This is a genomic window from Fibrobacter sp. UWH6, assembly GCF_900142465.1.
Lineage (GTDB): Bacteria > Fibrobacterota > Fibrobacteria > Fibrobacterales > Fibrobacteraceae > Fibrobacter.
Window position 1 is genome coordinate 1 of record NZ_FRAX01000017.1, and the last position, 57,671, is coordinate 57,671.

A 57,671-nucleotide genomic window follows, 5' to 3' on the forward strand; every position below is an offset into this window, starting at 1 on the left:
ATAGCAGCGGTCAGAGTGGTCTTACCGTGGTCAACGTGGCCGATGGTGCCGATGTTGCAGTGCGGCTTACTTCTGTCAAAATGTTCTTTTGCCATTTTTTCCTCTTCTTCAGCAGAAGGTTTATCGCTTCGAAACCTAGGAACGACGCGGGTTTGCGTGAGATTCCTGTTATTCCGACAGAGCATAGGAAGCGGTACTCTGCGGATTTTGTCGCGTAAATTTAGCAAATCCACAAAAAATTTCAAGGATTTTTCTTTGTTTTTTTGCAGAAAACGGCAATTTTGGCTTATCAACACCCCTTTCCCGACGATCCTTTTTCGGTCTGCGTTTCCTACCGCGTACCCATCCAAAAACGCCATTTTTTTACAAATTTTTGAGGGTCATCAAACAACAGAACCCACTAAATTCAGTTTATCAACACAATAACAACATTCAATCAACAAACAAAACGTACCAGAAGCCATTATTTCTACAATTGTAAAAAGAATTTTACATATTAAGAATTTACATTAGTTTACATTCCGGAAACACCTTGGGAACGTTTTCAATCACACCGAAAAAATATTTTACACCATAGACGTAAGTATATATCTATCTTTGACTTGGTTTATGGGCATCCTTAGGTAAAGAGAATATGAAGAATCCTTTTTTCAAGACGATGATCAAGGCGATCCTGATCGCCGGCATGGCCATCGCGGTATGCAACTGCGGTGATGATTCCACTTCTGCAAACAACGACAACAACGGCAATGTCAACACTCCCGTTGCACTGGGCGAGCCCACCAGGCATTACAACGACAACGGCCTGGACGTCTACATCACTGAAGACGGCAGAGTCCTTGATGCCAACGGCCTGCAGGTCGGCTTTACAGACAAGGATTCCGGATCGATCATGACTATGGAAGGCGCCACCCTGGCTACCGGCGTAGACTTTAACGCCCTTCCCCTCATTCCGGCAGCAAGCGGCACCAAGCCCTCCAAGGTCCTTAACGCCGCCGGTCAGGACTACGTCATTTCTCCTGCCGTCGACAACGCCTTCGACGCCGAGGGCCACGCCCTGGGCACCGTCACTGACGCAAGCGGTGTACAGACCGGCTATTTCGTCTACATCACTGACAGCTATGGTTACATCACTACCCTGGATATGACCATCGCCCTCCAGGACATCGACCTGAACCAGTATCCGGACTACAACCCGACGGCCGCTTCTTCTGCAAGCCAGCAGGAAACTCCGGTCCCCACCCTGTCTAGCGAAACGGTCATTCTTACCAGTTCCGACAGCCAGCAGGCCCTGTCTTCCAGCAATCAGCAGCCGGCATCTAGCGCCCAGCAGCCCAAGTCTTCCGCTAGCCAGCCTAAGTCTTCTGACAGCCAGCCCACCAGCTCCGCTGCAAAGGGCTGCCCCGAAATCAAGTACGTTTCCGGCGGCGAAAGCGGTAGCGGCCACGCCACCAGATACTGGGACTGCTGCAAGCCCAGCTGCTCCTGGAAGGAAAACGCAGGCGACCACCGCGCAAAACAGTGCAGCGTGAACAGCACCACCCTGATTACCGACCCCAGCTCCCAGAGCGTCTGCGACGGCGGTAACGCAATGACCTGCACCAGCCAGACCGCATTTACCATCGAAGGCTGCGACAATATCGGTTTCGCCTTCGCTGCCGTGCCCGCCTTCAAGAGCGCCTGCGGCAGGTGCTTCGAGCTGACTTTCACCGGTCAGGGCAAGTACGAAACCAAGATGAACCACCAAAAGCTCCAGGGCAAGAAGCTCATCGTCATGGCCTCCAATGTCGGTGGCGACGTGTCTAACGGACAGTTCGACATCATGATCCCCGGTGGCGGCTACGGTGCATTCGACGGTTGTTCCGGCAAGATGGACTGGGGCGACATGAGAAATTCCGAACGCTACGGCGGCCTGTTGAGCGATTGCGAAAACCAGGTGGGTTACTCCGGCAACGATAGTCAGATCTACACCAAGCGCAAGGAATGCCTGGTCGGCAAGTGCAACAGCATCTTCGCCAAGGACGAAGCCGCCAAGGAAGGCTGCCTGTTCCTGGCCAACTTCATGGAAGCTGCAGGCAACCCGACCCACACCTACAAGGAAGTGGAATGCCCCAAGGAATTGGCTGACCGCTATTAATACCGCGTTCGACGCCATTCAGTAAATTAGAAGTCTCGGCCCGCAGGCCGGGGCTTTTTTCGTAACTTCATATCTTACAAAAATTTACACACGTAAACCCTTTACAGATACTATCTTTCCGCACGGATGGAATTGGAAGACTTTTATTGGTGTAAAGTCAAGTTTTCTCGTACACCTAGCATACAACCCCTACTGAGGTCGAAATGAAACGTCAATTCTTGAAGTCCGTTCTGCTCATCAGCTCCGTGGCAGCACTCATGAGCTGTTCCGAAGAAGCCGTCGACGCAATCGCAAACAATATTCCCGACCAGTCTCTTGTCACTTCTAGTGCAGACGCATCTGCACCCAACGTCCTTACTGCAACCGAGCCCTGCTTCGTGTTCAATACCGACAACCAGACTTACCTCATCAACGGTAATCTCGAAGTGAAGACCGCCGCCGGCGAAATTGTCGGTTCTTATGACGGCGCTACCATGACCATCAAGAATCTGGCCGGCGTCACCATGTTCGAAAGCGTGGACATCAGCGCCTTGGAATACAAGGACGTTGGAGAAGTTATCCCCACCGTTATCGCTCCCGCTTCCTCTGCTTCTAGCCTTCCTAACGAAACCGCTCCCACTTCCAGCGCTTCTCTGCAGGACAACAACCAGAACCAGACTGCTACTTCTAGCGCTACTCAGCAGAACAACCAGAACCAGACTGCTACTTCCAGCGCCGCTCAGCAGAACAACAACCAGAACCAGACTGCTACTTCTAGCGCCGCTCAGCAGAACGACCAGCCGCAGCAGGGTTCCGACGGTACCTGCTTCGACAAGCTCTCTAATAAGTATGTGAAGCCCTACACCGAACTGGTAGGCAAGAACGGCGAAAAGTACGCCTACAAGAACGACTGCTCCATCGATTGCTGGTGGGACGGCAGCAACAACAACTGCGCAAACATCGGTTCTGGCAACGGCTCCAACAATAACAACAACAATAACAACCAGCAGCAGCCTCAGTCTTCTAACAGCCAGCAGCAGGCAAAGTCCTCCGCTAGCCAGCAGGCAAAGTCTTCTGCTAGCCAGCAGCCTGCATCCAGCGCTTCCAACACCAACAATGGTACAACTCCCAACTTCAAGATTGTTAGCGGCGGTAAGAGCGGTTCCGGCTACGCAACCCGTTACTGGGATAGCTGCAAGCCTCACTGCGCATGGAAGGGCAAGGCCGGTCCGGCAAGCACCCCGACCCGCACCTGCCACGCTGATGGCTCCCTGGCTGGCGCCGATGAAAAGTCCGCATGCGATGGCGGTACTGCAGGTACCTGCCTGAGCCAGATCCCCCAGATCATTAACGATAACCTGGCATACGCATTCGCAGCAACTCCGGGTGGCGAAGGCGACTGCGGCCGTTGCTACCTCCTGACTTTCGACGGCAATGGTCACGACCAGAACCCCGCACGTAACAAGGCTCTCGCCAACAAGAAGCTGGTGGTCATGTCCAGCAACATCGGTTACGACGTTGCCGGCGGCCAGTTCGACTTGATGATCCCGGGTGGTGGCGTCGGTGCATTCTCCGGCTGCCGCGTCATGGGACTTTCCTGCAACGGTAAGCAGTACGGTGGTCTCCTGGGCACCTGCCAGGACAAGTACAACAACAGCACCGACAAGCTCCTGGATTGCTTGAAGTCTAGCTGCAAGACTGAATACGGCAACAACACCCAGGCTTACGAAGGCTGCATGTTCATGGCAACTTGGATGAACGGCGCAGACAATCCGACCCTGAAGTACCAGGAAATCGAATGCCCGTCTGAACTTTCCGCAAGATGGTAATCTGGCGCTAAGCTGCAAGAACTTAAAGGCCCCGACGAATGTCGGGGCTTTTTCTTTTTATAGTTTGCGGAACCTGCCAGACGTCCACCCAAAAAGAGCGGCCCGCCCATCCGAAATTACTTCTTGACAATATTGTCCAGGAATTCGATAGTCACGCTATAGGCGTGATCGCGGACTTCCTTGCGGGAAAGGTAAAGGTCGTGCAAGGCCCCTGGAATCTGCACCAGGCGCACATCCGGTCCCAGGTGGGCACCGTAATTGCGGATATCGTCTACGTTCAAGACGCCATCGCAACGGGTGTACTCATCGCTCCATTCGTCTTCGTTGACGCTACAGCCGCTGTGCATCACGAGGATCGGCGAGACAAGATCCATCCCGGCCTTTACGATATCCTGGGCGTCACAGATGGCGGCAGACCAGCCGAAATCCACGGGGATGCTGCCCGGCACCTTCAAGGTCGTATTGTATTCCCATTCTCCCTTCATGCTCTTGAGCAGGCTTTCGCTGTAGGCGTCGCTGCTGCTGCGGGGAATCGGGATGTTCGGGAAGTAATGTCCGATAGGCGCAAGAACGGGAATGATCACATCGCGCATGAGCCAGGAGTAATTCATCTCCATGAAGGGGCTGTTCAGCACGATAGCATCGAAGTCCTTGCCCTTTTCGCGGACGTCGGCGTACACCAGAGAAATCAGGCCGCCGGTACTGTGTCCCAATAAAACCTTGGGCACATCCTTGCCGACTGCCGCCTCGATTTTCTTCCAGGCGGAATCGATTTCCGGGAAATAGCTGGTTACGTCCCTGAGCTCACCCAGCACTTCGCCCTGGCGGTAGGAACGACCGTAATTGTGCAGGTCGATAGCGAAGAAGGCATAGCCTGCGGAATCCAGCTTTTCGGCCGTTAAAGTCTGGAAGTAATAGTCGTTAAAGCCGTGAATATAGAGCACGGCCGCCTTGGGCTTATTGACAGTTCCGTTCAGAGAATCCTGGGGAGCTGCAGTGGAATCCTGTACAACTGCGGAATCCTGGGGCGCAGACTTGCCGGACGCTCCGAATGGATAGCTTACAAGCGTTGCGCGATACTGGTTGTTGTCTCCAGCATCGTAGAATTCGGCCGTGAACGGCTCGCCCAGAAACGGGTCCACCACGGCCTGGGCAAAGGCCATAGAAACAAGGCCCCCCATCAACGCAGATGTAAAAACAGTAAATCTCATAACCTCAAAGAAATATAGTTCTTAAAGTACCTTAAAAAGCTCAAATTTTCAAATAAAAACAGAATAAGCCGTCTTTTTTGGAATATCAAACTGGGCTGTCTATACAAGCGAATAAAGAAAACGTCTGTTTTTTTGACATTTTTTGTCAGACAAGCAATGCTAATTTTATAAAGAAAATAAGGAGGCCGTTATGAACCAGCTCAAGATTATTCACGACGACATCACCCGAGTCACGGCAGACGCCATCGTCAATTCCGCCAACCCCTTCCCTATCTGCGGTGGAAGTACCGAAGCCCTGATCTTCGATGCAGCCGGACACGACCAGCTCCTGGAAGCCCGCGAAAAGATCGGCTACCTGGACGTTTGCGATGTGGCCCACACCGATGCCTTTGACCTGAACGCCAAATACATCATCCACGTTTCGGCCCCCCGCTGGAACGACGGACGTTCCGGCGAAAAGACCTCCCTGAAATTCTGCTACCAGAACGCCATGCGCAAGGCCCGGGAACTGGGCTGCCATTCCATCGCGTTCCCCCTGCTGTCTAGCGGCATTTACAGATTCCCTAAGGATTTGGCCCTGGACATCGCCAAGGAATCCATCGAGGAGTTCCTGCAAGGCGACGGAAAGGACTGCGACATTACCGCCACCATCGTACTCTACGACGACGAAGCGGTCAAAATTTCCGAAGCGCTGTTCGGCAAGATCCAGGAATACATCTACGCCAACTACGTCCCGGAAAATCCCCAGGAAAATTTCGAAGCACTCAAGTGCTGTTCCTTCAGTGAAGAACCGCTCGGCGACGGTCAAATGGCCGACGACAGTCAAATGGCCGACGACAGTCAAATAATCGGCGAAAGCGAAGTCGTCGCAGAAATTTGCGACGCAGCTCCCATTCTTTCCAAGATCAGCAGCAAGTCGGATTTCGACAAGAGCATCAACGAACTGCTGAAGGACCCGAAAAGGTTCAAGTCCTTCCGCAAGAAGATGAACGAAATCATGACCGACAGAAGCATCACCAATTCCATGCTGGCCAGGGATTCCGACGTAGACCGCAAGGTACTTTCGAAAATCAACAACAGCGATAGCTACACCCCCTCCAAGGAAACGGCCATCGCTATCGCCATCGGCCTCAAGCTGAACTATATCGAGGCGGTGGAATTCCTGTCTTACGCCGGGCGGGCCCTGTCACCCTCCAGCAAGAGCGACCTGATTGTCCAATTCTTCATGGAAAACAAGGAACTGTTTTACAGGGAAAATCCCGACAGGAATCAATACAAGGTGAACACCCTCAACACGATCCTTTCAACCCATGGAGAAAATTCCCTTGGAGCCAGCCGGAGCCTCTAAAAACGATGTCGCCTGGCAGGCGACCTTTCTGTTCCCGCAACCACCTATATTGAACGTATCAACAGAGCGATGCAATCCGGCAGTCGCAAAAAAAAGAGAGGTTCAATATGAAGCAGGGACTTACAGAAATCGTTTTTATCATGGACCGCAGCGGATCCATGAGCGGCCTTGAGACAGATACCATCGGCGGCTTCAACGGCACCATCGAAAAGCAGAAAAAAAGAAGAAGGGGAAGCACTGGTTTCCACCATCCTCTTTGACAATGTTTCCGAGGTTCTTCACGACCGCGTTTCCTTGGACAAGATTCCGCCCATGACCAGCGAGCAGTACTGCGTTGGCGGAGGCACCGCCCTCATAGACGCCCTAGGCGACGCCATCCATCACATGGGAAACGTACACAAGTACGCCCGGGATGAAGACCGCCCCGAAAAGACCATCTTCATCATTACCACCGACGGCTACGAGAATTCCAGCCGCAAGTATTCCGCCGAGCAAGTACGCCACATGGTAAATCGCCAGAAGGAAAAGTACGGTTGGGAATTCATTTTCCTGGGAGCCAACATCGACGCCGTGGAAACCGCCCGCACTTACGGAATCAGCGAGGAACGGGCCGCCAACTACGTCAATGACAAGAGAGGCATCGAGATCATGTGCTGCGCCCAGAGCGCCATCATCAGCGATATCCGAAACAACATCTGCCACGAGGAACGCGGTCACTGGAAAAAGGAAATGGAACAGGATCATCAGAAGCGCAGCAAGCGTTAATCTGCAACGGCAGCAAGATTCCGGGGAGCAAAAAAGGACGGTCCGCATTTGCGAACCGCCCCTTGTTCTTTAAGGAGAGTATGAATTTCTTGACCCGCGCAAACTAGTTTTCGCCGTTGCGCATTTCGGTCTGTTCACGGTCAATGGTGTACGTCAGATATTCCTTGAAGTCACGGTCGATGGAAACTCCGTCAAAGTCCACATCGTCGTTTTCAAGAACGAATACTGAGGTAGGATTGTCGATCCAGGCTTCGATATTGACATCGCCAAATCCAATGGTCTTGTCACCTGCAGCTTGCGCCACATACTCGATTTTGGACTTCGGAACCCAACCGGTGCAATCTCCCTTGACCAGGGCTTCAGTTTCTGCCTCGCGGAGTAGCGCCAGCTCAGCATTGAAACCCATGGTGCAGAGAATTTTGTCGCCACCCTTGGTCGCCATCAAATCCAGGTCACCCAATCTGGACTTTACCATCTTGGATGCGAAGGATGATGAAACCATCAGGGCAAAGGCAACGAGCAGTGTAATTTTCAGCGTCTTCATGATAAGCCTCCTTTGCGGCCCTAGAGCCTGTTCGAGAGCAGCGACCCAGCCGTCCCTCACCCAACAAAGTACAAAGTTGGCTTTTTCCAGACCAGGAAATCTAAGATTTATTTTACAAAACTTATTCCAGGTTGGAATATACCCTGTCTGCGCTTTGGCCCAGGTTTCTTAATTTCTATTTTTTATATGGGTCTGCAATTTAGACCTGCTACCTATAAAAAAGATTTTTAGGACCCGCTTAAAAAAGGATTCATCATGGGCATTGTCTTGAAGAACATCCAGGCCATCGTTCCTGCCGGAAGCAAGGACGAAGTGAAGGAAACTTCCATCTATATCGAAGGCGACAAGATTGTTGGCATGGGCGCGGAACCCGCCGGCTTCAAGACAGACAGGGTCATTGACGGAACTGACAAGCTGGCCATTCCCGGCCTGGTAAATTGCCACACCCATTCCTACATGAGCTTCATGCGCAACGTGGCCGACGACCTTTCCTTTATGGATTGGCTGTTCGGAACCATCGATCCCATCGAGCAGAAGATGACCGACGAGGACACTTACTGGGGCGCCTGCCTGGCCATCATCGAAATGATGAAGAGCGGCACCACCTGCTTTAACGACATGATGATGAACATCAAGCAGACTACCAGGGCCATCAAGGAATCGGGCATGCGCGCCGTCATGTGCCGCGGTCTCGTCGGCAGCGCCGAAGATGACGGCGGACGCATCCAGCAGACCTACGACGAAATGGAATTCTGCAAGGACTGCGACCGCATCACTTTCAAGTTCGGCCCCCACGCTCCCTACACCTGCACCGAGGATTATTTCCGTCGCGTGTCCGACGAAGCCAAGAAGGCGGGCATCGGCATTCATGTGCATCTTTCCGAAAGTGTTGCCGAAATCCAGGGCACCCAGGAAAAGTACGGCTACTCCCCCATCGTCATGGCCGACAAGAACGGCCTCTTTGATGTTCCCTGCATTGCAGCCCACTGCGTTCAGGTGGACGACGCCGACATGGAAATCATGGCCCGCCGTGGCGTTTCCGTGGTGACGAATCCCGCAAGCAACATGAAGCTGGGTAACGGTTTTGCTCCCGTTCCCGAGATGATGGCCAAGGGCATCAACGTGTGCCTGGGTACCGATGGCGCCGCAAGTAACAACAGCCTGAACATGTTCCACGAAATGAGCCTGCTGGCCTTGATCCACAAGGGAACCCACAAGAGCCCCCAATGCGTCAGCGCCCGCGAAGTGTTCCGCATGGCCACCCTCAATGGCGCCAAGGCACTTTGCCTCGAAAACCAGATCGGCTCCCTGGAAGTGGGCAAGAAGGCAGACATCGCCATTCTGGACTTGAACAATCCTTCCCTGATGCCCAAGAACAACCTGATCGCGGGCCTCTCCTATTCCGCCAACGGTTCCGAAGTGGACACCGTGATTATCGACGGCAAGATCACCATGGAAGGCCGCAAGGTTCTGACTCTCGATGAAAAGCTGGTTTACCAGAAGGTGAACGAAATCATCAAGCGCATGGGCCTGGAAAACAAGGAATACGTTTAAGGGTTCCGTCGCGGAAACTGGCGCAATTTTTATTTTTGCAAAAAACGGATGATAGGACAGACGACCATCCCTAAAAATTCGGCTGGACCCTCGACGAGTGCCGGGGCGAAAAACACAAACCAAATGAGGCCCCGCGGGGCATATCCAAAAGGAAAAGATATGGCAAGTGAAATCAGAGATATCAGTCTGGCCGAATCTGGCGAACGCAAGCTGGAATGGGTTCACCGCAACTGCAGCCTTCTTTCTATGCTGAAGGCTGAATTCGAAAAGACCAAGCCCTTCGCCGGAAAGAAGATCGCTCTTTCTGTCCATCTGGAAGCAAAGACCGGTTACCTCTGCCAGGTTCTTAAGGCAGGCGGTGCGGAAATGTACGTTACCGGTTCCAATCCACTTTCTACCCAGGATGACGTGGCTGCCGCCCTCGTAAAGGAAGGCATGGAAGTGCACGCCTGGTACGATGCTACCAACGAAGAATACGAAAGCCATATCCGTCACACTCTGCAGTGCGGACCCAACATCATTATCGATGACGGTGGCGACTTGGTGAACATGGTCCACAACGAAATGCCGGAACTGATTCCCAACATCATCGGCGGCTGCGAAGAAACCACCACCGGTATCATCCGCCTGGAAGCCATGAACAAGGCTGGCAAGCTGATGTTCCCCATGGTCCGCGTGAACAATGCCGACTGCAAGCACCTCTTTGACAACCGCTACGGTACTGGTCAGTCCGTATGGGACGGCATCAACCGTACAACCAACCTGATCGTGGCTGGCAAGCAGGTTGTTGTGGCTGGCTACGGCTGGTGCGGTAAGGGTACCGCCATGCGCGCCAAGGGCCTGGGTGCCCGCGTCATCGTGACCGAAGTGGACCCGGTGAAGGCTATCGAAGCTGTCATGGACGGCTTTGACGTAATGCCCATGCGCGAAGCTGCAAAGATCGGCGACTTCTTCGTGACCGTTACCGGTTGCGACGGCGTTATCGACGCAGAAGATCTTTCTGTAATGAAGGACGGCGCCATCCTCGCCAACGCTGGTCACTTCGACTGCGAAATCGACGTAGCATGGCTGAAGAAGAACGCCGTGGAAATTCGCGAACAGCGCAAGAACATCATGGGCTACAAGCTGCCCACCGGCCAGTGGGTATTCGTCCTTGGCGAAGGCCGCCTGGTGAACCTGGCCTGCGGTGACGGCCATCCGGCAGAAATCATGGACATGAGCTTTGCTATTCAGGCACTGTCTGCAAAGTACCTGGTGGAACACGCCGGCGAACTCACGGAAAAGATCATCGACGTTCCTCGCGAAGTGGACCAGGAAGTGGCCCGCAAGAAGCTCAAGTTCCTTGGCAAGGAAATCGACGTTCTCACCGCCGAACAGGAAAAGTACCTGCACTCCTACAACCTGGACGTGTAAGTTCACGAATCCGACGCTTTTTATAAAGACGTTAAAGACGAGAAGGATGCCTTATGGGCATCCTTTTCTTGTACAAATTGTTTTTTCTAGTTAGCATTCCCTACCAGACTTCATATTATATTTAAAGACATGCGTAGTCTTAAATTTTTAGCAGTCCTGCCTTTCGCCGTGGCCTCGGCTTTTGCCGGTTGGGAATATTCCCTGGTCACCAATGGGGCCTACTATGTCGAACACGAAGTCAAGACCGGAGACGAACACTTCTCCGCACCTTCGGGCCCATACGACGGACTTGAAGCCTTGACTCGCCTGGATGCCAAGTACACCATTCCCACACCTCTCGGGGATCACTGGCTCCTGAGCGGCGCAGACGTTGAACTGTGGGGATCTCTTGAACTGTCACCGGTGACGTTGCGCCCCATGGTCGAGGTGGACTTTACGCCTGTTCCCTTCCTGGTTTTCGGTGCGGGCGCTTCTATCGGTAGCGGCTGGAATGTTCTTGGTTTTGAAGGTCTGACCAAGTACGATTTTGAAACTCAGGACTACGAGAACCTGACTCCGTTTACCCATTACTTTTACGACTTGTGGGCATCGGCCACGTTCCAGTTTGACACGGGCGCGCTCATTGAAGGAGACTGGTCCCATGTGGTGATGGTGGCTAGCTACAAGCTTTTCTATGAAGCCATGACCGGCGTCGACGATGGAGAAATTTGGCAGTGGCAGGAATCCGCCCGCAAGGCCAATGGTTTGCAGTACAGCTTTACCGGAGTGCTTGGCTACCAGATGCCCATGACCCTGAATATGGTGGGCCTGATGCTTGAAATGGAAGGCCACCTGGACAAGGATGACTACGGCCCCGTGGCCCAGAGTTTCGACGGAGACTTTACCACCACGGCCATTAGCGCACTAACCTCGTTCAAGCTAAGCGACAAGAACAGTTTGACGGTGCTCTACACTTTTGAACGTGAACGAAGCTACTCCCAGTTGCACGACGACGAGGACCAGGAACCCCTGCTTCACGTGACCGGCGGCGAATGGAGTTTTTATAGAGTGGCGTTAAGCTGGAAACACAAGTTCTAATTTTTTTTGAAGTCAGAAAAATAAATTCTGACTTTTTTTATTTCGTGACATAAATAAAATTCTATCTTGTTGCAGATAAAGTTTAATCTCTTGGAGGCGGAAATGTACATCAACAGAATTCGCAAGGCAATCGCCGCACAACGAATCACCCAAGAGGAACTCTGCAGACGTGTAGGGTGTTCCCGCGATGCCATTGTCGATGGGATCAGCGCAGATACCGCATGCAAACTGGAATTCATGCTGGGCGACGATCTTTTTGCAGGCATCGACATCCATGTCGGCGAAAGTGAAATGTCAAAAGCCCGAAGCAAGATGGAAGCGGGATTTTGCAGCGCCGAGGCAAAGGCCTGGGCACAGAAATTCCCCGTGGCAGAACTCCGCAGACTAAATCGCATTCCCGCCCAATGCAGCAACAAGGACGGAAGCCTTGTAAAAGCCCTGCTGAAATTTTTCAACGTGGCAACCATCGAGGGCTGGAAAACCTATTACGCCAACATCCAGGATTCCGTGAACCCTCAGGCCTATTCCGCCTGGTTGCGCCTGGGTGAACTGCAGGTCAGCCGCCCCGCCGCCGAAATCGCCATCGAGAAGGAAGCCATTCTCGAGAACATGAAATTTTTGCGCCGTAATGCCCTAGGTTTGCGAAACGCCCTGCGCAAGGCCGCCATCAGTAGCATTTCGGATTGCGATGTTCAGGTTGTTCAGGTGCCGGCATTTTTGACGGCCCCCGCACCCCTTTCCGCAAGCTACTGGGTCGGCAAGCGCCCCGTCATCCAGATTCCCGCGGGCCCCATGACCGACGTACGACTTCTGCAGGGGCTGTTCCATCAGCTGTACCACATTATGTACGGCAAGCGCAGCCTGTGCCTACAGCTGGGCCTGCAACTAAGCCAGCAACCTTCTGCAGGAATTGCGGGAACCGCGGGCGGTTCTGCAAACAGCATCTCGGGCGACACCCTAAAATGCAGCGCCGCCGAACAGTTTGCGGAACGCCATATGCTGACCGAAGCCGAAGAATGCGAAATCATCTGCTGCGGCCACTTTGCCGAAAAGCGTTGCATCGACTATTTCGCAGGACTCTTTCATGTGCGCCCAAGCATTATCGTAGACCGCCTGCAGCAACAAAAAAAGCTGTCTAGCAGAACATTGCTAAACAGCTATAAAGTCGCAGTTTAACGCACCCGCCGGCAACATGCCGCGCGAAGCGCGCCCGTCGCCTAAACAGCCAAACAATTAATAGTTAATGGCCAGGTAGAAACTGAAGCTTCCGAAATGGCGGCCAAAGTCAAAACCGTCCAGGAGCATGTCGTAGGCGGCACCCACTTCAAGCTGGGTCGTAGAAGTACGGAAGATGATCAAGCCCGCTTCAAGACCACCGGCAGGGCCAATGGCAAAGGCTTCAGAGAACTTGTCAAAGTGGAAGTCCATTTCGACACCCACACCTAGGCCCATGCCCACATAAGGGGAGAACACCTGGTCGGCAAAGAAATAGCGGCCGCCAATCAAGGCAGTCTCGTGCCACTGCCAATGAGTTTCATAAGAACCGTTAGCGTTGTTCATGAACGTAATGGCACCATGAGTTGTCATTTCCCAAATACGTCCGTAATGGAATACCACGCCCTGGTCCCAGTCACGCTTGGGATTCTTCCTGGAATCTTCCCAGTTGTGCCACACGCTAAAGCCAAGACCGAAACTTGCGAAATTGTAGGTCGGGCGCTTGGGAGCCGGCAACGGATCGTCGTCGGAATTCTTGGCCTGAGTCACTTCGGTAGCGACAGGTTCATAGGGTCCCTTGGTCACATTTTCGTCGGATGCGCCATCCTGGGCGAAAGCGATACCTGCAAGGGCGAAAGCGATAATTCCAAAAATCTTTTTCATGCATTCAAATATACAAAGTTTCTAAATTAACCTCCATGAATAAAGCTGCCATTATTGTTGCTGTAAGTATGTTGCTCAGCCGCGTGCTGGGAATCTTCCGTGAAATGCTTTTGGCCCACGCCGCCGGCGTCTCCCTCGAAAAGAACGCCCTGGATCTGGCCTTCATGATTCCCGACATCCTGAATCACGTAGTGAGCACCGGATTCCTCTCCATTATCTTCATCCCGATTTTTACAGGCTACAAGGTGGCCGGCGACGAAGAGAAAAGCTGGAAGTTCTTTAGCAACGTGCTGAACACCTTCGGCGCCATCTTGCTGGTGCTGGTGATTCCTGCATTCATCTTTATGCCGGAACTTTTGCAGCTGCTCACCACCAGCGGCGCAAGCGCAGAACTGATCGAGCGCGCCACTTACTACGGCCGCATCATTTTGCCGGGCCAGATCTTCATCTTCGTGGGAAGTATTCTGGTTGCCGTGCAGCACACCCGTAAGCAGTTCCTGATTCCTTCCCTTACCGGCCTGATTTACAACGTGGCCATTGTGGGCGGAGGCCTTGCCGGAATTCTGATGGGCCGCATGAATGGCGTCAGCTACGGTCTGGAAGGTTTCGCCTGGGGCGTTCCCGTGGGAGCCTTCATCGGATTCTTCGCATTGCAGATTTTTGGAGCCAAGCGTGGCGGCGTCAAGTACGAACTGATCATGCAGCCCACCCATCCCGATATCGTTCGCTATTTCAAGATGATGTTGCCCATGTCTCTTGGCGTAGGCTCCATGTTCGGCCTGGAATTCATCATCCGTAGTTTCGGTTCCAGTTTTGGCGGCAGCGGTATTTCTAGCCTGAACTACGCCTACCGCGTCATGTACACCCTGGTGGCAGTCTTCGGTTTCTCCGTTTCCGTTACCAGCTACCCCGACATGGCCCGCCTTGTTAAGGAAGGTCAGATCAAGGAGCTGAACGAAAAAATCTGGAAGAGCCTCTCACGCATGTTCTGCATTTTGATTCCCGCAGTGGTTGCAGTATGGGCACTCTCCTTCCCCGCCGTGCGAATCCTCTTTGAACGCGGCGCCTTCCATCGCGAAACCACCGAAGCCATTACCGAAATTCTCCGCTGGTACTTGCCCGTAAGCTTGGGACTTTGCTTGCAGGCGGTTCTGGTGCGCAGCTTCTACGCCGCCGAACGCATGTGGTTGCCCACCCTCCTGAACACGGGAATCTTTGCCGCCACCATTCCCGCCTACATGCTATTGAGCGAACCTCTGGGAATCAAGAGCGTACCTATTATCGGAGCCACCGGCGCCATCCTGCAGGTGATTTCCATGATCTTTATGTGGGCCCGCAAGAACGGAACCGACGGCATGAGGACCGCACTTCTGAACATGTTCCGCGCCCTGGTGGCATTCGGCATCATGATCTTTGCCGCCCTTGGACTTGACCATGTGACGGGTGAATTCGTCCGCAGCACTAACCTGATCGTGCTGGTTATCTACAGCTGTGCCGCCGGCGTTATCCTGCTGTTCGCCACCCTCTTTATCCAGAAGATCCTTGGCAGCAAGGACGCCGGAGATATCCTTAACGAATTGCTGGGAAAGGTCCTCCGCAAGCTCCACCTGAAAAAATAAAAGGTCATTCCACCCTGTAATAGTTTCAGCTTTTTCTCCAGAACTCTTTTTTGTATTTTCGCATAGACACGGGGGTTTTTATGCGTTTTATTAAAAGTCTAATTTTTTTGTTAGTGGTTCTTTGTTCTGCAGGGAACGCCCATGCAGGAAGTGCCGCATCCGATTTAACCAAGGGCACAGCTAAAATCCTCCTGTTTATTCCCGGGATGATGCTGGAGGAATATTTCGCAAGCCTATTTGACGGCGAAGGCCGAGTGGATTATTCCGAAGAATCAGTCTTTATTCCCTACATAAAAGTTAGCGGTATCCATCCCGACTACAAAAATTATATCGTCCAGACCTTCGGCCAGTACGTCAAGGAAGTGGGCCGTTACAAGCTCGTGGCCGCCGACAAGGAATCACCCTATGTCAAGTCCGCCTCCATGGCCATAGTCAGTAACCTCGCCAAGCGCAAGGGCTGCCCTTACATCCTGTACATCACCGTCAAGGAACAAGGCAGCGGCATGCTCCTCACCTTCGCCATGAAAGACACCGAAAACGATAACCTGGTGTGGCACGACGAATACCAGGCCATTATCCCCGAAGACATCGCTCCCATCTTGTTCCGCGTGGCAAACTCCATGGGCACCGGCAAAAAAGGAAGCAACCCCAAAAGCTTCTACGATTCCGAATATCCCATCTACATCAGTGAATCTAACTTCCAGCCTGTTGCCGCCACCCACGAAAGCGGCGAATCCAACCTTCCCAGCAATTTCGAAAACAAGCTGAACACTTCAAGGACCACCCGCGTGGCATTCTCCTTCGGCGTAGATTATCTGATCAAGAGTCAGCATGCCGCAGGCAATATCGGATTCTCCGCCTGGCACGACTTCACCTATTTTATGGTCGGCGCTGAAATAGACTTCAAGGGAATCATTTCCAAAGACACGAACATGATCCACCTGGGCCTAAATCTTGCCGCTCCAATCTTCATCCACGAAAACAACACGCCCTACGTAATAGCTGGCGCCGGATTATCCGGAACCAAATACACGACAACTAACTACCGCAACGAAGAACAAGACAAGAACGACCAGGGCGCAACTTTCTCGCTGGGCGCAGGCTATCAGTTCAACCGCTACGGAACCTGGACAGTCCGCTTCGGCCTCAAATACTTCAGGAACAACTACTACACCAACGGCCACAAGCTCCAGGGAATCGGCCTCGAAACAATCATAGGTTACTGATGACTAGGCTCGCCCACATAATCGCCATGATGTTCCTTGCGGCTTACGCCCATGCAGGGATTTTCTCTGGTTGGCAAGAAATCTATGTGTCCGCAGACGACGGGAAAGCATACGATTTTTACGGGAACGGGAAATTCCTCTGTTCGGGAACGCGATGCCACTACACGAACTCAAACGGAAAATGCAAAATCGAGTTCATTGCCAAAAAGGGGGAACGCATTTACGGAATCACAGAATTTGGTGACGACTACCAATGGGAACAGCGACCATTTTTAGCCAAGGCGCTTTTTGACAATCGGGATGAGGACCGCCCCTGTACCAGCACCAGCGCCACCGTACAAATTGACCCCGTGGCACACATGCACTTCTTTATGCCACCCATCAAGACAAATACAGATTGGGCCCGCCCTGCAGAAAACAAGGAACTCCTGGTTCCCCGAAAAATGCCAAGTCGCGCCGACTGGAAAAAATCTCCCTATAAAAAGTGACTAAAAAAAGACGCCTCCTCATAAGAGAAGACGCCTTTTTTGGATGTGTGGAGTAATCTCCAAAGTAGCTTCATCCAAAGTAATTGAAAAGGATTTTTTCAGAAACACTATGGACAAAATGTCCAATTAAGTCAACGATGGATAAGAAAATCAGTTTTAGACTGTCCCAAGTTGCGGAAGAAAAAATCATATGAAATCACTTTTTCTTCGCATCGTACTTCGCAGACGTATCTACAAGATTCATCCCGAAATCAAAATATGACTCCGGAGTCACATCGAAAACGGCTGCCAACTTGGTAGCCATTTTTCGTGAAACTGTACGACGGCCACGTTCAATTTCAGAAAGATTCTGAACAGAGATTCCCAATTTTTCGGATAGAACTTTCTGAGTCCAGCCGCGAAGTTCACGGTCAGCCTTGACAGCATCGCCAGGAGACATTTTCTCGGCAATTCCCTTAAGCACTTCTGAATTATCCAGATCAATAAATTCATCATCATCGCTAACGTCCACAGAAGGGAAAAGGCTGCGCATGATTCCAATGACGCAATCAGGAATGTTACCTTTAATCTGGAATACAACAGGTTCCTTAGTGCCGGGCATAGGGGGCGCTTTCACGACTGCCAACATAATACACCTCAATGGTTAGCGTTCCGTTTTTACAAGTCCAACAGGCCACCCATTTACGAGATAAATGGCAGTGATACTTGTCGGGTCCAAGTTTTGAATAATTCATAAGAGCCGGCTGCTCAGGGCCCTTCTCCTTGAGTAGTTGCTTCAAACGAATAAATTTATTTTGTTCGGCTACAGGCATTTTCTGAATACATTTTTCAACCGAACGTTTGGCGATTACAACGTACATGAAAACAATATAGCCAAAAAATGGCTACAAAGCAAGATGTTTATTTACACTATAAACTTTTTGCTCTATGCATGTTTCATTTCTTCCATAAACTCATTTGCATCATCAAAATGGAATATGGAAATGCCACGACTACCAAGGAACTTTATAAAATCCTCTTCAGTCATCCCCGTCAAGCGAGGACAGGTGCCGGCTCAAGCAAGCTTGGCCGTCGCGACTCTCATGCAAACAGTTGTTCTTGACACATTTATTTCATTTATGTATACTTTGAACATAAACAGGCCTGTAACGAAGTTGTCCCACCATAGGGGAACCAACGATGTTACGGGCCTTTTTTATTTGCGGTCGTAATCACATTCGCAAACTGCTTCTGTGCAGCATTGCTCTTGCTATAATTTTGCATCACATTTTTTATATCAAGCAGGACGCCGTGAATTTTGTGGTAAGGTTTTACAAGACCTTTTGCCACATCCGTATTTTTCCAATCACTATAGGCGTAGCCTAGATATTTCATTTTAAATGGGTACAAAAAATTCTCTGCAGTTACCGCACCCGCACAGTAAGGCATCAGAAAAACGTTATAAACCGTTTTGCCAATTTTTTGTTCAGCAAATTCAGCATAGGCAAGCTGCTTGGTGATGGATTCTGATTGCGGCAACGTTCTGCCATCAATGCCGTAAGTATAATACTTGGAATCCAGAACAAAGATTTTGTCATCCACTTTCATGATGGTATCAGGACGCATTTCAACACGACCCGCATTTTTACCATCAATAACCCAGCCGCAATTTGGATAATAATCTTCTCGATGTTCTGTTCCGAAAATGCGCTCAATCATCGCTTCCCAAACAGGAGCAAAAGAATTTACCCCAAAATAAAATTCATCGGGAATCACATTTTCGTCAGACACGTTTTTTCCGAGGTATTCCACAATCCTCAGCATATCCTGGAAAATTGCAAGTGCGCGATCATGGAATGTTTTGGAGGCTTTCGTCATCAAGACAGAAGAAAACATCTCGTAGTCAAAATCAAGGGCGGGAGGTTCCTGGATATCAACGCCAAAAACAAAACCGATTCTTTTTGCAGCATCCCACACGCAGAATTTATGGATAAGCGAAATCAGTTCACATTCATTATTGTCCGTTTGTCGTGTAACTGGATCAAGATAGACCACACTATCATTAACAACATCCGGCCTCAAAGTTTTTATTGTTCGATTCCAATCAACTTTGCCGTTTCCACCCTGCTTAAAGACCACCTCCTGCTCGGAGTAATAGCCATACTCCATAAAATTCCGGAGTAGGTTGACATAAGCTAGCATAGGAAAATCTGAAGACGATTTTTCAACATCCCTTCCGATAATGTTTGAATTTTCGTGAACCTCGATCAGCTCCGAATCAGAAAGCACATCAAACAACTGCATAATATCCTGGCGAAGCTCATCTTCGTCAAGTTCTGCAATAGCGTCATCATTCTTAAAGTATCCAGCAGGAAAACAAATTTCAAGACAACCGTCATTACGGATGCCGACAAATTCATCGCCACGCAATTTCGCTTCGCAAGTGCAGTAATCGTTTAGCTTTTGCATTTGTGATCTCACAAGCAGATTGCCATATAAGGCGGAATGCAAACAGTATCATCGTCCCGAATGGCAAAATTCTTCGGATGGATTATATAAGAAGTCTTAATACGCTTTTTGAATTTCTTCTTAAACGATTCAAGCGATGTGGTGGTGTAATTTTTTGAAGACTTGACTTCGATTGGAATGATTCTTGAACCTACCGAATCAGATTCACTAATCATAAAATCAATTTCAATATCGTTGCGATGTTTTTCCTGATTGAAATGGGTATAAAAATAAAGCTTATGTCCTTGAGATACAAGCATCTGCGCAATGACATTTTCAAAGAGCATACCCTTATTAATCGCAAGCTTTTCGTTCATGATTTCCTTGTACAAGGATTCCTTTGAAATCTGGTTTTCGCCAAAAGCCATAGAGAACAAAAGGCCTGTATCGCCCATATAGCACTTGACTGCGGAATCGTCCGCGTTCAAGCCAAAGCCAATATTTGGATCGGAGCACTTGAAACAGTTGTTTGCAATCATGGAATTGGAAAGCCACAGGAAGGTATTCTCATAGCTATTTTCACTACCGAGTCCCCCAGCGATCTTTGAAAATACAACTCGCTTTTCGTGCTTAGACAAAAATGCAGGAATCTGTTCAAATGTCGAAAGGACTTTCCCCTTATATGAGCCCTTGATTTTTTGAACATCCTTTTTGTAGAGTTCAATAATCTTGCGCTTTGCCTTGTCGCTATAGTCAAAGCTGTAGGTGTTTTCAAGGAATGCGACAATGGATTGTGGCATGCCCCCTATCAGAATATACTGTTTGAATAGACGCATGCACTCCTTATGGAGTGGTTCATCCAACGCCTTCTTCCTTGAAAACGCATCGCGGATAAAGTCACATATATTCGGCTTATCCATCGCCCAGCAAAATTCCTCAAAATCCATGGGGAACATCTGGATGGATGTTTCTTCCGAGGGGATGGTAATATCCTTGACATTTTCGTAAATGGAAATAAGAGAGCCTGTTTCAATATAATCGAACCTGCCGTCTTTCACCAACTTTTTGATGGATTGCCTTGCCTTCGGAAATCTTTGCACCTCATCAAAAATAATCAGGGATTCCCTCGGGTAGAGATTCACGCCATAAGTATATGAAAGGATATTGAAAAATGCCGAAAGATCATTCATTTTATCAAAGGCATCTAGTACAGCCTTTTCGCAGTCATTAAAATCAATCAGAATGTAGGAACGGTATTCGTTTTTCGCGAATTCTTCTACGATGGTACTTTTTCCAATACGACGCGCGCCCTCTATAAGAAGGGCTTCTCGACCTTTGGATTCTTCCTTCCAATTCAGAAGTTCTTGATAAATCTTGCGTCTAAAAGTAATCATGAGATCAGTCCCGGATGCTCATAATATACTTAATAAACATAAAAAACGCAAGGTATTCTACTGCTTATTAATGTTAAAAACGCAAAGTATTTTATATCGAAATAACGGCAAAAACGCAGAGTATTTCTAATTTTTGTAGCTATCACGCCCCAAAACTCTTAAACACCCCAAATTTGAGTTCATGGAATTTTGAAATCAGGGTTTCTAGCGTATCACAACCTTCGGCAAAAATCTGAGGGCGCTTGAACTTGAAAGCATCATCCCACAAATACTTCAGGACCTTTTCGGCAAAAATCTTTTCTGGAATTTCGCCATTCACGTTGCAAACAAACCAAACGCCAAGACGCTTGTCTTCGGTACTGGAAAGGCCCTTAAGCACCTGCGTAATCTTATTGTTGGCCCATTCCCAGAATTCGCCCCAGGAAGTTTCTGTTCCAGCAATTTTTGCATCGTGCTGATTGCGGAAAGCTTCGGTTTTAAAACCGTCAACGCTACCTTTTGCAAATTCATTGCAGACCAGTTCCATATCAAAGCGACGCTGGAACGCATTATCCAAAGTGAATACATTCTGGTCGCTAGTATTCATGGTTGCAAAAATGGAAAGGTTGGGCGGCAAACGGATTGCCGTATTCTCGGTGAAATGAAGTTTTCCATTTTCACCAAAACCCAGCCAGTTAATGTCTATCGATTTATAGGCAGAAACTTCGCCCCTTCCGTCTTCTTCAGAAAATTCTACCGGAGTGTCACAACCGTCGTGAGATTCATTTGCAAAGCTCCTGATATCGCGAATGTAGTCGTTCAAATCTTCATGATCAATGCCATATACACTCCAACTGGGACCGTAGCCAAACTCGTCCTTTTCATCATTAGGCTTTATGCGGTCACACAGCTGGAAAACTTCGCCAAGAATTGCCGAAGCTTTCCCGCGATTGATTTCATCAATGACCAAATAAAACTCTTGGTTCGGATTCAAGTAGGCACGGCGCAAAATTTTTGCAAAAGGGCCTGCCACAAATTCATAAGTTACGGAATGGTTCCTTATCTTTGGACGAATCTGGCCAATGAATTCTGAATTTGTATAATCCGGATGGAAGACAACGCAGACCTTGTTAAAGTCAGGGACACTCTTCAACTTTTCCTTAATCGTATTGGACTTGCCACAGCCCGGAACACCATAGTAGATGATTTGGGAGGGGGTGAAAGAGGGATTGTTTTTTTTCGGAGAATCCTCTAATTCTAATGAACAATAATCAACATCATCTAAATCAACTTTTAAAACATTTGCATCACCAATACAACCTTCATGTGAAGCAAATTCAAATGCAGCAACTCCGTTGCGAATAAGGGTATGTAATGAAGTTTTTATATCACTTGATAAAAGGCTTGCCTTTTGAACAATTTTATTAATGCTCAAATTTTTCTTAGCGATAATATGTCCATATCTGAAACCAAAAATAGGATAACCCTTAACCTTATATCTGTCATGTATTTCTTTCAAACATTCAGCAAGTTTATCTAAAAGTTGTTCAACATTTAAACCTGCAGCAAACTCATTTTCATCAACTAAAGGGAAAACTAAACTTGATGTTTTCAATGCTTCGTTTAAATGTAATTCTTGTTCTGCTTGACGCTTTTTATCAGAATCCTCTTCAATAATTTTTTTTATTTGAACAAGTAAATCTTTAAACTTCTTTTGACTATGTATTTGCATCTTACTTTCATAATCTGCATAAGCATAAACATACTCGTAAGACTCGAATTCATTTCTCAACGTTAAATTTATTGCATCTGGAGAGTATTTGCACGTCCCATTATATTTTGATACAAATCCCCTTTCTGCAAATTCGCGTGCAGTTCTTCCCGGATCTCCAACCCTTGAAATTCCTAGAATGTCACAAACTTCATTTGCTTCATCACGAATAAATTCGGGCGACAACTCTTCATTCTCAAATTTTCTAAAAATACTGGAAATGATATCTTTTACACTTGCCATATTAGCCCTCCAGTTTTTCTGCAATCTTTTTGGAAATAGCCTTCACAACAGGAACAGCAACAGAATTTCCAAACTGGTGGTACATTTGAGTCCTCGAAACAGGAATCTTGAATTCCTGTGGATACCCCATAATGGCTTTACACTCTTTTTCTGTAAGAAGACGAAGCCCTGTTTTTCCTCCTCTTACAAAGGTTCCTGTAATTCGCTGAATCTTATGATACGACGCACAAAGGGTCTTTACAGGAAAGTCTGATGTTGCATCAATAATTTCTGGATGACCATCATCCTTTTTGTAGATGTACGACTTCTGCAAATGTTCTGAAATTGAAGGTCCTTCCGCATCAACCTCAACAAACTGACCAATACCGATTTTCTTATCGCAAGGTTTGGGAAATTCAAAATCAGTAATTTTCAAATCCTTTCTAAAACCAACAATGTAAAGGCGCTTTCGTTCTTGGGGGACCTTGTAATCAGCACTATTTAAAACCTTAATAAAGACCTCATAATTCAATTCCTTCTTTAAGGTTTCCATAATGATTTCAAGTGTTTTTCCGTCATTATGATTTACAAGTCCAGGAACATTTTCCAACAGGAATGCCTTGGGTTGTTTAACCTTCACGATATTCGCGATATAGAAGAACAAAGTCCCCTGAGTCTTATGTTCAAACCCTTCGCGTTTTCCTATAGAGCTAAAAGGCTGACAAGGAAAGCCTCCTGTTAGCACATCAAAATCAGGAATTGTTTTAGGATCAACTTTCGTTATATCACCGAAAGGAACGTCTGCATAATTCACAGAATATGTTTGCTTCGCAGAAGAATCCCATTCACTCGTAAAAACGCATTCTCCGCCGTTCTCTTGCATCGCAAGTCTAAAACCACCTATACCAGCAAACAAATCGATAAAAGAAAATTTTGGATTTCTCTTTGGAGGATACTGCGCAAAATTTTTCAGATATTCAGCCTTACTTGGAAGCTTATTTAAATCAACTCCATTTTTTCTCAGAATAGACTCGTAGTGTAAAGCTTGAGGCGATCCCTGCAGAGACAGGTAATGGCTGATTACAGCTAAATCCTCATCAAAATGAACATCTCCCAAACATGTTCTTAATTGCTTTACAAGATCGCTATTTCCTACCGTAGCCATCTACTCGCTCCAATCAAAAAGGGTTGAACCTGAGTTCAGCCCTTCGTTCGGAGCGATGTTCCTAGCCTGATTTTACGGCAGCACTTTCCAGCATTTGATGCGGCACCTGCACAAAACAAAAAGGCGAGGAGCATTGCTGCTTCTCGCCGAAAGTTGCGACATTCTACAATTCAAAAACAAAACTCGCGGACGACTCCGGCGGCACACCATAGGCGCCAAGCCAGATTTCGCCATACGCCAAAACGCCTTGGCGCAATTGCACAAAAGCGAGGTCGAGACCACTGGGTACACGACCCCCAGGGTACAATGCGCCCATGGCACTCATGGGCATCCGAGATTTGTCCTGTTCCTTGTGCGAAAAGAGTGTCGAAGTTCCTAGCCGAGAACGAGAGCAAAACTCACATTGCGAGAGTCATAGAAAAACTTGCTTACAAGGTTTATTCATGACCGAGCATCAAGAGTTTCTACAAAACTCACCGAGCGCCCTTATACGGCTCGGACCAAACGAAAAAAGGCGCCAGACCGAACGCATTTATCAGCTAGAGGCCTTCGACAACCTGACACAAATAAATACGACGATCCGCGCCCAATTGCACAATCTAGCGTACATTCATCCAGAATGCACACAACGCAAAACATGGCCGTCCGGTAAACCGGGCGGCAAGCACGTCGTTTCGTCTTACTCACCGTGTCTTGAAATGTCGAAGTTTCTAGCTGTGAATAAGAGAACTCTTATGGAGATGAATATAGAATAAAATCACTTTTATGGTCAACCAAGGCCATATTTATTTGACCCGTTTTGACCCGTTTTGACCGTACGGGGGAACACCCAAGTTTCAAAGTCCTTCCGAGGCTATCCACTTCAAATAGAATTCCACCAGGTAGAGCGGCACGTTGACCATCTGCTCCTGCTCGCGGTAATCCGACATGGAAAATCGGATGCCCTTTAGCTGCGCGTTTGTTTTCAGCACCGTCGAAAGGGATTTCGCCTTGAGGTTTTCTTCAGCCTTGACTTCGGTGGGGTAAACGGCTCCATGCTGAAAGACAAAATCAATTTCCGAAGTTGAATTTTCGTTCGTGTAGTAATACAGGGGCTGTCTCATGGTCGCGATGTATTGCTGGGCGACATATTGCTCGGTAAACGCCCCCTTGTATTCCGTTATCATCTTGGACTCGGCCAGAATTTCCTTGGCGGGAATGTCTGACATGGCGCCGAGAAGCCCGAGATCGTTTACAAAGAGCTTGAAGCAGCCCATGTCTTCGTAAAACTTGACGGGCATTTCGACCTTGTTGATTCGGCAAACCTTATGGACGAGCCCCGCGTTGATGAGCCACTGGACTGCGTTTTCGTACTCCTTCGCCCTGCCGCCCTTGCGGAGCGCACCCCATATAAATTTCTTGTTCTCTTTAGCCAGTTGGCTTGGGATCGAGTTCCATACGGCGGAAACTTTCGCAAGTTCGTTGGAGGGAATGTGCTTGGAGAAATCATCCCGATAATCGTCGAGAATCCGTTTCTGGATTTCACGGACTTCAAGGATGTTCTTGCGATCCACATAAGCGAGTACCGCCTCGGGCATTCCCCCCACATAATAATACTGTCTTAAAAGTTCTATCAATTTGGTCTTCAGGACGGCATATTCGTCGAACCTGAACGCGTTTAGGTGCATCAGCAGATTTTTTTCGCCAAGGGCATCGAGAAATTCGCTAAATGATAGCGGGCTCAGCTTGAGCCTATCCACTTTTCCTACTGGGAATCCTGAGCCGGAATGGACCTGAAGCCCGAGCAGGGAACCTGCGACAACGACATGGTATTCGGGCGCATTCTCGCAAAAATACTTTAATGCAGTCAGTCCCTCTGGCTGCTGCTGGATTTCGTCAAAGATGATAAGCGTTTTGCCTGGTTCCACGACCAGTGAAGTAATGGCGGAAACAGCTCGCAAAATCCTGTCGATGTTGAAGTCCGCGAACAGGAACCTAGAGGAATCGTCCGTATCGCAGTTTATGTAGGCGACATTCTCGAATTCGTTCTTTCCGAATTCCTTGAGCAGCCATGTTTTGCCGACCTGCCTTGCCCCCTCCAAAATGAGGGGTTTACGGTGCGCGCTATTTTTCCATTTCAGTAGATCTTCATAAAGAAAACGCTTCATACTCTATATATACATTTTTCTTGATGAATTTCGAGCGATATTCACATTTTTCTAGGCGTAATTTAAACACTGCGTACATTTTTCTAGACGAAACAACAATTTCCCACAAAAAAGCCATAGAAAAAAGGCGCGGAATCGCAGGCATTTGTCAGCTAGAGGCCTTCGACAGCCCGACACAAACAAACACGAACGACCCGCGCCCCATATTCTGGTCACCCAGCAAATGCACATTCAAGAAATTGAAGATGCATTACGCCAAGCGATGGCGCCAAGGTTAACCTGGCGGCAGACGCGTTCGTTTCGTCTTACTCACCGTGTCTTGAAATGTCGAAGTTTCTAGCTGTGAATAAGAGAAATGCTAATGACTTGAATATAGAACAAAATTCACATTCAAGTCAATAGATTCGTGTTTGTTTTACGGACTTTAAAGTAACTCAACTACACTCTCTCGCCTTTCAGCAAGTCGCTTTTTTCCATGAAGTCCAGCAGCTGGTGCCTGGTCGGCAATTTGGGCTTATAGACAGAGGCGAAATCGCTCTTGGCGACACTGGTGGCAAACTCCACCATTTTGGGCCCGCGGCTTGTAGTGAGCAGGATTCCCACGGGAGGGTTGTCGCCAGGCTGCATGACCTTGTCCCGGTAATGCCTGACACAGGTTCCCAGCTGATCTAAATCGGTCTTCCGGAATTTGCCATCCTTCAGGTTCACCAGCACATGGCAATGGAGCATACGGTTATAGAATACCCAGTCCACACTCAGGTCGGTGCCGTTCACGGGAAGCTGCCTTGCCCTGGCCTCCAGGCAAAAGCCCAGACCAAGTGAAAGAAAGAAATTCACCATGCGGTCCTGAGACTCGTAAGGCGCCACACTGTAGGACGCCCGCCTTTCGGCAGCGAAACTGCCCATGAGAAATTCCGCAGACGACTGCGCCCCCTCGGACACCATAAGGGAGCGCTGCACCGACGCAACCTGAAGTTCCACCAGCCTTTGCTGCAACCCCTTGCGCTCGGCAATCTGGGCAGAAAGCTCCGGCAGCTCCGCCTCCTTGACATAGCGGTTCCTGACCTTATCGCCCTCGCGCCACTGCAGGTAATAACGGTCCTTGCCCTGGATGACCTTCTTGGTGATGGAACCCTTGGGCAAGAGTGCAATCCGACTTTCTATACTTTCCATTTCATTCATATACTACAATATAAACTACGTAAACTACATTGTCAAGATGTGTAGTTTATACTGATGCATAATCACAACAAACAGAAAAGCCCCGCTTACCTGCGGGGCATCCCATTTTTTTATAAAATGTGCAGGATTTAAATACGCAAATTTTTATTACCTAACCGTAACCTTGGCGCTGTAGGAAAGTTTCTTACCGCGGATTATGACAAAGTAATTTCCTGTAGGAAGATTGCGATTTACAACCATATGTCCCATGGCATCCATGATTACCACCTGGGCAGATTCCTGGACGCCCGACACAGAGACGGTCCTTCCGACGACACTTACCTGCGGCACCTTGAAGTTCACCTTGGACGAAACGATTCCCTCTTTATCGTCCTTTTCCTGGTTAGCGTTCTCGTTGTCTGCGTCCCCAAATCCATTTTCGTACAAAGTCGCAACGGCTTCAGCCCACAGACGGTGCATGCTCTGCGCACCCTTTTCGGCGGGATGCACGCCATCGCTGGCAGAGAGTTCTTCGGGGTGCTTGGAGAAGTAATCGTAAAAATCCGGGCCCTTAGGCAGGTTGTTTGTTTCGGTCAGCTCGTCGATGGCATCGAGGTAACCCTGGTACACTTGCCACTCGGCGATGTCGGGATTGGTGGCGATCATGCGGGCGATAATGGGCGTTACCCCGTGAGCTTTCGCCGTGTCAATGATTTCCTGCATGTTGGTCTTGAAGGTCTGAACGTTCCAGCCAGTTTTATCGCCCCAGGCGTCGTTGGTTCCCATTTCGATGGCCCAGAACTTGACATTGCCGGCATACTCGCCATAATACTTGAGGCCTTCGACCACGCCCGTGGTGTTCACGCAACCGATGCCGCCGCGGAGCATTGCAGGGTAGTAATCGGGATAGCGGGCGTGAATCAACTGAGAAAAGTTGGAGTCCACTTCTGTCTGCTTCAGGCCCATCTGGCTGATGCTGGTGCCCATAAAGAACCAGGTGTCGTTTCCGCCATCGCTCAAGTCGTAGGCGCCAATTTCTTCCAGGTTCTTGACGGCTTCGTCGGCCACGATCTTGAACCAGGACTTGCCTGCAAAATCTACCGCGATGCCGCGGCTCATGGCGCCACTTTCGCCAACCTGGGCCACAACTTCCCAGTCACCGTCAACACCGTCGGTGGAATTTCCGGAGGTCAGAATCTTGAAGTTCTGCAGGCTGGATCCTTCCGTAGGAAAGTGCTGGCAGCTCGCCGCATGAACATATTCGTCGCCTACCCAGGCTTCATCGCCGCGAGTCTCCCAGGTAATAAAAATTCTGGACGGCCCCTCCCCCACATTCAGGGCCAGTTCCTTCGCCGAGGCCACCTGATTAAAATCCAGATGACCATCAGTATAGACATCAGGTTTCCAGTTGGAATTGAGGGCACCATCTACATAAAGATTCTTGCCGATGCTCAAATTGACATTGGCCTTAATGGCAGATGCACTTACCGAAAGACCCAAAACACACGCCGCAACGGCGCCAACACCAAACATTTTCATAAACACTCCATAAGCGGCCCAAACCCATTCTGCACCGCGACCTAAAAATAATCCCCATAATGGGGGTTCGCAAAATAATAAACCGCATACCTTATAGATCCGTTGGAACAGACGCAACAAGGAACATCACCAACGCAAAAAGGGCCTCCCGGAGGAGACCCTTTAAACGCTAAGGAATCGAATCGATTACTTCTTGCAGGCGCCCTTGGCTGCCATTTCGTCGGGGCATTCGCAGCCCTTATCGGTGCATTCCAAAGTTTCCAGCGGATCGCCAGCCTTGTAGGTAGACCAGTCGGTGTGCCATGCGTAGTTGTTGGACTTTTCCTTATTGATGGTAGTCATGTAATGGTCGATCAGGTACTGCGGGCATTCCACTTCTTCCCAGTTGTAGGTGGGATTGTCGGCAGCCATGAACCAGTCAGCAAACCAGTGGCAACCGCGGAGCAGGTTGGGAAGGCCAGCATTACCGAAGGCGGCATCGCACATATCCTTCACGCAGGTCTGGTAAGATTCGAGAGTGTTGTCGTAGCCAAGCTTGCTCTGGCATTCAGTGAGGAAGCCGCCGAAGCCTGCGCCCCAGTTCACGTCTGCACCGTTCACCTGGACAGAGAGTGCGTCAAAGGCGCCCACGCCACCACCCGGAACCATCAAGTCGAACTGGCCCACTTCCACATCGTGACCAATGTTGGAAGTCATGACCACCATGTGCTTGCCCTTAAGAGCCTTGTGGGTAGCCTTGGCAGCATTGTTGGCGCTAGCATCCTTGAAGGAGCCGTTGTACTGCAAGTGGAAGCACTTACCGCAAGAAGTTGCGGAGCCGGGACCTGCCACGTATGCATAGGAAAGAGTATCGTTAACAGCGATGGGAGCCATGTCGGTGCAAGTGAACACACCCTTATCCTTGGCTTCGCCACAGGCGCTGTTGGTTCCTTCGTAACCCATCCAGTACTGCTGAACGGCGTGGCCCAAAGTAAAGGTGGGAACTTCCACGTCGTGGATGTTGCAGTTACGGGCGGTAGTCATACCGGCTTCGTAGCTTGCCTGGGTGGTGGTATCGGTCTTGCCTTCTTCACCATTGCTGATCCAGGAGCAGTGAGGCTTACAGGCGTCCCAGTAACGGGAGTTCCAACCGGTCTGGCCGTTGCTCAAGATGTCCTTGGTGTATTCTGCCGGAGGAGCGCCATAAGATTCAATAGAGGGGAAGCCATTTTCCAGGGAGGGCTTTACAGTTTCGCTGCTGGAAATTTCTTCCTGAGTTCCACCGGGGCCGACAATGGGGGTAGATTCGGAGCTGGTGATTTCCTGAGTACCACCAGGGCCAACAATGGGAGTTGATTCAGAGCTGGTAATTTCCTGGGTGCCACCGGGGCCGACAATGGGAGTTGATTCAGAGGAGTTGGGATCAGACGGGTCCGGCGTAGAGGTTGCTTCGCACTTGTTTACCAAGTCAGCATAGCCGGCTTCCATGACCACATTGCCTTCGTTATCGTAGATGTTGATACCATCGTAGGTACCATAGGCATAGCCGTTAGCCAAGGTCACCTTGCCGACACCGTCAATTCCACGGGGATAAACCAGAAGCTTGACAGAACCCAGGTCTACTACAGAAACCTGTTCCGTAGCGACGATACCGGAGCAAAGATCGTTAACGGGACCTGTACCCGGTCCATCGGAACTGCTGTCACTGCTACAAGCCACAAAGGCGCCAGCAACCGTCAAGGCACCAGCAGCCACTAAACTTTTATAAAAGGGATGTTTCATAATACCTCTCTCTCATATGTGCCAAACCCAAACACGACACAATTCTACACTCGGGGGTAAAAATATATTCACAAAGCACATTTTCAAACAGTTGAAACCTTTTTGAAAGCTGAAAATGTTCCCGAAATGTACTCAAAATGAATTCAAATCCAATATTGGTGTAATTCAAAAAAGGCAGTGATTCAAAAAAGGCAGTGGATTTCGCGGATTTTCTCCGTTTTCCACCGCCTTTTATTTACTTTATCTAAAATAAATAGTCCCAAACGCACTTCAATTAGGGTAAAATCCGTCCAAATGGACGTTTTTTTTTAAAAAAAACAGTCCGATTTCGCCCAAAAACCACCGAGATTTCATACAACATAACAAAAAGGCGGTGGATTTCACGGAGTTCTCCGTTTTCCACTGCCTTTTTCTTGTAACTCACCCTTCATTAAGGGCAAGAAGCATTTTAGTCCTTGAACTTGACCTGCTTGGAGCCGGCAACAACTTCGCCGACCTGCACCCACTTTTCGCCCTTGGCTTCGAGATGAGCAACAACTTCAGCCTTGTCAGCCGGATCGATGAAGATCAACATACCCATGCCCATGTTGAAGGTAGAGTACATTTCGTCCTTCTCCACGGAGCCTTCCTTCTGGATGAGCTTGAAGATCGGGGACGGATCCCAGGAGGTACGGTCAATGACAACGTCCACGTCATCCGGGAGGATACGGGGAATGTTACCCTGGTAGCCGGAACCAGTGATGTGAGCGAGACCCTGGATGATCTTCTTGTTGCAGAGATCGATGAGGCTGGGGTAGTAGCTGCGGTGCGGCATGGTGAGAGCTTCGCCGATGGTCATGTCGGTGCCTTCCAGCGGAGTGTCAACCTTGTAGCCGGCAACGTCGAAGAGAACCTTACGAGCGAGAGAGTAACCGTTGGTGTGGAGACCGGTGGACGGGAGACCGAGGATGATGGTACCCGGCTTGATCTTCTTGCCGTCGATGATGTTTTCGCGTTCTACGACACCCACGATGGTACCGGAGATATCGTAGTCACCCGGACCGTAGAAGCCCGGCATTTCTGCAGTTTCGCCACCGATGAGCACGAGACCGTTTTCGCGGCAAGCCTTAGCCATACCTGCGACCAGCTGGTCCATGACACCCGGTTCGAGACGGCCGGTAGCAACGTAGTCGAGGAAGAACAGCGGACGTGCGCCCTGGACGAGAATATCGTCGCAGCAGTGGTTCACGATATCCTGACCGGGCAGAGTATGAGTGCCCATTTCGATATCAACCTTGAGCTTGGTACCCACACCGTCAACGGAGCTGACGAGAACGGGGTCCTTCATGCCAAGGTGGTTGAGGGTGAAGAGGCCACCGAAGTTGCCAACGTCACCGAGAACGCCTTCGTTAAAGGTGGTACGGACGGACTTCTTGACTCCGACCATTGCTTCGTCTGCACGGGCCAGAGATACACCAGCGTCTGCGTAATTCATCTTTTTATCCTTCGCCCCATGCCGGGGCGTGTTTTGGGGTCAACTTACTGACCACCGTTTTGTTTTTCATCAATATTTCTGAGAGCATCCAGGATGAGGCTAGTTGTATCAGTCATCTGGTTGATGTTTACAACTTCCGGCATCAAGTGGGTATCCAACTTGTACAAGGTTTCGTCGCCCCATGAAAGCATTTTTTCAAAGGCGTCTGGGCCTGCCAGTTTACCGCACTTGGCACAGCAAATTCGACCATCTCTAAAGGCGATAAAGCCCTTTTCGCCATTGCACTCGAAAATCACGGTGCCAGTGACGCGGCTCTTTTCCATGGTCTGGGCAAAGTCGATAAAGGGAAGAACCTTACCGGAAGCCAACAAGGAAAGACGTTCAAATTCATCGAATGCCTTGTTCTTGGCGCGGAGTCGGTCTGCCACCACCTTGTACAAGTACACCATGATGCTGGGGTTCTTGTCCAGGAACTTCACAAACTCTTCGCGGGGAATGTGGAGCACGGTGCAGCCATCTTCGGCGGCGATCACCGTATTGCTGGTAGGTTCGTTACAAATGATGGACATTTCACCGAAGCATGCACCTGCTTCCAGGGAAGCCAGCATATTGTAATGACCGTCAGCAAGAATCTGACCGCAAATCATGGCGCGACCACTCTGCAACACGCAGAACGAATCACCGATAACGCCACCGTTAATAATAATCTCGCCCGTATCGTATTCACGAATCTGGGCATTCAAAAGCAAATAGTCAGCACAATCGCGAGGTACCTGCTGCAAAAACGGGGTACCCAGCTCATAATTGGCCGAAATCCAGTCACCTATACCTGTATGAGGTTTCATCATATTGTAAATATTAGAAAATATTGCGGTACCATTCAAATGCCGGATTCCCGGAAACGGGCTTTTTGGCGGTCGTGGAAATCAGGCTGGAGAGATTCTCCACCAATTCGTCGGGCCTTGCCACCGCACCTTCAAAGAAATCGTTTCCGCCACCGGGGCCCTTGCGCCCATCATTCTGCAAGACCTTCTTCTCCTTGAAAGCCTTGATGTAGGCGGCGCGGGGCTCCGCAGCCAGGATTTCTTCGGGAGTGCCGAACATACCGGGGTTAATCCAAATATCGACGGAGTCTGCCAGGGCCATCACATCTTCAATGGTGAGCTTCAGTTCGCGGGTAGTGTCGGACGCCCACAAGTAGCAGCCGCCTGCTTTTCTGATCAGGTCGGCAGTATAGCTACGTCCACCGGGGGCGTACCACACGCCGCCATAGCTCATGCCCGCAAGAACCCGGGGGCCCCTTGCCACAACCTTAAAACCACGCTTTTCATTTTGCCCGGAACGCACTACCTTCTGTTCTACACAGGGGTCGGCGCTTCCTGCCGGATCTCCATAAACAAGGGAATCAGAGAAAGACTCCGAATCCTTTTTTTCGTCGGGCATTTCTACGTTAAACAGGGAACTATAAAGCTTGATCCACGCCGCCTTGGCCTCAAGGGAATTCTCCTGCCATTCGGAGGTAAGCATTACGGGTATGCCCAGCTTTTCCATACGGTCGTAATCGTCCTGGGAACCGCCTGTGACAAAGGTCATGACCAGGTCCGGCTTTAAGGCGATGAGCTTCTCGTAATCCACATTCATGCCGTCGGGGCTTACTTCTGCGACCTGCCCTGCGGCGGCCTTTGCGTACAAAGTAGAATCCGCAATGTACTTCCCGGCACCTACCGCTATAATGCGGTCTTCCACACCGAGGCGAAGCATGTAGCCAATCTGGGCCGACGAAAGTACCGCCACCCTCTGGAGAGGCGTCCGCAGCACCATGGCGCTAGACAGTTCCCCGGGCAAGGCGCCCCCCGCGGTAAAGGCGGCAGAATCCCGAAGCACAAAGATTTTCTCCAAGGTGTCGGCCCCCACGATGGAGCGGATAGCGGCCACCTGTTCCCCGCAGGCGGAATCCACCCACAGAAGGTTGGTCCGGGCGCGTTCATCCCCCGCCACAACCTGCCAATTTTTCTGAATGGAACTGCCGCAGTCCTGCTGAACGGCTTCAACGTTCTTCTCTTTTTTAGCAGGTTCGGACCCGCAGCCCACCATTATCAAGGCGATCAAAATCCCCAATGCCCCGACTTTTCCACCAAAAGTCAACATCTTTAATCCTCAAATTCATCGTAAATCGTTGATTTTTAACGCTTTAACAAATTTTCCACTGCAAAAATCCTCAACATAATGTATCTTATATGTCCGGAATTTATAAATGGGATCTTTTATGAAGACAAAGATAACCTCTTTTTTGACTGCAGCTGTCCTTAGCGTACTCGCTCTGGCAAACTCTTCCTTCGCTGAAGCCGAATCCGGTTTCTACGACAAGGACCATATCCGCGGATTCGTATCCTTCGGCACCGATTTCCGCATCATGCACGATGACTTCCAGAGCTACGTGAACCACCTGGCCTTCGTAAAGGGCGGTCATACCGTGTCCACCGATGAAGGCGACGTCTTCTACAGCGGTGGCAAGATGAAGTACAAAACCTTTGACGACTACTACCTGGGTCTCCACGCCATCTTCGGCGCCCAGTACAAGCAGTTCCAAACCTGGATCGACATGAACTTCATGCCCACCCAGATTTCTGAACGTCCCAGCAATACCTACAAGGCATACGCCGAAGACGGAAGCTCCATGAAGTTCCCCCTGTACGACGTCAAGTGGTACAGCTACGGCGCCGACTGGATGTTCGGCTGGAAGCTCTTCGGCGAAAACACCTTCATCAACTTGATCCCCGCCGTCGGTTTCGGTTTCAACCTGATCAACATCCACTTCGCCTCTAACTTCGAAGTCACTGACTTGAGCGGTGGCGAAACCTACAACTTCCGTAACCGCTACTACAGCGCCATGGCCACCACAGTCAACAGCGAACTGGAAGGCCGCCTGGAATTCGACCACCTGGCATTGGGCGTCTATGTCGGTTACCGCTTCGTACGCTACAATGAACTCAGCGTCGAAGGCAAGGAACTGGTCAACACCGAATATATCGGCGACGACACCGACAACAACGGCGACACCTTCTTCCTGGGTCTGCGCCTCACATGGATCTTCCACAGCGACTGGCAGACAAAGCAGGAAAACAAGCTTTAATACTCTCCGGAGCTTCGCATTTCGCCCAGAGGTCATTTGGCCCCTGGGCTTTTTTCATGCCCGCCAATCCGTCATCTGCAAAACGGCCCACAGCCAGCCCGCCATCCGTCACGCAGGTCAAACCGCCACCGCCGACTGCAACATCCGGGGCGGTCCCAACCTGGGGGCGAAAGAAGAATCCCGTAGGCGGAATATCGTTTGCAGGATCGTGGTCCAGAATCCGCTCCATGGCAACGTAGTGCGCACAGCGTAACCTGAGCCCCGTATCGGTCCTCCAGTGCACATAGCGGCTGTTCTTGGGGTAGCTAAAACTCCAGCCCAGCAGAAGCACAGGCACCCCCATTTTCTTGAGCCTATCTACAAGGGGAACATATTGCCCCTGGGTGCTGAGCAGTACCACCGCATCCATATCGCAGTATGCGGCAAACATCTCGGCGTCCTTGATCAGCCCCAGGTTCGGCCCCATGTGGCCATCGTCTACAGGAAGGTCGCTGTAATGGACCTGATACCCCGCATTCATAAGTTCGAACTCGAACTTGAACACACCCTTGACCCCCCTGGCGTAAATGTGGGGGTTCCTCTGGGGGTGATAATAATGGGACTCCAGGGCGACAACCCGATTGGCCCTGTTGAAGTAGCGCTGGATCTGCAACTGCACCCAGAACTTGAGCCCCCGCAAATCCAGACTTGCGTGGTAGCGGTGGTGGACCCTGTAGTACTCGTTCACCTTTTTCAGGGTGTAGCCATCGAGAAAGAAGCCCACCCGCAAACAATTCCCAGTCATAATGCCTCCTGACGGTTAATGGTTCTTTCCTATTAACACGCAGGAAAATCCGGGAGTTTTCGTTAAAAATTGTTAACAAAATAAAAAATGCCGAAATTTATTCAAAATCAGCATTTTTTACATCAAAATTTTTTAAATCAGGTCGCGTTTATTTAAGTCATCCATCAAGGATCCGGGCATCCATTTTTCAAGGGCCCTGTACTTGGGATTATCCAGCTTGGCACGCCATTCCGCCGCCTTCTCTTTTCGGCCGGCATCGTTATGAATGCGGATCAGGTTCAGCACGGAACACCAGTATCGAATGGAGGCGCCAGTACGTTCCAGATAGGCGGCAGCACTCTCTTCGTAAATCCGGGCGGCTTCATCATAACGCTTCAGGCGGTAAAGCATGTCGGCCTTGATCTGGAGCATCACGGGATTTCCCGGTGCGCGGGCCAGGCCACGTTCGGCAAGCTTCAGGCCGGTGGCGTAATCTTCCTTGTCGTAGTGCATCCAGACCAGGGGCGTAAGGAACAGGGGCCAGAAGCGGCCCGACACCTTGGAGGCGCTATCCAAAACGGAAAGGTATTCGGCACGGTTGTCGGACTTGAAGGGAACCCAACTGAAACTCTTGTCGATATAGTAGGCGTAAATGGCAAAGAACGCGCGAGCCTCCAGTTCCTTGGAATCCTCGAAGGCCTTGGCGGCGGAGCGGGTGGTCATGGCGCCTTTTACAGAATGACCGGTCTCCCCCTGCACATAGCCGATCTCGAAACGGCGCAAGGCGTCCCACAGTCCCGAGGCTTCACACTTCTCGAGGCTACGGCCGGCATGATGGAGGGATGCGGTATCCCCCTTGTCGTCATAAATACTAATACGGACAACCCCTTCCAGAATACAGCCCAGGCCCTTGTTCTCGGCGCGCAGTTCCTTGGCATACTTCAGGGCGTCATTATAGCGCAGGGCCATGGTGGCCTCGGTGGCCTTTTCCCACAAAGCGGCCTGCCTTGCATCCAGGGCAAGAGTCAAATCGTGTTCGTCGGCCGCAAAGGCGACAACAGAAGCCAGGGCAAGACAGAATATCAAAAGGAATCTGGAAAACATCAGGGTAAATCTAGAAAATTGCACCACCGGTGTTTATGGGGGATGTTGATAAGTTGTGATTTGCGACAGATTACAAACACTTTATCAACAGAAAAAGAAGACCCCGATTTTCGCTATTTCACCCCCATTTTCGAAAACATTGTCGCAGGTTCTTATTCCAGACAGGAATATTCGTCTCGACGGAACCGCATACGGTCAAAAACAGGGTTAAAATGCCGTAATTTAATGAAAATCAACAAGTTAGACTTTTAAAAACCGGCATTTTCATATATAAAATCGGGCAAAAAACGCAAACGGTTAAACTTACTTATTATTTACGAATAAAAAAATCTGTTGTCAAAGCTCTAAAAAAAATCTATAAATAGTACAAACATTCAACAACTTTTCAACAATTCACAAACTAATCAACATGTAGAAACATTTTTTTTTCGTTCCAGGCGATATACTTGGTGGAGGTCCCATGAAGATATTCCGCAAAACATCGGCACTGTCCTTCTACTTGCTCAAGTCCGGCTTCCAGGCATTCAAGGCAAGGATCAAGGAAGAGCTGGACGCCACCGGCACCGTGAACCTGGACGACATCATCGATGACGAAGAGCTGCGCGCCTTCTACCGCCGTGGGGAATCCCCCGCATTCGTAGCCGCAGCCCTCTGCCCCGCAGGCATCGACGACTAGAAAGTTTATTTCTCTCCTCCTAGAAACAAGAGCCCCGCAGTTTTAAACCGCGGGGACTCTTTTTTTAAATGCAATCAGCTAGATGTCGTCGCGACCCAATATCGTCGGGACCCATATCGTCAGGCCCCATATCGTCGGAACCGTCCGGCGGCAGCCGCAATTACTTTCTGGCGGGGCAGCCTTCGACAGTTTCGAACTTGCCCTTGTTCACCGTAACGATCTTGGTGTTGGTGTTGGCGCCACGCTTGAACTTGATGTCTCCATACACGCCCTTGAAGACGGCGGTGTTGTTGATGGAGTTGGTCAGGCTGTTGGGCTTCTTTGCGATGGTGCTGAACACGATGTTTGCAGCGTCGTAGCTGAGGCCGCTGACCTTGTCTTCGCCCGGTTCATCGCCCCAGCGTTCCTTGAAGTCAGACACGAACTTCTTGAGGTCGGAGTTGTCGCCGCCCATGTCCAGGGCCGGCACGCTGAAGTAGGAGCTGTCCACCAGACGCTTGCCCTGGATCAGCAGTTCGCGACCATACCAGCCGGAAGCGCCCAGCAGGCGACCGGAAATCTTGTTGAATGCCACCTGACCTGCCATGAGGCCTGCATCGCCGGGGTTGGTTGCGGGGATAAAGATACCCGGGATATCGAAAGTGGAGTCAGCCATGTAAGCCTTGCGTTCCTTGGCGTTGATGGCATCCAGGTCGGAAGCGCCACGGGCCAGGTTGCGGCGGCGGTTCAGCTGCTTGAAGCGGACATCGCGGAGCAGGTCAAATTCAGTCTTGTAGTCGGGGCGGCCTTCTTCGTAGTTGCGGAAGGCGACCACGTTACCACCGCGGCGTTCAACAGCCTGGGTAAAGCTCTGGCTCATGGAAGCACCGTAATCACCCAGGGGGCTAAGAACGGCGAACTCCTTGATGTTCAGGCAGTTGGTAGCGAAGTCTGCAATCTTGTGGGCCAGGTTATCCATGGTGATGTTCACCTGGAAGATATTGGGACCCATCTTGGCGATGCCGTCATCCGTTGCAGTGGGAGTCAGCATGGGGATGTTCTGGAAGTTGCTGCCCAGCCAGGCGCCGACGGTTGCAGCCGGAGCGCTCATGATGGGGCCGATCACGGCAATCACGCTATCCTGGTTGATAGCCTGCTGGGTACGGAGGAGAGCCTGAGAGGCATCGGCGCGGGTATCGGCGGTACGGATATTCACCTTACCAGCCAGGCCAGCCTGTTCGTGGGCGAGAATCACACCCTGAATGGCAGCGGCACCGAATTCGGCGAAGTCACCGGACAAGGGAGCCAGCACCAGGACGGTGGGCATGCCGGCACCGTAGCCTTCCAGGGACTCGATGCCACGCTGGGCGGTGCTCAGAAGCTTTTCGGAAATATCGGAAGAAGCGGCCACCTTCTTGTACCAGTAGCGGGCGGCGCGGTAACGCTTGACGTTCTGGCATTCACGGCCAATCTGCAGCTGCATCCAGCCGATAACATCCTTATCCACCGGATACTTTTCCAGGAGAGCCTGGAGCTGGTCAGCGTTCAAAAGGGAAGCGGCCAGAGTCTGTACTACCACGTCCTTGGTACGGGCACGGGCGGCAGGATTCTTGGAGTAGGCCAGGATGCGGAGCATGGCTTCGACACCTTCGTAAACGTTGCCCTTTTCTACCATGACAATGGCGTGGGCCAGTTCCATGCGTTCACGGTAGACCGTGTTCACATAGTATTCCAGGAATCGGGAAGAAACCTTTTCGGCCTCGTCGCGGTTATGTTCGCGCAGGTAGCATTCGGTGAGCATGACGGTCGCCTTTTCACCGGAAGACTTGCGGAAGCTGGACTTGTAAAGCTTCTGGAGGGGGGCGATAGCCTCGGCGCACTGGCCGTTCTGAATCAGGGACTTTGCCTGGGAAATTTCATCCTGGGCGAACAGGGAGGTTGCGAGGGATGCAACCAGAACAAGGGGAAGAAGACGTTTCATACTAGGATTCTTCGACGGACTGAACCACGTCGTGCTCTTTCTTGATTTGTTTCTGGAGGGATTCGGGCAGCTTGGCCCAATCCATAATATCCACGCGGAAAGGCAAGCCGCTGTCGACAAAAGCCTTTTCAATGGTGGTCATGGTTTCAAAGGAAAGGGGTTTTTCGGAAATCACCACCAGTTCCAGTTCCGTATCGGGAGTAAGGTCTACTCCTGTCACACGGGCGCCATGGGCCCAGACTTCCATACCTTCAAAATGGAGGGCAAGGATACGCTGGACCGTTTCCAAATGATTAGATTCGATGCATAAAGCCATGGGGGGAAATATAGTTAATCCCGTCAGCGGTACAGGAAATGGAGTACCCAGAGCTCCGTATCTGACCCTACGCGAACGGGAGGGCCCCAGGAATCGATACCGGAACTGACCAGCCAATGGACCCCATCCAGCATGCCAAAACCGTATGCCAGGCGCCAAACCAGGCCAATAATCAGGTTTCCGGGGAAGAACTGCCCATCGTGAGTATGGCCGGAAAGGGCGAAATCAGGCAAAATTCCCGAATATTCGGGTTCAATACCCTTTGGCTGGTGGTCCAGCAGGATCCAAGGGCTAACTTTACGGTAAGCGCCAGAGGAGTCAGACTTGAACTGCTGCGGCACCAAATCCGCCAGAGGTTTACGTTCGGTACCGCGGGTACGGGCCACCTGGAAATCAGTACGGCCGGTAAAGCAGACTTCGGGGACGCCAACCTTCCTAAAACAAGCGGTAGAATCATCCATAGTGACCCAGCCGTTGCTTCGGAGCCATGCCAGCGTATTGGAACCGTTACGTTCCTGCATGGCCTCGTGATTACCGTTGATGGCTATGGCGGCCACCTTGGCGGACTTGGCCACCTTCGCCATGAGGGGGCCATAACCCCATTCGTCCATGGTAGCGGTATTTACATCGGACAGGTCACCGCCAAAAAGGACGAAGTCCGGCCCGATGGAATCCACCTGGGCAGCCAGGCGTTCAAGCTTTGCGGTACGGAACAGCGGAGCAAAATGTATATCGCTGAAATAGACCGCAGTAAACGGCTTTTTGGAACCGCAGGAATCGCAGTCCGTTTTCAGGGAGACATCCTGGGTACGCACCTGGTAATCGGCATTATGGGGCACGCCCAGCCCGATAAGGATGAGGGCCAGCAGGATGCTGGCGATAAGAACGCCTCTCGTACTTTTACAAACAAAGTTAGCGCTTGATTTTTGATAACCCGACCCGGTCATTTTATGGCTGAGCCAGAAAAAACGGCCCATCAGGAAGACGTCCAGCAAAATGAACATCCAAAGGGCCTGACACATCCAGATGGTAAAGAATGTCAGGAGGATGGCGCCTACAACGCCGTCCCGCAAGGTCATGCTCAAAAAGATGCCAAGCAAAAAACCGAGAGCCAGCAGTTTCCCCCCTTTGCCGGGAAGGGTCCTGCTGATGTTCAGGTACAATACAACGATGGCAGTGAGCAAAAGTCCGAAGAAAAATATCATAGGGTAAAATTACATAAATTTGGCGTCGTGTTAATCGCTCTCGCCATAGGATTCGTAATGCTGATGACCTACGGAAAAATCCGCAGGTTCAGCTGGCGCGCCCTCTGGAAAATGGCACTGTCGGGAATGACCGCCGTAAGGAACATCGCCATCGTCATGCTGCTGGTGGGGGCACTCACTGCGTTGTGGCGGGCCTGTGGAACGGTAGCCTTCATTGTCAATGCCGCCTCGGGAGCGCTTACGCCAGAACTTTTCCTGCCGGCGGTTTTCGTCTTGTGCGCCGCCGTCTCGGTGCTTACGGGAACATCCATCGGAACGGCCGCCACCATGGGCGTCATCTGCATGGGCGTAGGGGCCGCTTTCGGAGTCGACGAAGCCATTTGCGGCGGGGCCATTCTTGCCGGCGCCTATTTCGGTGACCGTTGCTCGCCAGTCTCTACAAGCGCCATGCTGGTGGCAGAAATTACAGGGACGAACCTCCATGAAAATATACGGGGCATGATCAAGTCCGGTTGGAAAGCCGCCTTGGCCGCCCCGGCAATTTATGGAATCCTGGGCTACGTCACAGGCACAGTTCCCTCTGACGTAAATCCATCTGACGCAAGTCTCGCGGTCGGAGCAGACAACATAACGAAACTTCTGCAGCAGCATTACGACCTGGGCATTGTCACCCTCTTGCCAGCCGTCGCGATTCTCGTCCTTGCGGCCCTGCGGTTCAATGTAAAGATGACCATGGCCGTAAGCATCGCCATGTCCTTCGCAATTTGCATCTGGCAGCAGCAAATGACCGCGGCCGAGACTGTCAAGACAGCCTTCCTGGGATTTGACGCCCCTGCAGAAATTTCCATGATGAATGGCGGTGGCGTTTTCGGAATGGTCAAGATGATTGTAGTCGTCGCCATTTCCCTGACTTATGCGGGACTCTTCAAGGGCATGGGAATTCTAGATAAGATGAACCGATTCGCAAGCCGTATCGCAAACCGACTTCCTCCTTGCGGTTTCGCCTCCCTTACGGCGGTTGCCTCAAGCGCCCTTTCCTGCAACCAGACTCTGGCCATCGTGCTGACCAACGAAATTTCAGGCAATGTCATTCCCGACAAAAAGGAGCGGGCCATGGCCATCGAGAATACGGCCGTCGTGATTGCACCCCTTGTTCCCTGGACGGTAGCAAGCCTGATTCCCCTGGGGACCATAGGCGCCCCTACCGCAAGCATCCTTTTTGCCTGCTACCTGTATCTGCTCCCGATTTCAAACATCGTTTCAGAAATGCGGAGCCGAAAAAAATTCGGGGCGGTAATTTAATTGAATCTGCGCGGGAACTATTTTAATTGAATCTGCGCGGCCTACTTCCAGGCGCCGGCCAACGCCTTCGCCATAATTTCGTCTAGCAATCCGCGGCAACCTTCGTTTACGTCGCGCCAGGTCGCCTCGAAATCACCGGTATACCAGGGGTCGGCCACATCGCCCGGGCGACTGGTCCAATCCATCAGCAGCGAAACTTTGCGGTCTTCATTAGCGGCGCCGTCAATACCACGGGCCGTTTCCTTCTCGTAGCTTTCGGCATTAATGTTCCAGCGCAAATTGCGGAGGTTATTGCGGTCCATCAGCACCACATAATCGTAGCGGTCATAATCCCGCTGATTGAACTGTCGCGCGGCATGTCCGCTGCAATCAATCCCGCGGGCATTTAACAACCGACGGGCAGGCGGATAAACCGGATTCCCGATTTCTTCGGTGCTTGTAGCGGCACTTGCAATCTGAAAATCTTTCTCAGTCAGACCTGTAGCGCGAGCGTCAGCTCGTGCGTCATTGGCTGTATTTCCAAAAAAATCCCTGACCATCTTCTTCATGACGAATTCCGCCATGGGACTACGGCATATGTTACCGTGGCACACAAAAATAATGCTAGGCATCAATTCCTCAGTATTTACACCTGCTTTCCAAGAACTTCCATCAGTTCCGGAACAGAGATGGGCTTGGACACATGACCATTCATGCCAGCGTCAAAGGCCTTCTGGCGGTCTTCATCAAAAGCATTGGCAGTCACGGCCACCACAGGAATCAAGGCCTTTGCAGAGTCCGTCATCTTGCGGATAGCCCGGGTTGCCTCATAGCCATCCATATTGGGCATCTGGATATCCATCAAGACGGCGTTATAGGTTCCTGCGGGATTCTGCCTAATCTTTTCGACGGCGGCAAGACCGTCTTCAGCCAGATCCACCTCGAATCCCAATTCCTCCAGGATGGACATTGCGATTTCCTGGTTCAGCGGATTGTCTTCTACCAGCAAGATTTTCTTGCCCTTAAAGTCAAAGGCGTTCGACTTAAAAAGTTCTTCGGTAGGATCAATTCCAAGTTCCTTCGCAGACGCATTCTTTATCACCAGGTCGCTAAACTTGAACATCACATTCACCGTGATTTTCGTTCCAACGTTCGGTGTGCTGTCAACGACAATCGTACCGCCCATCATGTCAATGATGTTCTTGGAAATGGCCATCCCCAGGCCCGTTCCCTGAATGCCGCTAACAGTTGATGTTCTTTCGCGACTAAAGGTTTCAAAGATATGATTCCTAAAGTCGGCACTCATACCGATACCCGTATCCGCAACGATAAACTGGTAGTTTGCAAAACCTTCGGGAGCGCCTCCACGTTCCACAACCGACACGACCACGCGGCCACCTGGGCGGGTAAACTTGATCGAGTTCCCCACGATATTCAGAATCACCTGTTTCAGCTTCAGGTCATCGGCAAGAACGACCTCGTTGGTAAGGGCGTCATAGAAGCTGATGCTTACACCCTTTGACTGGGCGGTATTCTGCACCATGTCCTGAATTTCGCGGATCATGGAAGGCAAGTGGACTCGGTCTTCGGAAAGTTTGACCTTGCCGCTTTCGATTCGGCTCATGTCAAGCACATTGTTGATCAGCGAAAGCAGATGACTACTAGAGATGGAGATCTTGTTCAGGTAACTTCTAACCGCATCCGTATCCCGCACATGGATCTTCGCCAGGTTAGTAAAGCCAATGATGGCGTTCATGGGCGTACGGATGTCGTGGCTCATGTTGTTCAGGAAGATGGTCTTGGACTGGTTGGAGCGTTCCGCCACCGCCAAGGCATTGGACAGCAATTCACGATGTTCCCTTTCCTTTGCCATCAAGTCGTCAACGGTCTTGCATCCAAGAATGATCACATTCTTCTTCAAATTCGAGAAGTAAACCTTGGTAAAGGAGGATTGGGTATAGTGCTTCTTGTTACCCCATTCTGCGCGGTAGGTGCAAATATATTCCGACTGTTCCTTCAGATTTTCAAGAACCACATCCAGAGACGAAGCCCTTAAGACTTCTGAACGATCCTCTTCGCAAACATACTTGTTGGCAAACAATTTCCAGGCCGCGTCATAGCTTTCCTGGTAAATCCAGTCCTTTTCCTTCAGGACCTTTCCGTCTTTCTTAATGGTTAGCGAGAATCCTCTTTCGATGTCCACCAAAATCGCATAGGGATAATCAAGGCTCAAAGCCTCACTGATTTCGACCTGAATCTGGGTCGCATGGTGAGCCTTCTTCATTCCGGAAACATAGAGCGCCAAAATCGTTATGATGACAAAGGTGATCATCGCCATCAGCAGCACGAAGAAAATCAGATTGTCACGTATAAAGTCCGACATGCTGTAATGGCTACGGTATTCCATGTACTTATAGGCCGCATTATTCATGACATTCATATCCATGAGACTAAAGCCACGGTTCAGCAAGCTGAGCAAGGCGAAATTACCCTTGCGGACACCTACAGAATAGAAAGAACCCTTGCCTATGGGCATAAACTTGAGCTGCGAGAACTCGGCATCGCGCATCAGGGGATTGGCCTTGAAGGTAATCAACAGGGCACTGGAAGCCTTACCATCTTGCACAGCCCTCATACACTCTTCGGCATTGTCCAGCATCAGCCATTCGCTTCCGGGGAACATTTCCCGCATGAACAGGGTCTGCTGCGGCTTGGCGATCATCGCAATCTTCTTGAAAATGGACTTGTTGTAATCGCCCTTGAACACGACGGACATGGGAACGCTCACCAGCTCCGACGAAATCATCACATTGGACTGTTCCGCATACCACCTGTTACTGGGCAGGGGGAAAACCACATCAACACTGCCACTCTGCAATTCCGTAATAGCCTGGCGGAAATTGACGCAGGGGACATAGCGAACCATCAGCTTGCCATCAAGATTCAACTTCTTGAGCCAGGAATCCATGATGTCCTTGAGAACGCCATTCACACGACCATCGGCGCCTCGCGTACAATAGGGCAAGTGGTCCGGAGCGTAAGCCACCTTTAAAACATTGTGCTTTTCGAGCCATTCCTGTTCGCGGCTAGAAAGTTCCGCACTGACTGACTTGCTCCTGTAATACTTGTTTCGGAGGCTTTCTATGAAGGCGCCATCATCGGAATTGATATGTTCAAGAGCGGTGTTCAGTTCGCGCAGCAGGCGATTCGCCCCCTTTCGCACACAGATATAGGATTTCGGGGAAGCGACGAGCACCAGGGGCTTTACATTCATCCCGCGGTCCAAAAACTTGTCGCTCCCGGCAAAGCCATCCACCTCGCCCCTTTCCAGAGCCCTAGGCAATTCGTTCAGGTCGTTGAAATAGACATACTCCAGCTGGGCCCCCTTTTCAGCAGCCCACTTCTTGAGTCCTGTGGTCAAATTGCTGTTACGCAGGCAGCCGATCCGCTTGCCGTTAAAAGAACTGATGTCCTCTTCAGACATGGAATTGTCGCCACGTTTCGTAAAGATGAAATGGTAATCCACGTCCATGTAATAGTCAGGATATTCCATCTGACCTTTACGTTCATCCATCTTGGCCAGGCCGGCCATGATGTCCACTTCCCCTTTCAGGAACATGTCGAAAATGGCACCCCAATCCCCATAAATGTACTTGTACTGCCAACCGGTATAGTCGGAAACCTGCTGCAGATATTCGTAGCCATAGCCCGACTTGATAGAACTGTCGGCCATACCTTCCTGGAAATGCTTGCTGGAATAGTAACCAACAGTCACAACCTTAGCCTGATTTGTGGAAGAGGCATCAAATTCCTCTGCAAAAGTGCTGGAAACGCCCAAAACAAGGCCCAGCAGCGCAATTACACAGGTCAAAACAAAACTTCGATATTTACAGGAGCGGACAGTCACACACCAACCTTACACTAATTTTCTGTAAGTAATATATAATAAGTTTTCGTGTAAAAGCTAAGTCCGACCCTAAAGCTCGATGGTTTCTTCATCGCTTTTGATGAATGTCATAAGCCGTTCCAGGGTAAGGGCCGCACCCATACGGTCATCGGGGGAAGTACCGCGACGGTCCTGGGGTTCACTGCCCTGGGAAGTTTCGCGGCAATCATGGGAAGTGCCGCGGTGTGAGTCGTCACGGAGGGAGCATTCCCAGACCACCGCCACGCGGATCCCCATCAGGGATAGCTGATGGCGGGTCTTGATATCACGGGCCATATTATTGTCGAACTTTTCATTCCAGAAATCGGAATTGGACTTAGGGCGACTGGTAAGCTTGCAGCCATGCTGATGCCAGAAACAGCCGTTCACGAAAATGGCCACCCCGTATTTCTGCACGAAGATATCCGGCGTACCGGGCAAGTCGCGACGGTGCAGGCGATAGCGGAACCCCGCCTGAAAAAGTGCACGACGCACCTTCACCTCGGGCTTGGTATCCTCGGAATGGACCGCCCCCATCATCTGGGAACGGGTCATGGGCTTCCTGGACTTGCGCCGCCCCTTTCGTTTGCGGTTCTCTTTGACAGCCCCAACCACTTTCAAACCCGCTGGTACTTGAAGTAATAGAACAGCGACCAGGCCGCCCAAAGGCAGCACAGCACCATCCCTGCATAACCCATGGTATAGACCACGTCGGCAATCTTGTCGTGTTTCAGCAGCAGCCCTGTTTCAGACAAAATAAAATTCCAGTCATGGAATCCATAAGGAGCCTCGGCTCCGGTACCGCCGCTAATCAGCATCAGGCGCATATGCAGGGCGTCATCGATATAAGGCGCCACATCGATAAAATTCTCGAAGGCCCACCAGAGACCCACCGAAGCCCCCATCAAGTCGCGGGGCTTGATCCACAACGCAAAGCAAAACACCAGGGGCATGATAATCTGAAAAAGGCTGCCCCCAAGGGAAGTCACCACAGGCTTTCCAAAAATGCCGAATACGATATGCCCCGTTTCATGGACAGGCAAATTCAGGCAATGCAAATATTGGGCGATGGGAGCATCGTACCCCTGCCGGAACAACTGCGCCGAAAAAAAGATCATGGCCACCAGCAGGACCACCCGCAATCCGAAAAACTGCTGACGTCCCAGAGGTCTCGGGTAAAAAAAGAACTGGGCCACTAACGGCCAGGTCTCGGGATCATCCAGGCGCACGTGAGAAAAACGGCTGCGTTTTACCGTAACCAGTTTCAGCGGAACTTGATCTGTAGACTTTCCCTTTTCTGCTGTCATACCCTAAAGATAAACTTTTAATGACCCGACTCCCCCATTTTATTTACCAAACATTCTAGTTTTTAAGTCAGAAAATCAAGCGCTAACTTTATGGGTTCATTATGAAGGTACAGGAACGTTTTTTAAAGTACGTCAGCTTCCATACCACTTCCGATGAGAACTGCGAAAATTGTCCTAGTTCGGAACGTCAGCTTGCATTGGGCAAGTACTTGGCCCAAGAGCTGAACGACATCGGCTTGCAGCAGGTAAAGATGGACGAACACGGCTATGTGTACGGCTTGCTGCCCGCTACCGCCGGCCACGAAGATGACGACGCCATCGCCTTCATTAGCCACATGGATACCTCGCCGGACTTTAGCGGCGAAAATGTGAAGCCCCAGATTATCGAAAATTACGACGGCGGCGATGTTGTGCTGAAAGGTTCCGGCGCCGTGTTGAAAGTGGCCGACTTCCCCACCCTTAAAACTCTGAAGGGCCGCACCCTGATTACCACCGACGGCACCACATTGCTGGGCGCCGACGACAAGGCGGGCATTGCAGAAATCGTCACCGCCATGGAAGAGCTGGTGGCTACCGACCGCCACGCCGAAAGTCGCGGCTACGAAAATCTTTCCGGCCATGGGGACATCTGGGTTTGCTTTACGCCCGACGAAGAAATCGGTCGCGGTGCGGATCTGGTTGACTTGAATTACATGAAGGCCAAGTACGGCTACACCGTTGACGGCGGCTACGAAGGGGACATCGCCTACGAGAACTTCAATGCGGCTAGCGCAAAGTTCATTGTCCACGGCAAGAGCGTTCATCCCGGTGAAGCAAAGGACATCATGAAGAACGCAAGCCTCATAGCTGCGGAAATCGCCATGGCGCTCCCTGCCGACGAAACGCCCGCCATGACCGAAGGCCACCAGGGTTTCTATCACCTGACAGATATGCAAGGCGACGTCAGCGAAGCCACCCTCTGCTACATCGTCCGCGATCATGACAAGAAGCGCTTTGAAGAACGTCAGGAATTTTTACGCCAAGTTGCCGCGAAGTACAATGCGAAATTCGGCGGTACCGCTTTTGCGGATGCAAGTAAGGAACGTGCCGGCGGCAGCGTCGTAGAACTGCAGCTGAAACATTCCTACAGCAACATGCTGGAAGTCATCGAGAAATGCCCCGAAGTTCTGGAACGCGCCCGTGCCGCCATTGAATCCGTTGATGTGGAGCCGGTCAGTGAACCTGTCCGCGGCGGCACCGACGGCTCCAAGCTCAGCTTTATGGGATTGCCCTGCCCCAACCTTGGAACAGGCGGCTACGGCTACCATGGTCCCTTCGAGCACGTTTCCGTAGAAGCCATGGAAGCCGTGGTAAAAATCATCAAGAAAATCGCCTGCGGGTAAAACAGCGGTCTAAAGGAAAGCCATAAACCTTTGCAAAAGAACCTCCCCAGAGAATTCCGGGGAGGTTTACTTAAATCAAGCTGAAAGTTTTACAACTTTCTTCCCTTTTCGTGCTGTAAGTTCATAGCCTAAAGGGGCAAGTAATGCGGTCAATGTTTTTAGCGTTACATTAACAGGCTGCATGGCTCGCAAATTTTGAATGACTGAAGTCGAAATCCCTGAAAGACTTGACAACTTACGAACGCTGATTTTTTCCTGAGCCATTGCCTCAAGCAACAACTCAGACAAAAGGAAATTTGCGTATTCCTTGTCAAAGGCTTCCTTTTGCTTAGGATCTTCCATCATTTTATCAAATGTTGATTTAGCCTTTGACATAATATACTCCAGCGATTACTCGTTTTTCGTAGTTTTCTTTTCTGCTGATTGCTTTTGATTTTTCTTCTTCCGGAAGCTTCTGACCTTTTTTACAAAAAGCATTCGTCACAATGATTTTCTTGCCTGTATAAAAGAAAGACAGAAACCTATTCGGCTGAGGTTTAAACGCATAAATCTTATCGCCTTCATTTCTAAACTTTGTAAGATCAGAAATACGGCCAAAATCACCCATACGTTTAAAAAGCATCATTACCTTTCTTTTGCTTACATCATTCAATCCATTGAAAAAATCTAAAGCATCACTTTTTCCTTGCTCATCATAAAACCATTCGATGGTGTACGATGAACCATTGTATGCAACAATCTCTTCCAAATGTATCTCCTTTTTGATACACTGTCAAGGGTATGACATCTATATTTTATACTCACAAAATCGGCGCAAATTGAAAACACGGAATCATTGCCTGAGATTCCATTCCCTGTAATTACCATGAAATTTATTTAGGGAGCCTTTCGTTCCCAGCCCTACGCGCACAGTCAAGAGGCTTGCCTCCTCTCTCAGGTTCTGCGGAGATGCCTAATGTGGCACGCTCCCACGACTCGCGGCAGAGAATTTATGATGCCCTACGTATAGGGATTAGCAATGTGCAAAATATAATCTATGCGTAAATCATTTGCAAGACACTGTCGTTATGCAGTCAACGATGCAATTGCGAACACACTGTATTCGCAATCAGGGAATTTGTTATATTCCTAAAAAACTGTAGGCTTAAATGAAATTCATTCTTTTTCTTATTGCACTAGCCTTGATTGCTTGCTCAAATTCAGGTATTCGAAAATACCCGAATGGTCAATTAGTACAGCAGGGTTTCAGAGAAAATGGTGTGGAAGGCGTTGATAAATTTTACCCATCCGGCGCCCTTATGGAGCACAATGAATTTCATGGGGCAGACCGTAGCAACTCAACTATCACTACCTACTACGAAAATGGTTCTATGGAATGCAAGGGTTCTTTCGCGAAGGGAATCCAACAAGGCGACTTTCTCTGCTATTTCCCATCGGGAGCATTGCACGTTTCTGTTAGTGAAGACGGTCATGTAAAGCAATTCTACGAATCAGGCATTCTACTTCAAGAATACTTTATAGAAAATGGCAAAGTGGAAGGAGACTTCATCAGCAATTATCCGGATGGTAGGTTACAATACAGATGCAAGTACAAAAATGACCACGAAATTTCCCGTGAGATTTTTTACAAAGATGGTCAGGTAAAAACCGAGTCAAAAGAAAGTAACGGCAGCAATTCGAATAATCAAAAGACAAGGCCAAATATTCATGTAAGCTACTCATTTCATTCTAATGGGATGCTGGCTCGAAAGGCAATTTTTATTGCAGGACGTTCCGTAGGAAAAGAATTCAGTTATTCACTCAATGGTAAAATAAGTGCCGAAAGGATTTTTGCCTTTAGTGTCCAACAAGGGTTTCAACGAGAATACTATCGCAATGGAAATCTTAGAAATGATTTTGTCATTTACCTTTCGGAATCAGGCAACCACTATGATACCTACTACCATAAATTATTTGACGAAGATGGAAATCTTAAATACTACAAGGATTCCTTGACCGAAAAATTTTTCTATGAAAACGGAAACCTAAAATCGCTAAAAGATTCCACAGGAGAATATTCATATAACGAGGATGGATCGCTAAAAAAAGAAATCGTAAATGGAATTGTACATTGGATAGACAGGGATTGGAACGATTCCTCCAAAATATGCGAATCCTGGAAAGACTCCCTGAACAACGAATACAAAGGCAAATGCACCAATGCAAAAGGCGCTATCATAAGCGAATTCTTTGAAAAAGGAAGAATCGATAACGCGACGGTACACATTCAGAAAAAAAGAATCTATTCCGATAATGGCATCCTAATTTTTAGTTCTGAAAAACAAGATAGTCTGGTAAAGGAAACAGACTTTTACGAAAGCGGTAAACTTTGGATTCAAAAGGAATACTACCTAGAAGGATACAGGCGCAAACTGATTTACTTCAAGGAATATTCCGAAGATGAAATCACAATTCGCGATTACCAGGTTATCGAGGTAGACGGGGTGCGCAAGGCCATTTGTCACTTCAAGGACTTTGAGGGAAATGATGTTGAAGTTCCTCCACGTCGTCGTAACAGACCTTTTAGTATGCAGGACGAAGTGAATGGCTGCATTCGCAAGGAAAGACCGAAGTACGAATACGTGGAAAAGTGCGAAGTTTATTAGGAAACATTAAAATGCAATGAAGCTACCGAGAAATCCTCGGTAGCTTTTTTACATCCGATGCTAGATCCTCGCCTGCGCGAGGATGACACAACGGGGCAAGGACTTTGCGAGTACTATCCCAACTGTCCGGGAAGCACTTTCTTTTCCTTGGGCGGGAACTGCTTATCGAATTCCTCCACGTCGGCTTCACTTACAAAGTAAGGCGCTGGGTCACGGTAGGAACCGCTCACTCCATCCAGAAAGCCAGGCGTCAATTCCCGAATCAGGAAATAGGGTGCGTCGCTGTCAGGATCGTCGGCGTAGCGGATACCCTTGGACGTTGCAGTGACAAAACCGCACTTGCCGTAGAACTGGATGTTACCGCACATGGCGATACATCCGGCGCCCATCTGGCGGGCACGTTCCAGGGCGTAGTCCAGCAGCATCTTGCCAAGACCCTTGTGTTGCATGTCGGGGCGAACGCTGATAGGCGGCGTCACCGATGATTTCAGCATGGCCTACATTCATGTGGAACTGAAGGAATGGAATTCCAAGCAGCTGGACATCGATATCGATAGCGCACAAACTCTGGTTCGCAAGTATTTCCCCAAGGCAGATGTTGGCGTAGAAGGTTACGCCGTAGAACAATCCTCCATGAACAACAAACTGGTGGAAGGTGAAATCAAATCCGTCTGCATCTCCTTCGTAGTAATTGCGCTGCTTTTGATTGCCTCCTTCATGAGCGTAAAAACTGGTCTTATCGGCATGATCCCCAACGTGGCACCCATCCTTGTGATTGGCGGCGTCATGGGCGCATGCGCCTTCAGCATGGACATGATGACCATGATGGTGATTCCCATGGCCATCGGCATTGCGGTGGACGATACCATCCATTTCGTGAACCATTCCAAGCTCTGCTTTGAACGATGCGGCAACTACCGCGAATCCATTCTCGCCACCTTCAGAGACGTGGGCAAGAGCATGGTCAGCACCACCATCATTCTCTGCATGATGTTCCTCGCCTACATGGTCAGCCCCGTCACCATCTTTTTCAGAGTGGGCCTCATGGCAACCATCGGCCTCGTCACCGCCATGGTCGCCGACTTCACTTCAGCTTAAATTCACAATCTCCACCATTTCTGCCGGAGTTACAATATTTGACTGTTCGGGGAAATGCTTGATGTTCCCGGTTATCAAATAGGCATCTTCGTCAGCCTTGCCCATCGTAATTTCGTAAAATACGAGATCATCCATATCGGGCAGCACCATTCCGGTCTCAAGACGATCCACATTCATTCCGAAGGTCTTGATAGACTCCAAAAGGAACTGAATGCGTGGCTCTGGAAAACGGAACTTTGAGCGCCTTAGAACCTCGCCATATTCTTCAAGAATTTCTTCGTTGTACAGCGGAACTATCTTGCCTTCAAGCATCATACGTACAACGACAACTGTCGCGGAATCATCACGACGTGCCATCAAAGCAGAAACCAGGACATTTGTATCAAACGTCGCAAGAATCACTTATACGCCTTGGCCTTGCTTCTTTCCCTGACGCACTGAATTTCAGCATTGATTTCATCCAAGGACATTTCCTGCAAGTTCCTTGCACCAGCACGCATCGCATAAAAATTTTCCAATGCCTGTGCTCTCGAGATCGACTCCTTGGATTCAATCTCAAACGGGATTTTTTTCTGGATCAAGACCTGATTCAAAAAAAGCCTAATCGCAGTGGTCATATCAAGACCAACAGACTGAAAAAATTCTTCAGCTTCCTTTTTCAAGGAAGTTTCTACACGCGTTTGAATGACTGTCGTTTCCATCGTTTACCTCAGTATAAATATAATACTTTAGTAATACAAAAGCAATAGTTTAACACTTATTAAAATTTCACGCTTTCCAATCTACTCCATTATTACAAAAAGACGAACAAACAATTGCGTTTTCAAAAAAAAGATTTGACCTTTATTTAATTTGACTATTGCTTGAACTTCTAATAAATTACACTTATAAAAGCAAAATATCGACTTTTTAACTGTTTACAGCTAAATTTATCCTTATGAACGGAAAGGCTATGAAATCTCTCGTAATCTACATTCACGGGAAAGGCGGCAATGCTGCAGAAGATGAACATTACAAGCCTCTTTTTCCTGATTGTGAAGTCATGGGTTTTGACTACAAGGCAGAAAATCCCTGGGACGCCAAGGACGAATTTATCAAATACCTTGAATCTGTTTCCGCAGGCTATGATCAGGTCTATCTTGTCGCCAACAGCATCGGTGCATACTTTTCGATGATTTCCCTTAGTTCATCCCGAATCACAAAAGCTTATTTCATTTCGCCCATGGTGGATATGGAAAAGCTGATTTGCGATATGATGATGTGGGCTGGCGTTTCCGAAGATGAACTTTGCGAAAAGAAAACCATCGCCACGGGCTTCGGCGAAACCCTTTCCTGGGAATACCTAAGTTACGTCCGCAATCATCCTATCCAGTGGAATGTTCCCACCAAGATTCTTTACGGCTCCAAGGACAATCTTGTCTCCTTAGAAACCATCACCAAGTTTGCTAATAAAATCAATGCGCCTCTCACCGTCATGGAAGGCGGCGAACATTGGTTCCACACCGACGAGCAAATGGAATTCTTGGATGAATGGATAAAGCTACCGGGAAATTCTCGGTAGAATCAATTACAGTAGTTAGAATGTTTTCTTATTATCTTCTTGATTTTCATGAGTTGTTCAAGTTAGAAAAAACACTCTTTTATTTAATTCCAATTCTCATTGGGTTTGCATTCGCAATTTTATATTGGCAACCGAAATTAAAAAAAACATTTTTTAGAAAAATCTTTCTCGCTCTGTGGGCGGCCAATCTCGTCTACATCATTTATGAACTGCTCCTGAGACAAACGAGTTTTATATCACCCTCTAGAGTAGATGCTAGACCTACGGACATTGCAATCATCGCCCTTGTTCTAGTTGCGTTTTCTATATCCTGCGTTGTAAGCTACTTCTTTAAGCCTAGAAAAATTTGGTCATGGTTATATGTAGTGCTGTTATCCATACTCTCGTATGTCGGATTCTCTTATATTTACTGGATTCATTTTCGTGAACCTGTCGCCCATATTGACGACAAAGTTCTAACAGAAACGAGCCGTTACGATTATGAAATAATTTATGAAGAAACCTTTGGTGAAGTAGTTTTTGATTCTGATGATTCAACCCAAGAACGCTTCAATAGCCACGGCGACAATGCCTATTTTCCAAGCTACTACGCCAAGGGAGATTCCGTCTATTTTTGTTACCGTTATCGCAAATGCGATGGAATTACCTGGCGCGTGGCACTCGAGAATAAACGGGATACGACATTTTCTATTGAAGCTACGGAAATGGAACCTTGCATACCTAAACTGATTAACAGAGAGGAGACCGCAAAAATCCAAAAGCTGAAAAAAGACATTGATCGCTACCAACAGGAATATTCTGCAAATCATTACCTTGATGGTTCTTATCTGTATTTAACTTTAAACGATTATGGGCAGAAAAAAGTTCGAAAATTATTCTTGGGCAATCCTGACGAATCTGTTCCAAAAGCCTTGGAAATATTTCAACTTGTAAACTCCTTAAGACCAGCGGATCGTCCGCAGAAGCGCGATTTTGATGATGAATGTAGAGAACGCTCCAAGGCACTGGATGCGCTGATGGAGGAGTACGGGCAAGCTCATAGCGATCGTGGCAAATACTTAATTTATTAAACGGATATAAAAACCTCCCCGGGAAAAAACCGAGGAGGCTTTTTTGATACTACCCTAGTTGCCCGGGCAACACCTTCTTTTCCTTAGGCGGGAACTGCTTATCGAATTCCTCCACGTCTTTATCGTCGACGAAGTAGGGCGAAGGATCGCGATAACTTCCGCGGATGCCATCCAGAAAACCAGGCGTCAACTCCCGAATCAGGAAGTAGGGCGCGTCGCCATCAGGATCGTCCGCGTAGCGGATACCCTTGGACGTTGCAACTGCAAAACCGCACTTGCCGTAGAACTGGATGTTACCGCACATGGCGATACATCCGGCACCCATTTGGCGGGCACGTTCCAGGGCATAGTCCAGCAGCATCTTGCCTAAACCCTTACGCTGCATGTCGGGTCGGACGCTGATAGGCCCGAAGGTCATCATGCGCAGGCGCTGCGGTTCCTGCGCGGTCTCCCCAGCCTGAGCGGAACCGGCCTGCGGGTCCACCAGAATTTCGCTCCAGGCGAACATGACATGGGCGAGAATTTCGCGACCCACTGCCTCGCGACAGTTTTCACCTGCGGAAAGCCCGCAGTTCCCAGGGCCTTCCAGCACCAGGCTCAATTCGGGAATAAAGTCCGGATGGTTCCTGTAGCAATGAAGCACGTAATGTTCCGAGCATCCGGGACGATAGACGTTCCAGAAAGCTTCACGGGTCAAGTTTTCAACAGCAGAGAAATCGGCAGGCTGTTCCTGTCGGATAGTGTATTCAGAATTAATAGACATTGTTTATTTCCTTTTTTAGTGTGAAAGGATACGAGTCACGCCACCCGGCGCAACCCGCATTAAACAATGTCCCAGTTTTGGATTCGACCGAAGCCGAAATTATGGATTAAGAACATCCAACTCCGTAATAAAGGTTCGGTTATAATATACTCATTTTTCAAGGGAGTGGTCACAATCCTGCCGTAATTTCTACATTGTCCATAAACACAATCGGCGACTTCCAAGGCGCCACGAGAGGCTTTTATGCAGACTAAGGAATTCAAGACCAGCGGCACCTGCGCCCAGCTCATCACTTTCGACTACGAAAACGGCAAGATGTACAACCTCAACTTCATGGGTGGCTGCAACGGCAACCTGAAAGCCATCGGCAAGCTCTGCGAAGGCAAGGACATGAAGGAAATCGCCGACATCCTGGAAGGCAACACCTGCAACGGAAAATCCACTTCCTGCGCCGACCAGCTGGCCAAGGCCATCCGGGAAGTACTTTAATCTATCCCGGAGTCGCGCAAGCCACGCGCGCCCTTATTTTTAATTATATTTGACTTCCCGCGACAATAGCCCCGACAAAAGCCGGACTGTGGGAAAACTGCGAGAGTGGCGGAATTGGCAGACGCGCCAGACTTAGGATCTGGTACCTCGGTGTGTGGGTTCGACTCCCACCCCTCGCATAAAAAAGACCTCGTAGCTCGCGCTGCGGGGTCTTTTTTTTGGGGGTTAGGAGGAATCCGTCTATACGTAGAACTTTCCACTGCAGGCCAGCAGACCCAACATGTAGAGAAGTCCGTCGTAGTAACGCCAGGTACCCGTAGGAACTTCCAGGTTCCACAGGTCTTCGGCAAAAGGCTTGATCAGCGGATCGCCTTCGGGCAGCGCAATAGTTGCAGCACCGTTCATACCGATAAGGCCACCGGTAGCCAGACGTGCTTCACGGAAGAATCCGGAGCCGTCGATGTAGGAGTCGGCCACATAGGGGCGGTGGTCATTAAAGTAATTCAGCAGGCGGCGGATTTCCGCGATTTCCCATTCACGGACTGCGGCAACATCGTCAGGCTGGGTTCCCGCGACGCCGACTGCGGCGCCATTCCCGGCAGCGGCCAGCTGGGCACGTTCCAGGTTCTTAGCGTCCAGGGCGATATTCCAGGCTACGCGCCAGGCGTCACCGCAGAAGCAGTGGCTTGCATCGTGCCAGGGAGTCTTGCGGGGAGTGCCGTCAAATTCGCTGTAGTCTGCAGCCATACCCGTTACCGGGTGGCAAGCCTTCTTCAGGTACTCAAAACTGTTGGCGGCAATCTTCTTCCAGAAATCCACATCCTGGTCAGCGGTCACTGCGCCGTCACTTCCAGCGGAGCCAGCGACAGAACTAGAAGCGGCCCC

52 protein-coding genes, 1 tRNA gene and 1 pseudogene (1 of these 54 running past the window's edge) are annotated in these 57,671 nt (G+C 49.8%); 21 read left to right on the forward strand and 33 right to left on the reverse strand.

Annotated features, from left to right (window positions below):
* Positions 1-95: GTP-binding protein (locus BUB73_RS13110; protein WP_139258098.1), on the reverse strand; the 95-nt coding region annotated here is incomplete at its 3' end.
* A gap of 539 nt (positions 96-634) precedes the next feature.
* Between BUB73_RS13110 and BUB73_RS13115 the strand changes: the two genes are divergently transcribed.
* Both BUB73_RS13115 and BUB73_RS16705 read left to right on the forward strand, forming a co-directional pair.
* Positions 635-2,137 (forward strand): hypothetical protein, encoded by a 1,503-nt coding sequence (locus BUB73_RS13115; RefSeq protein ID WP_073286508.1) that lies wholly within the window; start codon positions 635-637, stop codon positions 2,135-2,137.
* A gap of 203 nt (positions 2,138-2,340) precedes the next feature.
* Positions 2,341-3,945, forward strand: coding sequence for a hypothetical protein (locus BUB73_RS16705; protein ID WP_083538379.1), 1,605 nt, complete (start codon positions 2,341-2,343; stop codon positions 3,943-3,945).
* Positions 3,946-4,061: 116 nt separating this feature from the next.
* On the opposite strand, the gene BUB73_RS13125 is transcribed toward BUB73_RS16705, so the two are convergent.
* A complete protein-coding gene (locus BUB73_RS13125; protein WP_083538377.1) occupies positions 4,062-5,156 on the reverse strand; it encodes an alpha/beta hydrolase in 1,095 nt (364 codons plus the stop codon).
* A 190-nt stretch (positions 5,157-5,346) separates the two neighbouring features.
* On the opposite strand from BUB73_RS13125, the gene BUB73_RS13130 reads away from it, so the two are divergent.
* Positions 5,347-6,504: a macro domain-containing protein gene (locus tag BUB73_RS13130; protein WP_073286511.1), complete on the forward strand. Its 1,158-nt coding sequence runs from the start codon at positions 5,347-5,349 to the stop codon at positions 6,502-6,504.
* Between the two features lie 107 nt (positions 6,505-6,611).
* Positions 6,612-7,269 (forward strand): annotated as a pseudogene (locus BUB73_RS13135) (hypothetical protein).
* Positions 7,270-7,372: 103 nt separating this feature from the next.
* Here the strand turns inward: BUB73_RS13135 and BUB73_RS13140 are convergent.
* Entirely contained in the window at positions 7,373-7,813 is a 441-nt protein-coding gene (locus BUB73_RS13140; protein ID WP_073160704.1) for a hypothetical protein, read from the reverse strand.
* 255 nt (positions 7,814-8,068) lie between these two features.
* Here BUB73_RS13140 and BUB73_RS13145 point away from each other — a divergent pair, with 255 nt between their 5' ends.
* From BUB73_RS13145 to BUB73_RS13160, 4 genes are all read left to right on the forward strand, one after another.
* Positions 8,069-9,367, forward strand: coding sequence for an amidohydrolase (locus tag BUB73_RS13145; RefSeq protein ID WP_073286514.1), 1,299 nt, complete (start codon positions 8,069-8,071; stop codon positions 9,365-9,367).
* A gap of 159 nt (positions 9,368-9,526) precedes the next feature.
* The gene (locus tag BUB73_RS13150; protein WP_073160708.1) at positions 9,527-10,780 is read left to right on the forward strand and encodes an adenosylhomocysteinase; all 1,254 of its coding nucleotides are present in this window, start codon (positions 9,527-9,529) and stop codon (positions 10,778-10,780) included.
* A 129-nt stretch (positions 10,781-10,909) separates the two neighbouring features.
* Positions 10,910-11,857 carry a hypothetical protein gene (locus BUB73_RS13155; protein WP_073286517.1) on the forward strand — a complete coding sequence of 316 codons (948 nt, stop codon included), beginning with the start codon at positions 10,910-10,912 and terminating at the stop codon, positions 11,855-11,857.
* A gap of 102 nt (positions 11,858-11,959) precedes the next feature.
* Positions 11,960-13,033 carry a helix-turn-helix domain-containing protein gene (locus BUB73_RS13160; RefSeq protein WP_073286520.1) on the forward strand — a complete coding sequence of 358 codons (1,074 nt, stop codon included), beginning with the start codon at positions 11,960-11,962 and terminating at the stop codon, positions 13,031-13,033.
* Between the two features lie 57 nt (positions 13,034-13,090).
* Here BUB73_RS13160 and BUB73_RS13165 read toward each other — a convergent pair whose 3' ends face one another.
* Positions 13,091-13,735: a hypothetical protein gene (locus tag BUB73_RS13165; protein WP_073238734.1), complete on the reverse strand. Its 645-nt coding sequence runs from the start codon at positions 13,733-13,735 to the stop codon at positions 13,091-13,093.
* 35 nt (positions 13,736-13,770) lie between these two features.
* Here BUB73_RS13165 and murJ point away from each other — a divergent pair, with 35 nt between their 5' ends.
* The 3 genes from murJ (at position 13,771) to BUB73_RS13180 (ending at position 17,068) form a co-directional block, all read left to right on the forward strand.
* A complete protein-coding gene (gene murJ / locus BUB73_RS13170; RefSeq protein WP_073286522.1) occupies positions 13,771-15,354 on the forward strand; it encodes a murein biosynthesis integral membrane protein MurJ in 1,584 nt (527 codons plus the stop codon).
* An 80-nt stretch (positions 15,355-15,434) separates the two neighbouring features.
* Positions 15,435-16,580 (forward strand): outer membrane protein, encoded by a 1,146-nt coding sequence (locus BUB73_RS13175; protein ID WP_141099804.1) that lies wholly within the window; start codon positions 15,435-15,437, stop codon positions 16,578-16,580.
* Entirely contained in the window at positions 16,580-17,068 is a 489-nt protein-coding gene (locus BUB73_RS13180; RefSeq protein WP_073286528.1) for a hypothetical protein, read from the forward strand. Before BUB73_RS13175 ends, BUB73_RS13180 begins: the two co-directional genes overlap by 1 nt.
* A gap of 196 nt (positions 17,069-17,264) precedes the next feature.
* Here BUB73_RS13180 and BUB73_RS13185 read toward each other — a convergent pair whose 3' ends face one another.
* From BUB73_RS13185 to BUB73_RS13255, 13 genes are all read right to left on the reverse strand, one after another.
* The gene (locus BUB73_RS13185) at positions 17,265-17,669 is read right to left on the reverse strand and encodes a helix-turn-helix domain-containing protein (protein ID WP_249269468.1); all 405 of its coding nucleotides are present in this window, start codon (positions 17,667-17,669) and stop codon (positions 17,265-17,267) included.
* Positions 17,670-17,993: 324 nt separating this feature from the next.
* Positions 17,994-18,104, reverse strand: a complete 111-nt coding sequence (locus BUB73_RS18045; protein WP_346348717.1) for a hypothetical protein — start codon at positions 18,102-18,104, stop codon at positions 17,994-17,996.
* 146 nt (positions 18,105-18,250) lie between these two features.
* The gene (locus BUB73_RS13200; RefSeq protein WP_073286537.1) at positions 18,251-19,516 is read right to left on the reverse strand and encodes an LlaJI family restriction endonuclease; all 1,266 of its coding nucleotides are present in this window, start codon (positions 19,514-19,516) and stop codon (positions 18,251-18,253) included.
* Between the two features lie 8 nt (positions 19,517-19,524).
* Positions 19,525-20,886 carry an AAA family ATPase gene (locus BUB73_RS13205; RefSeq protein ID WP_088658992.1) on the reverse strand — a complete coding sequence of 454 codons (1,362 nt, stop codon included), beginning with the start codon at positions 20,884-20,886 and terminating at the stop codon, positions 19,525-19,527.
* Positions 20,887-21,031: 145 nt separating this feature from the next.
* Entirely contained in the window at positions 21,032-22,882 is a 1,851-nt protein-coding gene (locus tag BUB73_RS13210; protein ID WP_083539782.1) for an AAA family ATPase, read from the reverse strand.
* Position 22,883: 1 nt separating this feature from the next.
* Positions 22,884-24,026, reverse strand: a complete 1,143-nt coding sequence (locus BUB73_RS13215; protein ID WP_083539783.1) for a DNA cytosine methyltransferase — start codon at positions 24,024-24,026, stop codon at positions 22,884-22,886.
* 836 nt (positions 24,027-24,862) lie between these two features.
* Positions 24,863-26,173, reverse strand: coding sequence for an ATP-binding protein (locus BUB73_RS13225; RefSeq protein WP_073286546.1), 1,311 nt, complete (start codon positions 26,171-26,173; stop codon positions 24,863-24,865).
* A gap of 438 nt (positions 26,174-26,611) precedes the next feature.
* Positions 26,612-27,346 (reverse strand): PDDEXK nuclease domain-containing protein, encoded by a 735-nt coding sequence (locus BUB73_RS13230; protein ID WP_175552219.1) that lies wholly within the window; start codon positions 27,344-27,346, stop codon positions 26,612-26,614.
* Between the two features lie 156 nt (positions 27,347-27,502).
* Positions 27,503-28,873, reverse strand: coding sequence for an SGNH/GDSL hydrolase family protein (locus BUB73_RS13235; RefSeq protein WP_249269413.1), 1,371 nt, complete (start codon positions 28,871-28,873; stop codon positions 27,503-27,505).
* 186 nt (positions 28,874-29,059) lie between these two features.
* Complete coding sequence (locus BUB73_RS13240; RefSeq protein ID WP_249269412.1) at positions 29,060-30,634, reverse strand: glycosyl hydrolase family 5; 1,575 nt, start codon at positions 30,632-30,634, stop codon at positions 29,060-29,062.
* A 448-nt stretch (positions 30,635-31,082) separates the two neighbouring features.
* Positions 31,083-32,108: a phosphoribosylformylglycinamidine cyclo-ligase gene (purM, locus tag BUB73_RS13245; RefSeq protein ID WP_073286552.1), complete on the reverse strand. Its 1,026-nt coding sequence runs from the start codon at positions 32,106-32,108 to the stop codon at positions 31,083-31,085.
* A gap of 44 nt (positions 32,109-32,152) precedes the next feature.
* A complete protein-coding gene (locus BUB73_RS13250; protein WP_249269411.1) occupies positions 32,153-32,956 on the reverse strand; it encodes a cyclic nucleotide-binding domain-containing protein in 804 nt (267 codons plus the stop codon).
* 10 nt (positions 32,957-32,966) lie between these two features.
* Positions 32,967-34,256 carry an ABC transporter substrate-binding protein gene (locus BUB73_RS13255; protein ID WP_073286554.1) on the reverse strand — a complete coding sequence of 430 codons (1,290 nt, stop codon included), beginning with the start codon at positions 34,254-34,256 and terminating at the stop codon, positions 32,967-32,969.
* 118 nt (positions 34,257-34,374) lie between these two features.
* On the opposite strand from BUB73_RS13255, the gene BUB73_RS13260 reads away from it, so the two are divergent.
* Entirely contained in the window at positions 34,375-35,241 is an 867-nt protein-coding gene (locus BUB73_RS13260) for a hypothetical protein (protein WP_073286557.1), read from the forward strand.
* Here the strand turns inward: BUB73_RS13260 and BUB73_RS13265 are convergent.
* A complete protein-coding gene (locus tag BUB73_RS13265; protein WP_073286560.1) occupies positions 35,189-36,025 on the reverse strand; it encodes a PIN domain-containing protein in 837 nt (278 codons plus the stop codon). The two genes, BUB73_RS13260 and BUB73_RS13265, sit on opposite strands and share 53 nt — an antisense overlap.
* A gap of 132 nt (positions 36,026-36,157) precedes the next feature.
* Entirely contained in the window at positions 36,158-37,108 is a 951-nt protein-coding gene (locus BUB73_RS13270; protein ID WP_249269410.1) for a tetratricopeptide repeat protein, read from the reverse strand.
* A 460-nt stretch (positions 37,109-37,568) separates the two neighbouring features.
* On the opposite strand from BUB73_RS13270, the gene BUB73_RS13275 reads away from it, so the two are divergent.
* Positions 37,569-37,784, forward strand: coding sequence for a hypothetical protein (locus BUB73_RS13275; RefSeq protein ID WP_073160739.1), 216 nt, complete (start codon positions 37,569-37,571; stop codon positions 37,782-37,784).
* A 160-nt stretch (positions 37,785-37,944) separates the two neighbouring features.
* Here BUB73_RS13275 and BUB73_RS13280 read toward each other — a convergent pair whose 3' ends face one another.
* From BUB73_RS13280 to BUB73_RS13290, 3 genes are read right to left on the reverse strand one after another with little or no spacing between them, the layout of a single operon-like run.
* Positions 37,945-39,744, reverse strand: a complete 1,800-nt coding sequence (locus BUB73_RS13280; RefSeq protein WP_073160740.1) for a penicillin-binding protein activator — start codon at positions 39,742-39,744, stop codon at positions 37,945-37,947.
* Position 39,745: 1 nt separating this feature from the next.
* Positions 39,746-40,060 carry a DNA polymerase III subunit beta gene (locus tag BUB73_RS13285; protein ID WP_073160741.1) on the reverse strand — a complete coding sequence of 105 codons (315 nt, stop codon included), beginning with the start codon at positions 40,058-40,060 and terminating at the stop codon, positions 39,746-39,748.
* A gap of 23 nt (positions 40,061-40,083) precedes the next feature.
* On the reverse strand, positions 40,084-41,265 hold the full coding sequence (locus BUB73_RS13290; protein ID WP_073286563.1) for a metallophosphoesterase: 1,182 nt from the start codon (positions 41,263-41,265) through the stop codon (positions 40,084-40,086).
* Positions 41,266-41,292: 27 nt separating this feature from the next.
* Between BUB73_RS13290 and BUB73_RS13295 the strand changes: the two genes are divergently transcribed.
* A complete protein-coding gene (locus BUB73_RS13295; protein WP_170932335.1) occupies positions 41,293-42,567 on the forward strand; it encodes a Na+/H+ antiporter NhaC family protein in 1,275 nt (424 codons plus the stop codon).
* 41 nt (positions 42,568-42,608) lie between these two features.
* On the opposite strand, the gene BUB73_RS13300 is transcribed toward BUB73_RS13295, so the two are convergent.
* The 4 genes from BUB73_RS13300 to BUB73_RS13315 form a co-directional block, all read right to left on the reverse strand.
* The gene (locus BUB73_RS13300) at positions 42,609-43,178 is read right to left on the reverse strand and encodes a low molecular weight protein-tyrosine-phosphatase (protein WP_073160746.1); all 570 of its coding nucleotides are present in this window, start codon (positions 43,176-43,178) and stop codon (positions 42,609-42,611) included.
* A gap of 14 nt (positions 43,179-43,192) precedes the next feature.
* Positions 43,193-46,417, reverse strand: coding sequence for a response regulator (locus BUB73_RS13305; protein ID WP_073286569.1), 3,225 nt, complete (start codon positions 46,415-46,417; stop codon positions 43,193-43,195).
* A 105-nt stretch (positions 46,418-46,522) separates the two neighbouring features.
* Complete coding sequence (locus BUB73_RS13310; protein ID WP_254795032.1) at positions 46,523-47,086, reverse strand: very short patch repair endonuclease; 564 nt, start codon at positions 47,084-47,086, stop codon at positions 46,523-46,525.
* 2 nt (positions 47,087-47,088) lie between these two features.
* Positions 47,089-47,778, reverse strand: coding sequence for a hypothetical protein (locus BUB73_RS13315; protein ID WP_249269409.1), 690 nt, complete (start codon positions 47,776-47,778; stop codon positions 47,089-47,091).
* Positions 47,779-47,879: 101 nt separating this feature from the next.
* Between BUB73_RS13315 and pepT the strand changes: the two genes are divergently transcribed.
* A complete protein-coding gene (pepT, locus tag BUB73_RS13320) occupies positions 47,880-49,160 on the forward strand; it encodes a peptidase T (RefSeq protein ID WP_073286574.1) in 1,281 nt (426 codons plus the stop codon).
* 75 nt (positions 49,161-49,235) lie between these two features.
* Here the strand turns inward: pepT and BUB73_RS13325 are convergent, their stop codons facing one another.
* Positions 49,236-49,535, reverse strand: a complete 300-nt coding sequence (locus BUB73_RS13325; protein ID WP_073160754.1) for a helix-turn-helix domain-containing protein — start codon at positions 49,533-49,535, stop codon at positions 49,236-49,238.
* Positions 49,522-49,908: a type II toxin-antitoxin system RelE/ParE family toxin gene (locus BUB73_RS13330; RefSeq protein WP_073160756.1), complete on the reverse strand. Its 387-nt coding sequence runs from the start codon at positions 49,906-49,908 to the stop codon at positions 49,522-49,524. Before BUB73_RS13330 ends, BUB73_RS13325 begins: the two co-directional genes overlap by 14 nt.
* A 400-nt stretch (positions 49,909-50,308) precedes the next feature.
* Here BUB73_RS13330 and BUB73_RS13335 point away from each other — a divergent pair, with 400 nt between their 5' ends.
* Entirely contained in the window at positions 50,309-51,805 is a 1,497-nt protein-coding gene (locus BUB73_RS13335; RefSeq protein ID WP_073286577.1) for a toxin-antitoxin system YwqK family antitoxin, read from the forward strand.
* Between the two features lie 113 nt (positions 51,806-51,918).
* Here the strand turns inward: BUB73_RS13335 and BUB73_RS13340 are convergent, their stop codons facing one another.
* Positions 51,919-52,299 (reverse strand): GNAT family N-acetyltransferase, encoded by a 381-nt coding sequence (locus tag BUB73_RS13340; RefSeq protein ID WP_073160851.1) that lies wholly within the window; start codon positions 52,297-52,299, stop codon positions 51,919-51,921.
* On the opposite strand from BUB73_RS13340, the gene BUB73_RS13345 reads away from it, so the two are divergent.
* On the forward strand, positions 52,298-52,903 hold the full coding sequence (locus BUB73_RS13345; RefSeq protein WP_083539785.1) for an efflux RND transporter permease subunit: 606 nt from the start codon (positions 52,298-52,300) through the stop codon (positions 52,901-52,903). The two genes, BUB73_RS13340 and BUB73_RS13345, sit on opposite strands and share 2 nt — an antisense overlap.
* Here BUB73_RS13345 and BUB73_RS13350 read toward each other — a convergent pair.
* Positions 52,895-53,305 (reverse strand): PIN domain-containing protein, encoded by a 411-nt coding sequence (locus BUB73_RS13350; protein ID WP_073160764.1) that lies wholly within the window; start codon positions 53,303-53,305, stop codon positions 52,895-52,897. The genes BUB73_RS13345 and BUB73_RS13350 overlap by 9 nt on opposite strands.
* The gene (locus BUB73_RS13355) at positions 53,302-53,604 is read right to left on the reverse strand and encodes a type II toxin-antitoxin system RelB/DinJ family antitoxin (RefSeq protein WP_073160766.1); all 303 of its coding nucleotides are present in this window, start codon (positions 53,602-53,604) and stop codon (positions 53,302-53,304) included. The genes BUB73_RS13350 and BUB73_RS13355 overlap by 4 nt, the downstream gene beginning before the upstream one ends.
* Before the next feature lie 251 nt (positions 53,605-53,855).
* Between BUB73_RS13355 and BUB73_RS13360 the strand changes: the two genes are divergently transcribed.
* Positions 53,856-54,464, forward strand: coding sequence for an alpha/beta hydrolase (locus tag BUB73_RS13360; RefSeq protein ID WP_073160768.1), 609 nt, complete (start codon positions 53,856-53,858; stop codon positions 54,462-54,464).
* Positions 54,434-55,534 carry a hypothetical protein gene (locus BUB73_RS13365; protein WP_088658925.1) on the forward strand — a complete coding sequence of 367 codons (1,101 nt, stop codon included), beginning with the start codon at positions 54,434-54,436 and terminating at the stop codon, positions 55,532-55,534. The genes BUB73_RS13360 and BUB73_RS13365 overlap by 31 nt, the downstream gene beginning before the upstream one ends.
* A gap of 49 nt (positions 55,535-55,583) precedes the next feature.
* Here BUB73_RS13365 and BUB73_RS13370 read toward each other — a convergent pair whose 3' ends face one another.
* On the reverse strand, positions 55,584-56,297 hold the full coding sequence (locus tag BUB73_RS13370) for a GNAT family N-acetyltransferase (RefSeq protein WP_073160772.1): 714 nt from the start codon (positions 56,295-56,297) through the stop codon (positions 55,584-55,586).
* Positions 56,298-56,540: 243 nt separating this feature from the next.
* Here BUB73_RS13370 and BUB73_RS13375 point away from each other — a divergent pair, with 243 nt between their 5' ends.
* Both BUB73_RS13375 and BUB73_RS13380 read left to right on the forward strand, forming a co-directional pair.
* Positions 56,541-56,786 (forward strand): TIGR03905 family TSCPD domain-containing protein, encoded by a 246-nt coding sequence (locus tag BUB73_RS13375; RefSeq protein WP_073160774.1) that lies wholly within the window; start codon positions 56,541-56,543, stop codon positions 56,784-56,786.
* A gap of 99 nt (positions 56,787-56,885) precedes the next feature.
* Positions 56,886-56,965 (forward strand) — tRNA-Leu (locus BUB73_RS13380).
* A gap of 61 nt (positions 56,966-57,026) precedes the next feature.
* Here the strand turns inward: BUB73_RS13380 and BUB73_RS13385 are convergent.
* Positions 57,027-57,671: the 3' end of a glycosyl hydrolase family 8 gene (locus BUB73_RS13385; protein WP_249269407.1), read on the reverse strand. Its footprint extends 699 nt past the window's final position; only the last 645 of its 1,344 coding nucleotides appear in the window; its start codon lies beyond the right edge, outside the window; it ends in the stop codon at positions 57,027-57,029.

Coding starts and splice junctions, on each gene's coding strand:
- BUB73_RS13115 (WP_073286508.1), top strand. CDS start 635: ATGAAGAATCCTTTTTTCAAGACGATGATCAAGGCGATCCTGATCGCC.
- BUB73_RS16705 (WP_083538379.1), top strand. CDS start 2,341: ATGAAACGTCAATTCTTGAAGTCCGTTCTGCTCATCAGCTCCGTGGCA.
- BUB73_RS13125 (WP_083538377.1), bottom strand. CDS start 5,156: ATGAGATTTACTGTTTTTACATCTGCGTTGATGGGGGGCCTTGTTTCT.
- BUB73_RS13130 (WP_073286511.1), top strand. CDS start 5,347: ATGAACCAGCTCAAGATTATTCACGACGACATCACCCGAGTCACGGCA.
- BUB73_RS13140 (WP_073160704.1), bottom strand. CDS start 7,813: ATGAAGACGCTGAAAATTACACTGCTCGTTGCCTTTGCCCTGATGGTT.
- BUB73_RS13145 (WP_073286514.1), top strand. CDS start 8,069: ATGGGCATTGTCTTGAAGAACATCCAGGCCATCGTTCCTGCCGGAAGC.
- BUB73_RS13150 (WP_073160708.1), top strand. CDS start 9,527: ATGGCAAGTGAAATCAGAGATATCAGTCTGGCCGAATCTGGCGAACGC.
- BUB73_RS13155 (WP_073286517.1), top strand. CDS start 10,910: ATGCGTAGTCTTAAATTTTTAGCAGTCCTGCCTTTCGCCGTGGCCTCG.
- BUB73_RS13160 (WP_073286520.1), top strand. CDS start 11,960: ATGTACATCAACAGAATTCGCAAGGCAATCGCCGCACAACGAATCACC.
- BUB73_RS13165 (WP_073238734.1), bottom strand. CDS start 13,735: ATGAAAAAGATTTTTGGAATTATCGCTTTCGCCCTTGCAGGTATCGCT.
- murJ (WP_073286522.1), top strand. CDS start 13,771: ATGAATAAAGCTGCCATTATTGTTGCTGTAAGTATGTTGCTCAGCCGC.
- BUB73_RS13175 (WP_141099804.1), top strand. CDS start 15,435: ATGCGTTTTATTAAAAGTCTAATTTTTTTGTTAGTGGTTCTTTGTTCT.
- BUB73_RS13180 (WP_073286528.1), top strand. CDS start 16,580: ATGACTAGGCTCGCCCACATAATCGCCATGATGTTCCTTGCGGCTTAC.
- BUB73_RS13185 (WP_249269468.1), bottom strand. CDS start 17,669: ATGCCCGGCACTAAGGAACCTGTTGTATTCCAGATTAAAGGTAACATT.
- BUB73_RS13200 (WP_073286537.1), bottom strand. CDS start 19,516: ATGCAAAAGCTAAACGATTACTGCACTTGCGAAGCGAAATTGCGTGGC.
- BUB73_RS13210 (WP_083539782.1), bottom strand. CDS start 22,882: ATGGCAAGTGTAAAAGATATCATTTCCAGTATTTTTAGAAAATTTGAG.
- BUB73_RS13215 (WP_083539783.1), bottom strand. CDS start 24,026: ATGGCTACGGTAGGAAATAGCGATCTTGTAAAGCAATTAAGAACATGT.
- BUB73_RS13225 (WP_073286546.1), bottom strand. CDS start 26,173: ATGAAGCGTTTTCTTTATGAAGATCTACTGAAATGGAAAAATAGCGCG.
- BUB73_RS13230 (WP_175552219.1), bottom strand. CDS start 27,346: ATGGAAAGTATAGAAAGTCGGATTGCACTCTTGCCCAAGGGTTCCATC.
- BUB73_RS13235 (WP_249269413.1), bottom strand. CDS start 28,873: ATGAAAATGTTTGGTGTTGGCGCCGTTGCGGCGTGTGTTTTGGGTCTT.
- BUB73_RS13240 (WP_249269412.1), bottom strand. CDS start 30,634: ATGAAACATCCCTTTTATAAAAGTTTAGTGGCTGCTGGTGCCTTGACG.
- purM (WP_073286552.1), bottom strand. CDS start 32,108: ATGAATTACGCAGACGCTGGTGTATCTCTGGCCCGTGCAGACGAAGCA.
- BUB73_RS13250 (WP_249269411.1), bottom strand. CDS start 32,956: ATGATGAAACCTCATACAGGTATAGGTGACTGGATTTCGGCCAATTAT.
- BUB73_RS13255 (WP_073286554.1), bottom strand. CDS start 34,256: ATGTTGACTTTTGGTGGAAAAGTCGGGGCATTGGGGATTTTGATCGCC.
- BUB73_RS13260 (WP_073286557.1), top strand. CDS start 34,375: ATGAAGACAAAGATAACCTCTTTTTTGACTGCAGCTGTCCTTAGCGTA.
- BUB73_RS13265 (WP_073286560.1), bottom strand. CDS start 36,025: ATGACTGGGAATTGTTTGCGGGTGGGCTTCTTTCTCGATGGCTACACC.
- BUB73_RS13270 (WP_249269410.1), bottom strand. CDS start 37,108: ATGTTTTCCAGATTCCTTTTGATATTCTGTCTTGCCCTGGCTTCTGTT.
- BUB73_RS13275 (WP_073160739.1), top strand. CDS start 37,569: ATGAAGATATTCCGCAAAACATCGGCACTGTCCTTCTACTTGCTCAAG.
- BUB73_RS13280 (WP_073160740.1), bottom strand. CDS start 39,744: ATGAAACGTCTTCTTCCCCTTGTTCTGGTTGCATCCCTCGCAACCTCC.
- BUB73_RS13285 (WP_073160741.1), bottom strand. CDS start 40,060: ATGGCTTTATGCATCGAATCTAATCATTTGGAAACGGTCCAGCGTATC.
- BUB73_RS13290 (WP_073286563.1), bottom strand. CDS start 41,265: ATGATATTTTTCTTCGGACTTTTGCTCACTGCCATCGTTGTATTGTAC.
- BUB73_RS13300 (WP_073160746.1), bottom strand. CDS start 43,178: ATGCCTAGCATTATTTTTGTGTGCCACGGTAACATATGCCGTAGTCCC.
- BUB73_RS13315 (WP_249269409.1), bottom strand. CDS start 47,778: ATGACAGCAGAAAAGGGAAAGTCTACAGATCAAGTTCCGCTGAAACTG.
- pepT (WP_073286574.1), top strand. CDS start 47,880: ATGAAGGTACAGGAACGTTTTTTAAAGTACGTCAGCTTCCATACCACT.
- BUB73_RS13325 (WP_073160754.1), bottom strand. CDS start 49,535: ATGTCAAAGGCTAAATCAACATTTGATAAAATGATGGAAGATCCTAAG.
- BUB73_RS13335 (WP_073286577.1), top strand. CDS start 50,309: ATGAAATTCATTCTTTTTCTTATTGCACTAGCCTTGATTGCTTGCTCA.
- BUB73_RS13345 (WP_083539785.1), top strand. CDS start 52,298: ATGGCCTACATTCATGTGGAACTGAAGGAATGGAATTCCAAGCAGCTG.
- BUB73_RS13340 (WP_073160851.1), bottom strand. CDS start 52,299: ATGCTGAAATCATCGGTGACGCCGCCTATCAGCGTTCGCCCCGACATG.
- BUB73_RS13355 (WP_073160766.1), bottom strand. CDS start 53,604: ATGGAAACGACAGTCATTCAAACGCGTGTAGAAACTTCCTTGAAAAAG.
- BUB73_RS13360 (WP_073160768.1), top strand. CDS start 53,856: ATGAAATCTCTCGTAATCTACATTCACGGGAAAGGCGGCAATGCTGCA.
- BUB73_RS13365 (WP_088658925.1), top strand. CDS start 54,434: ATGGATAAAGCTACCGGGAAATTCTCGGTAGAATCAATTACAGTAGTT.
- BUB73_RS13370 (WP_073160772.1), bottom strand. CDS start 56,297: ATGTCTATTAATTCTGAATACACTATCCGACAGGAACAGCCTGCCGAT.
- BUB73_RS13375 (WP_073160774.1), top strand. CDS start 56,541: ATGCAGACTAAGGAATTCAAGACCAGCGGCACCTGCGCCCAGCTCATC.